This window comes from Helicobacter valdiviensis, assembly GCF_003245365.1.
In the GTDB taxonomy this organism is placed as follows: Bacteria; Campylobacterota; Campylobacteria; order Campylobacterales; family Helicobacteraceae; genus Helicobacter_D; species Helicobacter_D valdiviensis.
The window spans coordinates 57672-108917 of the sequence record NZ_NBIU01000005.1; the positions used below are offsets into that span (position 1 = coordinate 57672).

The 51246-nt window shown below is 30.6% G+C and carries 49 protein-coding genes and 4 tRNA genes; 48 read left to right on the plus strand and 5 right to left on the minus strand.

Annotation, left to right across the window (positions count from 1 at the left end; genetic code table 11):
• Nucleotides 1–85: 85 nt before the first annotated feature.
• On the minus strand, nucleotides 86–2464 hold the full coding sequence (locus B6S12_RS02985) for a tetratricopeptide repeat protein (protein WP_111229336.1): 2379 nt from the start codon (nucleotides 2462–2464) through the stop codon (nucleotides 86–88).
• 574 nt (nucleotides 2465–3038) lie between these two features.
• On the opposite strand from B6S12_RS02985, the gene B6S12_RS02990 reads away from it, so the two are divergent.
• The 6 genes from B6S12_RS02990 to B6S12_RS03015 all read left to right on the plus strand — a co-directional run bounded on the left by B6S12_RS02990 (nucleotide 3039) and on the right by B6S12_RS03015 (nucleotide 7990).
• Nucleotides 3039–3632 carry a LemA family protein gene (locus B6S12_RS02990; protein WP_111229337.1) on the plus strand — a complete coding sequence of 198 codons (594 nt, stop codon included), beginning with the start codon at nucleotides 3039–3041 and terminating at the stop codon, nucleotides 3630–3632.
• A gap of 150 nt (nucleotides 3633–3782) precedes the next feature.
• The gene (locus tag B6S12_RS02995) at nucleotides 3783–4955 is read left to right on the plus strand and encodes a M48 family metalloprotease (RefSeq protein WP_111229338.1); all 1173 of its coding nucleotides are present in this window, start codon (nucleotides 3783–3785) and stop codon (nucleotides 4953–4955) included.
• A gap of 311 nt (nucleotides 4956–5266) precedes the next feature.
• On the plus strand, nucleotides 5267–6589 hold the full coding sequence (locus tag B6S12_RS03000) for an MATE family efflux transporter (protein ID WP_181450938.1): 1323 nt from the start codon (nucleotides 5267–5269) through the stop codon (nucleotides 6587–6589).
• Nucleotides 6590–6621: 32 nt separating this feature from the next.
• A complete protein-coding gene (locus B6S12_RS03005) occupies nucleotides 6622–6918 on the plus strand; it encodes a hypothetical protein (RefSeq protein WP_111229340.1) in 297 nt (98 codons plus the stop codon).
• Nucleotides 6919–6977: 59 nt separating this feature from the next.
• Nucleotides 6978–7352, plus strand: coding sequence for a hypothetical protein (locus tag B6S12_RS03010; protein ID WP_111229341.1), 375 nt, complete (start codon nucleotides 6978–6980; stop codon nucleotides 7350–7352).
• Nucleotides 7353–7366: 14 nt separating this feature from the next.
• The gene (locus B6S12_RS03015) at nucleotides 7367–7990 is read left to right on the plus strand and encodes a hypothetical protein (RefSeq protein ID WP_111229342.1); all 624 of its coding nucleotides are present in this window, start codon (nucleotides 7367–7369) and stop codon (nucleotides 7988–7990) included.
• A gap of 859 nt (nucleotides 7991–8849) precedes the next feature.
• Here B6S12_RS03015 and B6S12_RS03020 read toward each other — a convergent pair.
• The 4 genes from B6S12_RS03020 to B6S12_RS03035 form a co-directional block, all read right to left on the minus strand.
• Nucleotides 8850–8937, minus strand: a tRNA-Ser gene (locus B6S12_RS03020).
• Nucleotides 8938–8951: 14 nt separating this feature from the next.
• Nucleotides 8952–9026 (minus strand) — tRNA-Cys (locus B6S12_RS03025).
• 13 nt (nucleotides 9027–9039) lie between these two features.
• Nucleotides 9040–9126: transfer RNA gene (locus tag B6S12_RS03030), tRNA-Leu, on the minus strand.
• Nucleotides 9127–9157: 31 nt separating this feature from the next.
• Nucleotides 9158–9232: transfer RNA gene (locus B6S12_RS03035), tRNA-Gly, on the minus strand.
• A gap of 135 nt (nucleotides 9233–9367) precedes the next feature.
• Between B6S12_RS03035 and B6S12_RS03040 the strand changes: the two genes are divergently transcribed.
• The 42 genes from B6S12_RS03040 to B6S12_RS03230 all read left to right on the plus strand — a co-directional run bounded on the left by B6S12_RS03040 (nucleotide 9368) and on the right by B6S12_RS03230 (nucleotide 51140).
• Nucleotides 9368–10348, plus strand: a complete 981-nt coding sequence (locus B6S12_RS03040; RefSeq protein WP_111229343.1) for a hypothetical protein — start codon at nucleotides 9368–9370, stop codon at nucleotides 10346–10348.
• A 1-nt stretch (nucleotide 10349) separates the two neighbouring features.
• Entirely contained in the window at nucleotides 10350–10985 is a 636-nt protein-coding gene (locus B6S12_RS03045) for a TlpA family protein disulfide reductase (protein ID WP_111229344.1), read from the plus strand.
• A complete protein-coding gene (gene ftsY / locus B6S12_RS03050; RefSeq protein ID WP_111229345.1) occupies nucleotides 10985–11872 on the plus strand; it encodes a signal recognition particle-docking protein FtsY in 888 nt (295 codons plus the stop codon). The genes B6S12_RS03045 and ftsY overlap by 1 nt, the downstream gene beginning before the upstream one ends.
• Before the next feature lie 2 nt (nucleotides 11873–11874).
• Nucleotides 11875–13224, plus strand: coding sequence for a DNA repair protein RadA (radA, locus tag B6S12_RS03055; RefSeq protein WP_111229346.1), 1350 nt, complete (start codon nucleotides 11875–11877; stop codon nucleotides 13222–13224).
• Nucleotides 13225–13311: 87 nt separating this feature from the next.
• Complete coding sequence (locus tag B6S12_RS03060) at nucleotides 13312–15615, plus strand: glycosyltransferase family protein (RefSeq protein WP_111229347.1); 2304 nt, start codon at nucleotides 13312–13314, stop codon at nucleotides 15613–15615.
• Nucleotides 15603–16541 (plus strand): radical SAM protein, encoded by a 939-nt coding sequence (locus B6S12_RS03065; protein ID WP_111229348.1) that lies wholly within the window; start codon nucleotides 15603–15605, stop codon nucleotides 16539–16541. Before B6S12_RS03060 ends, B6S12_RS03065 begins: the two co-directional genes overlap by 13 nt.
• Nucleotides 16542–16572: 31 nt before the next feature.
• On the plus strand, nucleotides 16573–17676 hold the full coding sequence (locus tag B6S12_RS03070) for a radical SAM protein (RefSeq protein WP_181450933.1): 1104 nt from the start codon (nucleotides 16573–16575) through the stop codon (nucleotides 17674–17676).
• Between the two features lie 342 nt (nucleotides 17677–18018).
• Nucleotides 18019–18792 carry a transketolase gene (locus B6S12_RS03075; protein WP_111229349.1) on the plus strand — a complete coding sequence of 258 codons (774 nt, stop codon included), beginning with the start codon at nucleotides 18019–18021 and terminating at the stop codon, nucleotides 18790–18792.
• Complete coding sequence (locus B6S12_RS03080) at nucleotides 18789–19658, plus strand: transketolase family protein (RefSeq protein WP_111229350.1); 870 nt, start codon at nucleotides 18789–18791, stop codon at nucleotides 19656–19658. The genes B6S12_RS03075 and B6S12_RS03080 overlap by 4 nt, the downstream gene beginning before the upstream one ends.
• Nucleotides 19659–20321, plus strand: a complete 663-nt coding sequence (locus B6S12_RS03085) for a class I SAM-dependent methyltransferase (protein WP_111229351.1) — start codon at nucleotides 19659–19661, stop codon at nucleotides 20319–20321.
• Between the two features lie 11 nt (nucleotides 20322–20332).
• Nucleotides 20333–20794, plus strand: coding sequence for an O-methyltransferase (locus B6S12_RS11430; protein ID WP_245892496.1), 462 nt, complete (start codon nucleotides 20333–20335; stop codon nucleotides 20792–20794).
• The gene (locus B6S12_RS11435; protein WP_245892497.1) at nucleotides 20742–21047 is read left to right on the plus strand and encodes an O-methyltransferase; all 306 of its coding nucleotides are present in this window, start codon (nucleotides 20742–20744) and stop codon (nucleotides 21045–21047) included. The genes B6S12_RS11430 and B6S12_RS11435 overlap by 53 nt, the downstream gene beginning before the upstream one ends.
• Entirely contained in the window at nucleotides 21047–21976 is a 930-nt protein-coding gene (locus tag B6S12_RS03095; protein WP_111229352.1) for a radical SAM/SPASM domain-containing protein, read from the plus strand. The genes B6S12_RS11435 and B6S12_RS03095 overlap by 1 nt, the downstream gene beginning before the upstream one ends.
• A gap of 12 nt (nucleotides 21977–21988) precedes the next feature.
• Nucleotides 21989–23053 carry a radical SAM protein gene (locus B6S12_RS03100; protein WP_111229353.1) on the plus strand — a complete coding sequence of 355 codons (1065 nt, stop codon included), beginning with the start codon at nucleotides 21989–21991 and terminating at the stop codon, nucleotides 23051–23053.
• A 9-nt stretch (nucleotides 23054–23062) separates the two neighbouring features.
• Nucleotides 23063–24229: a class I SAM-dependent methyltransferase gene (locus B6S12_RS03105; protein WP_111229354.1), complete on the plus strand. Its 1167-nt coding sequence runs from the start codon at nucleotides 23063–23065 to the stop codon at nucleotides 24227–24229.
• Nucleotides 24226–25023 carry a class I SAM-dependent methyltransferase gene (locus tag B6S12_RS03110; RefSeq protein ID WP_111229355.1) on the plus strand — a complete coding sequence of 266 codons (798 nt, stop codon included), beginning with the start codon at nucleotides 24226–24228 and terminating at the stop codon, nucleotides 25021–25023. The genes B6S12_RS03105 and B6S12_RS03110 overlap by 4 nt, the downstream gene beginning before the upstream one ends.
• Entirely contained in the window at nucleotides 25010–25336 is a 327-nt protein-coding gene (locus B6S12_RS03115) for a hypothetical protein (protein ID WP_111229356.1), read from the plus strand. The genes B6S12_RS03110 and B6S12_RS03115 overlap by 14 nt, the downstream gene beginning before the upstream one ends.
• A 2-nt stretch (nucleotides 25337–25338) precedes the next feature.
• On the plus strand, nucleotides 25339–25872 hold the full coding sequence (locus B6S12_RS03120; RefSeq protein ID WP_281267877.1) for a WbuC family cupin fold metalloprotein: 534 nt from the start codon (nucleotides 25339–25341) through the stop codon (nucleotides 25870–25872).
• Nucleotides 25862–27451 (plus strand): class I SAM-dependent methyltransferase, encoded by a 1590-nt coding sequence (locus B6S12_RS03125; protein WP_111229358.1) that lies wholly within the window; start codon nucleotides 25862–25864, stop codon nucleotides 27449–27451. Before B6S12_RS03120 ends, B6S12_RS03125 begins: the two co-directional genes overlap by 11 nt.
• Nucleotides 27444–28184 (plus strand): SDR family oxidoreductase, encoded by a 741-nt coding sequence (locus B6S12_RS03130; RefSeq protein WP_111229359.1) that lies wholly within the window; start codon nucleotides 27444–27446, stop codon nucleotides 28182–28184. The genes B6S12_RS03125 and B6S12_RS03130 overlap by 8 nt, the downstream gene beginning before the upstream one ends.
• A gap of 79 nt (nucleotides 28185–28263) precedes the next feature.
• Nucleotides 28264–29208: a glycosyltransferase family 9 protein gene (locus B6S12_RS03135; RefSeq protein WP_111229360.1), complete on the plus strand. Its 945-nt coding sequence runs from the start codon at nucleotides 28264–28266 to the stop codon at nucleotides 29206–29208.
• Nucleotides 29205–30314, plus strand: a complete 1110-nt coding sequence (locus tag B6S12_RS03140; protein WP_111229361.1) for a UDP-galactopyranose mutase — start codon at nucleotides 29205–29207, stop codon at nucleotides 30312–30314. The genes B6S12_RS03135 and B6S12_RS03140 overlap by 4 nt, the downstream gene beginning before the upstream one ends.
• Nucleotides 30314–30556, plus strand: coding sequence for a hypothetical protein (locus B6S12_RS03145; RefSeq protein WP_111229362.1), 243 nt, complete (start codon nucleotides 30314–30316; stop codon nucleotides 30554–30556). Before B6S12_RS03140 ends, B6S12_RS03145 begins: the two co-directional genes overlap by 1 nt.
• Nucleotides 30541–31710: a hypothetical protein gene (locus B6S12_RS03150; RefSeq protein ID WP_111229363.1), complete on the plus strand. Its 1170-nt coding sequence runs from the start codon at nucleotides 30541–30543 to the stop codon at nucleotides 31708–31710. The genes B6S12_RS03145 and B6S12_RS03150 overlap by 16 nt, the downstream gene beginning before the upstream one ends.
• Before the next feature lies 1 nt (nucleotide 31711).
• Nucleotides 31712–32956 (plus strand): glycosyltransferase family 2 protein, encoded by a 1245-nt coding sequence (locus B6S12_RS03155; protein ID WP_181450935.1) that lies wholly within the window; start codon nucleotides 31712–31714, stop codon nucleotides 32954–32956.
• A 29-nt stretch (nucleotides 32957–32985) separates the two neighbouring features.
• Nucleotides 32986–33858 (plus strand): class I SAM-dependent methyltransferase, encoded by an 873-nt coding sequence (locus tag B6S12_RS03160; RefSeq protein ID WP_111229365.1) that lies wholly within the window; start codon nucleotides 32986–32988, stop codon nucleotides 33856–33858.
• A gap of 112 nt (nucleotides 33859–33970) precedes the next feature.
• Nucleotides 33971–35128: a hypothetical protein gene (locus B6S12_RS03165; protein WP_111229366.1), complete on the plus strand. Its 1158-nt coding sequence runs from the start codon at nucleotides 33971–33973 to the stop codon at nucleotides 35126–35128.
• Complete coding sequence (locus B6S12_RS11025; protein ID WP_181450936.1) at nucleotides 35115–35255, plus strand: hypothetical protein; 141 nt, start codon at nucleotides 35115–35117, stop codon at nucleotides 35253–35255. The genes B6S12_RS03165 and B6S12_RS11025 overlap by 14 nt, the downstream gene beginning before the upstream one ends.
• Nucleotides 35255–37111: an asparagine synthase (glutamine-hydrolyzing) gene (gene asnB, locus B6S12_RS03170; RefSeq protein ID WP_111229367.1), complete on the plus strand. Its 1857-nt coding sequence runs from the start codon at nucleotides 35255–35257 to the stop codon at nucleotides 37109–37111. Before B6S12_RS11025 ends, asnB (B6S12_RS03170) begins: the two co-directional genes overlap by 1 nt.
• Nucleotides 37099–38685, plus strand: coding sequence for a hypothetical protein (locus B6S12_RS03175; protein WP_111229368.1), 1587 nt, complete (start codon nucleotides 37099–37101; stop codon nucleotides 38683–38685). The genes asnB (B6S12_RS03170) and B6S12_RS03175 overlap by 13 nt, the downstream gene beginning before the upstream one ends.
• Before the next feature lie 42 nt (nucleotides 38686–38727).
• Nucleotides 38728–39837, plus strand: a complete 1110-nt coding sequence (locus B6S12_RS03180; RefSeq protein WP_111229369.1) for a glycosyltransferase — start codon at nucleotides 38728–38730, stop codon at nucleotides 39835–39837.
• 76 nt (nucleotides 39838–39913) lie between these two features.
• Nucleotides 39914–41644, plus strand: coding sequence for an asparagine synthase (glutamine-hydrolyzing) (asnB, locus tag B6S12_RS03185; protein WP_111229370.1), 1731 nt, complete (start codon nucleotides 39914–39916; stop codon nucleotides 41642–41644).
• The gene (locus tag B6S12_RS03190) at nucleotides 41641–42738 is read left to right on the plus strand and encodes a glycosyltransferase (protein WP_245892499.1); all 1098 of its coding nucleotides are present in this window, start codon (nucleotides 41641–41643) and stop codon (nucleotides 42736–42738) included. Before asnB (B6S12_RS03185) ends, B6S12_RS03190 begins: the two co-directional genes overlap by 4 nt.
• On the plus strand, nucleotides 42731–43312 hold the full coding sequence (locus B6S12_RS11440) for a methyltransferase domain-containing protein (RefSeq protein WP_245892500.1): 582 nt from the start codon (nucleotides 42731–42733) through the stop codon (nucleotides 43310–43312). The genes B6S12_RS03190 and B6S12_RS11440 overlap by 8 nt, the downstream gene beginning before the upstream one ends.
• Complete coding sequence (locus tag B6S12_RS11445; protein WP_245892502.1) at nucleotides 43305–43712, plus strand: hypothetical protein; 408 nt, start codon at nucleotides 43305–43307, stop codon at nucleotides 43710–43712. Before B6S12_RS11440 ends, B6S12_RS11445 begins: the two co-directional genes overlap by 8 nt.
• A 1-nt stretch (nucleotide 43713) precedes the next feature.
• Nucleotides 43714–45126, plus strand: coding sequence for an SGNH/GDSL hydrolase family protein (locus tag B6S12_RS03200; RefSeq protein WP_181450937.1), 1413 nt, complete (start codon nucleotides 43714–43716; stop codon nucleotides 45124–45126).
• A 10-nt stretch (nucleotides 45127–45136) separates the two neighbouring features.
• Complete coding sequence (locus tag B6S12_RS03205; RefSeq protein ID WP_111229372.1) at nucleotides 45137–46036, plus strand: hypothetical protein; 900 nt, start codon at nucleotides 45137–45139, stop codon at nucleotides 46034–46036.
• Nucleotides 46030–46620: a hypothetical protein gene (locus tag B6S12_RS03210; RefSeq protein WP_146239341.1), complete on the plus strand. Its 591-nt coding sequence runs from the start codon at nucleotides 46030–46032 to the stop codon at nucleotides 46618–46620. The genes B6S12_RS03205 and B6S12_RS03210 overlap by 7 nt, the downstream gene beginning before the upstream one ends.
• 59 nt (nucleotides 46621–46679) lie before the next feature.
• Complete coding sequence (gene asnB / locus B6S12_RS03215) at nucleotides 46680–48362, plus strand: asparagine synthase (glutamine-hydrolyzing) (protein ID WP_111229374.1); 1683 nt, start codon at nucleotides 46680–46682, stop codon at nucleotides 48360–48362.
• Entirely contained in the window at nucleotides 48359–49438 is a 1080-nt protein-coding gene (locus B6S12_RS03220) for a DUF354 domain-containing protein (protein WP_111229375.1), read from the plus strand. The genes asnB (B6S12_RS03215) and B6S12_RS03220 overlap by 4 nt, the downstream gene beginning before the upstream one ends.
• A complete protein-coding gene (locus B6S12_RS03225) occupies nucleotides 49432–50496 on the plus strand; it encodes a Gfo/Idh/MocA family protein (protein WP_111229376.1) in 1065 nt (354 codons plus the stop codon). Before B6S12_RS03220 ends, B6S12_RS03225 begins: the two co-directional genes overlap by 7 nt.
• Nucleotides 50493–51140: a formyltransferase family protein gene (locus B6S12_RS03230; RefSeq protein ID WP_245892505.1), complete on the plus strand. Its 648-nt coding sequence runs from the start codon at nucleotides 50493–50495 to the stop codon at nucleotides 51138–51140. Before B6S12_RS03225 ends, B6S12_RS03230 begins: the two co-directional genes overlap by 4 nt.
• The last annotated feature ends 106 nt before the right edge of the window (nucleotides 51141–51246 follow it).

Consider the following 51246-nt stretch of genomic DNA (forward strand, 5'->3'; position numbering starts at 1 on the left):
TAAGAAATGATGATTTTATCAAAAAGCTTTTTATGATAAAAGAGAAATAATAAGTTTCTAAAATTTTAATGGGGGCAATTTGTCCTTAAAGCCAAACTTGCCACCATTTTTTGTTTTGTTTTTTTGTTTTGTTGTTTAAAATATTTTTAAATTTTAATCCTAATTCATGTTTTGGGTCTAAATCTAAGAGTATATGGATAGCCTCTAAGGCTTCATCGTATTCTTGGAGTTGCTTTAAACATTCTGCCTTGCTAAGAAGTGCGTCAAGATTTTTGGTATCTATTTTTAAACAAGCTTCATACTCTCTTAAGGCTTGCTTGAATTCTCCTAAAGCCCTTAAGCGTTCACCTTTGTAGTAAAAAGTCCAAATATCTTTGCGGTTGAGCTTTAAAGCTTTGCTAAGATAATTGATAGCTTCTTTATAATCTTCTAAATGTATTTTGATTACGCCCATAAAATGATAACTTTCATAAGAATTAGGGTCAAAATTACAAGAAATTTTTGCCATTTCAAAAGCATTTTCATAATCTTGTAAGAAGCTTAAAATTTGGGCTTTTTCAAGATAGTATTTTGCGTTATCATTGGCTAGCTCCAAACATTTATTAATATCTTGCAAGGCTTCATCATATTCTTCTAGCTCTCTTTTGCATTTGGCTCTATGATAGTAGAATACATCATTTTCTAAATCTTCTAAAAGGGCTTCATCATAGGTTTTTATAGCTTCTTCTAGCTCTCCAAGATCTTCAAATGAAAGAGCTTTGTAATAATAAATATCAGCCTCCTTTGAATATTTTAGTGCTTTATTAAAATCTTCAATCGCTTCTTCTTCTAGGCTTAAATAATACTTAGCAATTCCACGCCAAAAATATACTCTAAAATTATTTTCGCACACTTTTTGTGCTTCATTACAATATTCTATTAATTCTTCATAGGCTTCTAATTCTTTTGCACAATACGCTCTGCTAATATAAGCATTTTCAAAATCACTATTAATATTGATTTTATCTGCTTTAAAAACTAGGTTATAATCTTCTATAGCTTCTTTGAAGTTTCCTAGTTTGCTTTGTATCCAAGCTTTATGGGTGAGGGATTTAAAGTATTTATCTTCTTGATTATGCTTTTTGTAATATTTTATTGCCTTTTTACAATCTTCTAAGGCTTCGCTAAAATTTTCAATATCTGTTAGCAAATGCGATCTATTGAAAAAAACTTCAGGATATTCTGGTTTAAATCTTAGAGTTTTTTCAAAGTTTTCTAAAGCCTTTTGATAATGTTTTAATTCATATAAAGTATTTGCTAAATGGTAATAATTGTGTGAAATTGTGTTTTTGAATTCTTCTAATGCTTCATCTTCAAATTTGCTTTTGTTGTGCTGTTCTTCATAATAAGAAGCAGCTAAATCATAGTCCTTTTGTGCCTCATCTATTCTTTTTAATTGAAGCTTTGCATTGCCTCTATTTGCAAGAGCTTGAATATATTCCTCATCAATCTCTATGGCTTTATCATAATAAAAGATAGCTTCTTGATAGTCTTGTAAATCGTATAAAAGATTGGCAAGTGCATAGTAAGGATATTTTAAGTTTTCATCCAGTTCTATAGATTTTTTAAAACTTTTTATAGAACTATCAAAATTCTCCAAATCTCTATAGCAATGCCCTAAAATTAAATACGCCATTGCATTTTTATTGTTGAGTTCCAAAGATTTTTGACAATCTTGTAAAGCCCCTTCTAAATCATTTATTTTGCGTTTGTTGTTTGCTCTTTTAAAATACGCATCACTATAGTTTTCATCTACTTTTATTACTTTGTTAAAAAATGAAATAGCTTTTTCATAATCGCCTAAATTTTCACTTGCCACACCTTGAAAATAAAACAAATCTACATTTTCCAAACCTAATTGCTCTGCTTTTTGTAAATCCATTAGCGATTGTTTTGGATCAATATTTAGTAAAGTAATGGCTCTAGTATAATAAGCATTGGGTATTTTAGATTCTAAATCAATAGCAATCTGCAAATCTTTTAGGGCATTATTAATATCATCTAAGAGCATATAAGCTCTAGCTCGATTTAAATAAGCAGAAGTATAAGCATTATCTAAGGCTATTGCTTTGTTAAAGGCTAAAAGTGCATCTTGAAACAAATCTAAGTAAAAATTACATAGGCCTAAAAGATTAAATAAAGCTGGATTTTTGTGATCTAATTCTATGGCTAGGTTTACATCTTCCAAGGCTTTTTCATATTGTAAGCAATTAAATCTGCAAAGTGCTCTATTGTGATAAGCTTCCAAAAGTAAATAATGTTTGTCCTCATCATCTATAAAAATCATTTCGCCATTTTGTGCTAGGGTAATTTCTCCCTTGCAAAAAGCTATAAGTTTGTCTAAAGTCTCTTCGCATTTTTCAAAATCTTGATGGGCAAAATACTCTTTAGCTATTTCACTTAGTTCAATAATCAAACGATTCAAATTTTCTCCTAAATTCTATATTACTTAAAATAATTATAATTTTTTATAATTATATCAGGTTTTTGTAAAGAGATAAAAAATGTGAAAGCGTTGAAAAATAATTTAGAATAAAAGTTAAAAAACTCTGAATTACTGTGATTTTACTTTTTGTAGGTGATTAGTATTTATGTAATGGAATAGCTAGTTGTGAATACTGATAAAACCATTGGGTTAGAAAGGAGGATAATCATAATTTAAGCAATATAGATTGCTAATCTAAAGATATCAATAGATTTTAGGTGCTAAAAGATGTGATTAATGGATAAAAAATTACAAAGATATATAAATGTGCGTAGTAAATACATTTAATGTATAAGTTTGTAAAAAAGATTTTGGTGGGATTGAAAAGTGAAATAGTAATCAAGTATATGTCTGAAATATTTTGCAGAAGCTCTTTAGATAAAATCTATCCAAGTGAAGCAAGTTGTGTATAGAATATTACAAACATTAAAATAATGGTAGAAATTTTTAAATTTATCTTAAAAATTTTTATTTATAATTTTAAAGTTTTATTTTTAACAATAAAAGGAAAAGAATGCTAAGTGTCATAGGAATTTTAGTTATTATTGGAGTATTGTTAATTTTTATTGTCAATATTTATAATCATCTTATCATGCTTTATAATCGTGTAGAAAACGCATTTGCACAGATTGATGTGCAACTAAAAAGAAGATATGATTTAATTCCAAACCTTGTTGAAGTAGCTAAGGGCTATCTTGCACACGAAAAAGATACATTCATTAAAGTGGCTGAAGCTAGGAATAGTGCTAAAAGTGCAAGTGAGAATGCAAAATTGCAAGATCCAAAAAGTTTAGAAAAATTAAACAAGGCAGAAAGTGATTTAGGAGTTGCACTTTCTAGTTTTAATATTCTTATAGAGGATTACCCAGAGCTAAAAGCAAATGAGAATCTAATGCAATTAAGCGAAGAGCTTACCCATACAGAAAATAAAATTTCCTTTGCAAGACAAGCTTATAATGACAGTGCCACAAACTATAATATCGCACGACAAAGCTTTCCAACTAATATTATTGCAAGTTTTTTTAAGCGTTTTAAAGAAAAATTATCTATGCTAGAGTTTGGCGAAAAAAGAGAAGAGCTAAATAAAGCACCAAGTGTTAAATTTTAAAAAAGGATTAATATAAAAACAAAAATAAAATTTAGCAATCTTCTTGTTATTGCACTTGTAATTATTGCATTTGTTATAATAATTATTAATTACAATAAGGGTATTTATGCAATTTTTGAGAAATCGATAATAGATGCTAAAATAACTTTTTTGCAATTTTTATTTGCAATTAAAGAGGGATCGGGTCTTATAGAAGCTACTTTTCTTATGATAAATAATCTTCTTTTAACTTCTTGTTTTATTGTTGTAACTTCTTTGGTTGTTTTTGTTATTACTTATTTTGTCTTGGGCAAAGAAAATAAGCTAAAAGGTGATATTTATGAACTTCAAGATATTTCTAAAATGAAAATTTTGTGGTTAAATGTATTATTTTTTATATTATTGTTTTTCATATTATTATTTACTTATTCTGTGATTTTTAATATTCTTGCAATGAGTTATAAACAAAGCTATCACATTGCTTTTGTGATTGTTGCTTTTGTGCTTAGTGTCTTTATGTTTTTTATTGTTTTCTTTGCGTATTTTTACAAAAAAGTAGATATGGGAGAACAAGCTATTACTAACCTTGCTAAAATGCTAGAGGCCAGAGAAATCAAAGAGGAAAGTAAGAAGGTTTTAACACTAAAAGCCCGTAGAGCTTTAGAAGTGATAAAAGAAATGTCAATTGCTGCAAATATGCCTATGCCACAAGTTTTTCTTATGTTAAAAGAAAGCGGAGTAAATGCACTTTGCACAGGAGAAAACTTTGGTAAAAAAGATGAAAAAATAGCAATTTTTATTACAAAAGGAGCATTGGATACTTTTAATAAAGAAGAACTTCAAGCAGTAATTGGACATGAATTTTCCCATGCTTTTCATAAAGATGTGGCACTGAATTTAAAAATGCTTTCCCTAGTTTTTGCGTTAGGTTGTGTTTCGTTGGTGGGAGAAGTAGTGATGAAAGTTATAAAGATGGGTAACAGAGGGAGTGGTAGTTCAGATGGTAATAAATCTATGGGTTATGTGGTAATGATTGCATGGGTATTTTATGCTGTAGGAGCTTTGGGGGTTTTGTTTTCTAGGATTTTACAAGCTGCAGTTTCACGCCAAAAAGAATATTTAGCCGATATTTCAAGTGTGCAATACACAAGAAATCCACAAGCGCTTATTAATGCTTTAAAAAAGCTGATAGAATTGCAAAAAAAGACTACTATTAAAAATCCGCAGGCAAAGGGGTGTGCGCATATGTTTTTCTTAAAACCTTTTAATGGCATTTTTGCAACTCACCCAAGCCTTGAAAATCGTATTAAAAATTTACAAAAGCATTTTGGAGTATTAGAATAGAGGGATTATAATTAAACAAGCTTATGCGGATAAGAAGTGATTTTAAGTATTAGATTAAAGCATAAGTTTGAAATCTAAAATTAAGAGGTATTAATTAAATATTAGTTATAATAAATAAAATTTAAAAATGGTAGACAATAAATGTTGAATGATTTTATAAATTTTACTTTTGTGCTAAAACCAAATTTTAATAATTCTACAAATTTACAAGATTTCCAAGAAGCAATTAAAGGTATTCAATCACTTTATTAATCTTAATAAATTTTATTTATTTTTAAATATATAATAAAATTTAAGGAAGATTTATGCAGATACACGATTTTTATACTACATTGCATCCGACAAAATTATTCTTAAAATGTGCGTTGCCAAATATGGCAAGTGCTGCATTTTTATGTGCTTATTTTATTATTGATGGAATTTTTGTGGGGCGTTATTTAGGGAGTGAGGCACTCGCTGCTATGAATTTAATGATGCCTTTTATTATGATAAGTTTTGCGCTAGCTGATATGATAGCTATTGGCTCATCTGTGCAAATTTCTATGAATCTAGGTAGAGGCAGAAGTCAAAAAGCTAAGAATATTTTTTCATTTTGTGTGATGATTATTTTTGTTATTTCTTGTATTATGGGGATTTTGGGTTATTTTTTAGCGCTTGATTTAAGTCAAATAATGGGAGCAGATTCTTCTTTGCAAAAGCTTTGTGTGGAATATATGCAAATCTTTGCACTTTTTGCACCTTTTATTATTATTTCTTTTGCACTAGATAATTATTTAAGAATTTGTGGCAAGACGCTTTATAGTATGGCTATAAATATTAGTATTGCACTTATTAATATTTTTTTGGATTGGCTTTTTATTGTGGTGTTTGGTTGGGGGCTTTTTTCAGCGGCACTTGCAACTTGCATAGGTATGCTTTTTGGTGTGATTGCGGCGATGGCTATGCTTATATTTGGAGGAGTGGTTTTAAAATTTAATGTTCCAAAAATCACATTTTATACTTTCAAAAATATCATTTATAATGGCTCTTCCGAGTTTTTTTCTAATATTTCTAGCTCGCTTTTTACGATTTTGGCTAATATGCTTTTGTTAAAAATTGCAAATAATACAGCAGTTGCTGCTTTTTCCATTGTCCTTTATGTAAGTTCTTTTGTGTTTAGTTTGATTTTAGCTATGTGCGATTCATTGCAGCCTGCACTTAGTTATAACTATGGATTTAAAAATTTTGCGCGCATTCAAGAGATTTTTAAGCAAATGTTAGTGGGAGCATTTTTACTTTCTTTGTGTGTGTTTTTGGTTATCTTTTTTAATGCTAGAGAGATTGTTTTGTTTTTTGATAAGCAAAATAATTTAGAATTTGTAAATCTTGCTACAACCGCACTAGCTTTATATGTTTTTTCATTTTTGTTTTCTTGGTTTCCTAGACTTTGTGCTTCATTTTTTACCGCACTTGATAAGCCAAAATTATCCTTAGTGATTTCTATTTTGCAAAGCCTTGCAGTTCCTTTTGTGATTTTGGAGATTCTAAGCTATTTTTATGGATTGAAAGGAGTTTGGCTAAGTAGTGTGGTTAGTGAAGTTTGTATGGTTTTAATCGCTTATTGTTTATTGAAGAAAAATTTGGGTAAATTATAAAAATAAATTTTAATAGATTTAAGGGGTTAAAAATGGCAAAAATTTTTAAAATTTTTCTGCTAGGATTTGTGTTTTTGTTACAAGCTAGGGGCGAGGAATACCAGTTGTATAATAAAGAAGAAATTATAAAATTTGTAAAACAAGATAGTGCAAATTTTTTAAAATACAAAAAGCAGTATAAAAATTATTATGAAGAATTTAATAAGATTAATCAAGCACTTATTTTGGTTGTTTCAAAATACTCCAAAGGAAGATCTATCTTATATGGCAAGAGATTTTCAAAGAGCTTTGCAAGAAGAAAAGGAATTTTGTGCCCTAAAAATTATTGAAGCCAAAAAACTAAATTTGGATGAAATTGTAGAGTTTTTAAAAAAGGCTAAAAACAAGTTTGGATAATTATGAATTTATAGAGCCAAGATTGATTGAATACTGCAATTATGCAGAAGAGCTTGAACCTTATTGTAAGCCAGACATATTTTTAAAAATGAGAAAATTTTTTATTTTCAATCTTGCATTGGATAAAACAAAAGCCCTTTTAGATAAAAAAATTTCAAAAGAAAAAGATATAGAAAAACTTTCTATTATGCTTTTTTCAAGGGCTTTTACTTCTTATTTAAAAGAAAGATTTTTTGAATTTAAAAATATAAAAAAAGATGTATTAAAAGTGCAAAAGCTAGGTTTTAGTAAAGAAAAAATAAAAAATATTTTTGGATTTAGTGATGAATTTTTAGAAGCCTTTTTGATAAGCAAATTTATTTTTTAGACGGAGCAAATGAAATGCATAAGGAACTATTTAAATTTGTTCTAATTCAAGGTAAAAATGGCATTAGAAAATATGAGCGTTTTGAAAAAGATATTTTTCTTAGAGCTAAATTTAATAAGGAAAGTAATGTTGTGGATGTTATAAATGAGCTCAATCTTGATGATTATGATGGGGGAATTCAGCTTTATATGAATAATGTAAAGTCTTATTATGAAAAAATTGCTAAAGAATATGATATTAATATAGAGGACTTGCAAAGAGCTATAGGGGATGAATTTATAAATTATAAAATTCTTGGCAAATTTAGTGTTTTAAATGATGAAACAAAACAACTTTTAGTTTGTGAAGAGCATAAATATTATGTTGAGAGACCTAGAAGATTATGCTCTCTTTGGGATATTGACAAAGATAAAAAACCTATAGAAATTTATTATTTTAGTGAGCCTTATGGCTTTTTTAATAATATGCAAATTAAAATATTTACAGAAGCGGAAGATAAGGAAAATAAATTGTATTTTTATGTAAGTGATGATGTTTCAAGTAAGATTTTTTATCTTTTTAGGGATAAAGATAATAAAATCAAAGAAAAAATATTAAGAGAAAAAAGACATCAAATATTATTTAGTGCTTGGGAATAAAAAATATGGTGAAGATTATTAAAATTTTGTTACCGCAAGAATTTCATTGTAAAATTCTGTGGCAATGCGTGGAATTTATATAAATTTTATATCTTATGGTGCTAAAACTAATTTTTTTAATTCTTGTAATCTAACACATTTTTCATATTTTGGATTGCTGGGAATTTATAGGTTGGCAAAGCCAGTTTTGACATAAATCCTCTTTGTAAAGTTTTATTGCTTTATAAAGTTTTTTATTAATTAGTTTAGTTTATAAAGCTCATAAAGCATAAAATTTAAAGCTGTTTTTGCGGTAAATTTCTTGTTTTTCTATTTCTAAATCTAATTTTAATGCTTTGTTTTTATGGTTTTTGTATCTAAGTGCAAGATTTTCCTTAAAAAGTGTGATAAATTAGAATGAAATGATAGTTTTAGTTAGAAAAATAAGTTTTAATAGATGGCAAATAGAACAAATTATCACAATAAAGATAGAATTAACTTTAATAGGAGTTCTTTTAAATTTTAAAATTGAGTATGAATTATTACTTTTTATTAGTGAGTGATATTTTAAGACAATTTTTGGGAACTTATGGTGTGTTGTGTTTTGTGTGGAAGGTGGGGAGAATTTATAGTTTTTTAATTTAATAGATGATGAAATTTGCTAAAATAGCTAATGTTGTATTTTAATTATTGTTTTAATTTGCATAGTTTATTAAGAATAATAACTTTTTTATGCTAATTTTAACAAATTGGGAGCTTATTGTAAGCTTTTAGTAGGTTGTATTTGTGGTGTTTAGTATTTTTAGTAATGCTTTAAAAACACTTTTAATAAAATAAAATGATAAGCTTTGAGGGATAGAGTATTTAATAAGAGAAAAAGTGGCCGGGAGAGAGGGATTCGAACCCCCGGAGGTGTTACCCTCAACGGTTTTCAAGACCGCCGCTTTCGACCACTCAGCCATCTCCCGAAGCCATTAGCCTTTGGAGGCGACACCCAGATTCGAACTGGGGAGTGAGAGCTTTGCAGGCTCCTGCCTTACCACTTGGCTATGTCGCCATTAAAAGTTTGGTGGTGCCCGGGGCCGGACTTGAACCGGCACGGACGCAATGTCCGAGGGATTTTAAGTCCCTTGTGTCTACCATTTCACCACCCGGGCAAATTTTATTAGGGATTTTTCTAAAAAATAATGGAGCGGGAGACGGGGATCGAACCCGCGGCCCCAACCTTGGCAAGGTTATGCTCTACCACTGAGCTACTCCCGCAATTTTGAGTTTCAAAAAGAAAGACAAAATTATATCAATGCTTTTTTAAAAAATCAAGAGTTTTTATAAAAAAAGTCCAAAATTTATCAAAAAATTGCTAGAATACGCACTAGAATTTAACTAAAAGAGGAAAAAATGCTAAAAAAAGCTATAATTGCTGGTGTATTTATGGCAGTATCTTTATTAATGGGTGCAGAAGAATATAGAGTTTTAGGAAAAGAAGATTATTATCTTTTTGGGATAAAGCCTGAAAAATCATTTTTATGGATTATTAAAAAGGATAAAACAGCTAAAGTTGTGCTGGATACTAAAGAATGCAAGATTTTAAAAGATAAAGAGAATTTTTTGGAGTTTATTTGCACTACTCAAGAGAATATGGAGCAAAAATTTATCTTTGAAAATGAAAAATTAAATTTTCAAACTTTTAAAAAAGAACCAATAAGGCATTTTTCTTTAGAGCGTCATAGGGTTAAATATAGCTTAAATGATGATCAAAAAGTGCCTAGTAAAATTGAAATTGAGTTTTTTTGTTCTAGCGAAGAGGGAATGCAAAAGATTTTAAATACTCTTTATGGACAAACTTTTGATTGCACAAACGCTAAAGAGATTTTTATACAAGAGGCAAAAGGACTTATGCGAGGGCATTTGGAAAATCATCAAGATATTTATTCTAAAGAAAGCACACAAGAATATTTAATAAAGCACCCTTGGCAAGATAGTATTAAGGATAATGTGGCCTATTTTACAGAAGAGTTTATTTTCTTTGATAGAGATGAGAATCTTTATACCAAGGAAGATACTAAGAAGTATTCACGAACAGGAATTGCTATCACAGAAGATGGAGAAGAGGTGGATTTTAATGATGTGTTTGGAGGTTTTTCAAAAAGTTTAAAAAAGTTTTTATGGAATAAATATGTAGATTTAGCCAAGAAAGAAGGAAGAAAACCTATGATTAGCTTTGAGGATTTTAAAATATCAGAACATAATTCAAGAGATTTTGAAGCTACAAGATTTATTTATCAAGCAGGAGAAATTATGCCAAAAGAAATGGGTGTAATTGAATTAAGATGGCCTTATGAAGAGGGAATAGATGCAAATATTAAAATAAAGGAATAAGATGAGAAAAATAGTTAGTTTAGCTGTATTAGTAGTTGCGGGTTTGTTATTTTTGGGTTGTGAAAAGAATGAGCAAACAAGTACAAATTCACAAGAAATACAAGAGCCTAAAAGTAGCCTTTTAAAAAATCTTGTTTTAGATATTAAAAGCGATAAGCTTATTATCAATCAAGAAAAAAAAGATAAAGGTAATTTTAAGAGCCTTGATGTGCAAAAAGAAAATATTTTTAAAGAGCTTAAAGTAAGCTCACAAAGTAAAAAAGCCAAGATGCTCTTTTTCTTTACAACTTGGTGTGATCCTTGCAAAGGAATGATACCCCATTTGGAGAATCTTAAAAAGCAATATGGCGATAAGGTGGAAATTGTTGGGATACCTATTGATGATTTAGTGGGGGAGTTTGAAAACTTACAAGAGAGTGTGAATATTTTTAAGAGTGAAAATGCACTTACTTTTCCTCTATTTGTAGGTCAAGAAAGAAAGAAGTTGTATGAAGCATTAGGTTCAATTGATGGGATACCTTTATTAGTGATTTATGATGAAATGGGAGATTATGTAATAGATTATTTGGGGGCAATCCCAGAAGAAATGATTGAATTTAATCTCTCTCAAGCAATTACAAAATTAAAGGCACAATAATGTTTGAAATACTTAAAAAAACTCTTCAAAAAACTACACAGAATATTAGAGAAATCTTACCAAAAGCACAAAAAAAGCTAAGCAAAGAGGAGCTAGAAGAAATCCTTATCTCCACTGATATGGATTATGATTTGGTAGAGTTAATTTTATCTCCCCTAGGTGAAGAGATTAGTAAAAATGAGCTAGAAGTGGCTTTATTGCGTCTTTTTAGAGGTGAGAGCTATTATGATAAGGTGCAAGAGAAAAAAATAGAAGCAAGTCCTTTTGTGGATTTGATTATTGGGGTAAATGGAGCAGGTAAAACTACAAGCATTGCTAAGCTTGCAAATCTTTATAAAAAAGAGGGTAAAAGTGTTCTTTTGGGTGCGGGAGATACTTTTAGAGCAGCAGCCATTGAGCAAATTAGTCTTTGGGGAGAAAGGTTAGGAATTTCAGTAATTTCCTCAAAGCAAGGACATGATCCTAGTGCAGTTGCCTTTGATACCATTACCTCCGCAGTTGCAAAAAAGATTGACAGGGTGATTATAGATACAGCAGGAAGACTGCATAATCAAAGTAATTTACAGCAAGAATTGCAGAAAATTATGAGAATTTGTAACAAAGCAAAAGAGGGTGCTCCACATAGAAAAATCTTGATTTTAGATGGCACACAAGGCACTTCAAGCCTAGATCAAGCAAAGATTTTTTCTCAAACTTTAGGCGGAATTGATGGGGTGATTATTACAAAGCTTGATGGGACAAGTAAAGGAGGGGCTATTTTTAGCATTATTCATTCTCTGCGTGTGCCTATTTTATATATTGGCGTGGGCGAGGGTGCTGATGATTTGATTAAATTTGATGAGGGTGAATACATTAAGACAATTTTAAACTCTATTTATGAAGGCTAAGAATGGCTAAAAAGAAAGCACAAATTTATGAATGCCAACATTGTGGATTCCAAAGCTCAAAATGGCTTGGCAAATGTTCTAATTGTGGGGCGTGGGAGAGTTTTTTAGAATTAAAAGAGGAGCATATTAGTGCTTTTAATCAAGTGAGTGCTAATTTTTCTTCCAAGGTTTTGCCAATTTCTGAAGTTAAAGAAGAAGAATTTAGCCGATTTAGCTCAGGAGAGGCAGAGCTTGATATTGTGCTTGGGGGCGGGATTGTGCTTGGGGGATTGTATCTTGTGGGTGGAAGTCCAGGGGTTGGGAAATCCACACTTTTACTTAAAATCTCAAGCAATTTGGCTAAAAGTGGCAAAAATGTGCTTTATGTGAGTGGTGAGGAGAGTGGATCACAGATTAGAATGCGTGCAGAGAGATTGGGGGCAATTAGTGAAAATTTATATTTATTAAATGAAATCAAGCTAGAAGAGATTATTGCTCAAACTCTTATGGGAGAGCGTAATTATGCAATGTTAGTAATTGATAGTATTCAAACTCTTTATAGTGAGAAGATTAGTTCAAGCCCTGGGAGTGTATCACAAGTTAGGGAAGTTACTTTTGAGCTTATGCGACTTGCAAAAGAGCGGGGAATTTGTGTGTTTATTATCGGACATATTACTAAAGAAGGTTCTATTGCAGGACCTAGAATCTTAGAGCATATGGTAGATTGCGTGTTGTATTTTGAAGGAGATTCTAGTCGGGAATTGCGATTTTTAAGGGGGTTTAAGAATCGTTTTGGAAATACAAGTGAAGTGGGTATTTTTGAGATGAAAAGCAATGGACTTGTAGGGGCTAAAGAAGCTTCTAAGATTTTTTTTACTTCTAAGACTTCAAATCCAGGTAGTGCTTTAAGTGTGGTTTTAGAGGGAAGTAGGGCACTTGTTTTAGAAGTTCAAGCACTTGTTAGTGATTGTGCTTATGGAATGCCAAAGCGTTCTAGCACAGGGTTTGATAGCAACCGACTAAATATGATCCTAGCACTTTTAGAAAGAAAGCTTGAAATTCCACTCAATAGATATGATGTGTTTATTAACATTACAGGTGGGATTAAGATAATAGAAACCGCTGCGGATTTAGCAGTTGTTGCTGCAATTCTTTCAAGTTTTAGAAATAGAGCCCTTTCTAATAGTAGTGTGTTTATTGGAGAAGTAAGTTTGGTGGGAGATATAAGGGAGGTTGCTAATGCAGAACAAAGACTAAAAGAGGCAATCTCACTTGGGATTGAAAGAGCGATTTTGCCTAAAAAACCTAAGCAGGATTTAAAGATTAAATGCTTTGAAGTGCAAGAGGTTACAAAGATTATTGATTGGATGTAATTTGGGAAAATATGGAAATAAGCTTTGATTTTATAAAGTTTTGTTAAAATTAGCCGATTTAGTTAAAAAATATTTTAAGAAGTGTGCATGCAACTACAAACACAAGAGATTTTACAGCGATTAGAGCAAGCGAATACCAAAAAAGAAATTAATGAAGCAATGGTGTTAATCCGTGCTTTTGGGCAGGATTGGCAAGAGGGCATAGAGCAGAATGTAAAAGAAGAAATTGTTAGCAAAATTAGAGAAAAAGTCCTAAATATCATCATTGAAAAGGGTGATGTGCCAGATAGGGAAATTTTTTGGGCTTATGGACTTATGAATGGTGTGAGTGAGGATAAGCGATTTTTAAAATATGTGGATTTATGTGCCCCTTATGTAAAAGATACTAATTTATCTTTTTATGAGAGATTGCTTTTTGCGGATTTTAGTAGTGTTGCATTGCTATTAGCAGGGCAGAGAGAAGAAGCGGTTAAATGCTTTTTATCTTTAATAGTGTATTTAAGTTTGCGAGAAAATTATGTGATTGCTCTTAATGAGTTTTTATTGGGTTTTTTGCCTTATTATAAAATACCTATTGAATGGGTTTTACAGATTCAAAAAGATGCGTTAAGAAGCGATTATTTTTGGGCTTTAGATGATTTTAGTAAAAGAAATGTATTTTTATGGTCTATGCATGTCTTTTGGAATGTGAAGCATTATTTTAATGATTTAAAATGGAGGGGCAATTTTCCACTTTGGCTTGAGGTTTTAAAGAGGCTTTTAAAAGAGGGGAATTTGGATTTTGCGATGTATGTGGATTTTTATATCTACCATAAATTTGGAAATTCTGCTCAATATGATGAGGATTGGGAGGAGTTTAATCAAAAAGTCATCAAGCTTGTGGAGCCCTATTATATAGAGTATGCCAAAGGGTTGCCAAGGTGTAAAGACAAAGTGAGCGAGGGCAAGAAAAAAATTGCAATTTTAAAAGATAGGATAGTGGAAAATTCTCCTTTTAAAGTAGAGTATTCGCTCATAAAAGCATTGATGAGTAATGAAGAATTTAAAAAAGAATATGAAATTATTGTTTATAGTATGAATTATGTGCAAAAGAGTGAAGATAATCTAGAGCTAGCACAAGAACTTTGTAATCTTGGAATAAAGTTTATAAACCCAGTGTTTCAGATTGTAAAAGAGCAAAGTTATTATGTTTCACATCTGCAAAAAGCCTTACTTTTAAGGGAATCTATTTTAAGTGAAGGGGTGGATATTCTAATTTCTAATGGACCTTTAGATGGGAGTGATTTTTTACTAGCTACTAGAAGTGCTCCGCGCCAACTTTATTGGTCACATGGGAATGGAAGCTATGATATAGAAGGTATTGATGGGAGGATTAGCCATTTTAACCCTAAGAGCAAGTTTAGTTTTAAGAATTTTTCTGTTCCTATGGATATTGAAAAATTTTATAATCCTCCTATAGATGAGAATATTATTACTAAAGAGAAAGAAAAATATCCTATTAAAGATGATACGGTTGTTTTGGGTGTGATTGGAAGATTGGTAAAGATTGATAGCGATGAATATTTGCACTGCATTGCAGAAGTGATGAAAAAGCATAAAAATACAATATTTATCGCAGCAGGTAGTGGAAATATACCACTTATTAGACAAAAAGTGGAAGCACTTGGCATTAGTGAGCGATTTTTCATGCCTGGATTTGTCAATCCGCATGTGTATGGGCATATTATTGATATATTTTGTGATACATTCCCTTTGGGACAAGGGGAAAGTCTATCGGAGTTTATGCATAAAAAGGGTTCTTTTATTACTATGAGAAGTAATAAGATTTTTATTCAAGATGATAGAATAAATACTTTAAAAAACAATGAAGAAGTTCTTATATATTTTGAAAATCTTGAAAAACTTAATCCTAAAATAGAAGGATATAGAGAGTTTTTGGAAAGCGGGGCAATTTATCTTTATAATAAACAAAATATTGAATTAGATTTAGAGGTTGCAAAGAAGGCTGAATATTGCGAGTTTAGCCAAGAAGAAATGCTAAAAATCGGAGATTATTCTTGTAAAGTTGTGGATCAAAAGATTGAGTTTATTTCATCATATTTTACAAGAGCTAAAGAGAATATTTGGCAAGTTTATTATGCAGAAAATCTAAAATATTTTTTTCCATTGTTAAGTTGTATTGATTATGATGATCAAGGGAAATATATAGGTTGGTTATGTAATGGATTTGATCATAAAACATATTGTGAAAATTTAAGTAAAATAATCTCCAAAAAAGAAATTAGAGATAAATTGGATAAATTTTATGCATTTTTTAATCAGCTATCATATAGGCATCAAATTGAACTTGCTAATGAAAGTTTTTTGGGAAGTATAGAATGCAAACAGTAAGTATCCCTCCGCATTATAACTATATAGCTTTATTCTTAACTCTTGGGTGTAATCTTTCTTGTTCTTATTGCATAAATTTAAACGAAGAGGGTTCATCTAGAAGCTCTGTTGGCAAGAAGCAAATAAAACCACATGAGTGGATAGAGTTTATAAACAAAATAAAACTACTTGATGAAAATGGTAAAGAAAGAGGGGATATACCACTTACATTTCAAGGTGGTGAGCCTACTATGTATAAGGGATTTTATGAAGTGATAAATGGTATAGATTCTCGTTTTAAACTTGACTTACTAACTAATTTTATGTTTGATGTTGATGAATTCATTTCTAAAATCAATCCAAGTAAATTTACTAGAGATGCAAAGTATGCTGCAATTAGAGTTAGCTATCATCCAGGACAAAATAATATAGATGATTTAATTATTAAACATCACAAGATGCGTGATGCTGGCTTTTATGTTGGAATTTATTCTGTTGCTACACCACAAAATTTAAAACACATAAAAGAAGTTGAATCTAAGTGTGAAAAAGAAGGTATTGATTTTAGAGTGAAGGAATATTTGGGTTTTGATGGCAAAAAGTGGCATGGGACATATAAGTATAAAGATGCAATAAGCCAAAGAATAGAGAAATATTGTGAATGCAAAACGACAGAGTTAATTGTAGGACCAAATGGGAGCGTATATAGATGTCATTCTGATTTGTATGAGAATAGAACCCCTATTGGCAGTATTTTAGATGCTAACTTCAAAATAGAAGATATTTATCGTCCTTGTTATGTTTATGGACATTGTAATCCTTGTGATATTAAGGTAAAAACAAATAGATTTCAAGAATTTGGACATACTTCTGTTAGCATAAAAAATATAAGGGAATTAAAAGAAGATGAACGAGAAGTATTAAATAAAGGCAATTTTGGAATATAAGTGAAAAAAGAAAAACAATTGTAGGGTTTGTATGGTAAAAAATTTTGTATTAGATTCACATAAGTTACATTATCATTTTGAAAGAGTTGCAGAGTTTGCTAAAACAGGAGATTGCTATCCTATATATATGGAAGTTTCCCCTGTTGGTTTGTGTAATCATAGATGTATTTTCTGTGCTTATGATTATATTGATTATCCAAATAGGCATCTTGATAGAGATAGATTTTTGAGTTTTTTAGATGAGGTTTCGTCTTTGGGGCTTAAAAGTATTCTCTATGCAGGAGAGGGAGAGCCATTAATACATAAAAATATTGCAGAGTTTGTAAAAAAGAGCAAAGAAGTAGGAATTGATTGTGGAATGTTTAGCAATGGAGAATTATTGAGTGAGAAATTAGCACAGAAATTATTGCCTAATTTAACATTTTTGCGTTTTAGTTTTAATGGTGGGGATGCACAAACTTATGCCAAGATTCATAAGCCCAGTAAAAACAATGTTTCTATGGAGCAAATAAATATTTTAATGACTAAAGTGCTAAAAAATATAGAATATGCTACATCTTTTAGAATTAAAGAAAGGTTGCAAGTTGATTTGGGTTCCCAGTTTGTTCTTTTGCCTGAAAATAAACATTCTCTAATTTCTGCTATTTCTAATTTGAAAAATGCTGGTGTTGATTTTATTTCTATCAAGCCATTTGTTTTTCAAAATGAAGGTCAAAAATACAATAAAAACAACGGTTTTATTGCTCTTGATGAAATAAGGGATTTGATAAATGAAGCTAAAAGCTATGAGGATTCCAATTTTAAGGTTATTTTTAGAGAAAATGCCTTTTTAAATAAAGAAAAAGAAAGGCACTATGCACATTGTTATGGTTGTAATTTTATTACTACACTAAATTCTGCGGGAGATTTAGCTTCTTGTTTGCCTTATTGGGACAAAGAAGAGTTTGTCTATGGAAATATTTATAAAAATACATTTTATGAGATATGGAATGGGGAGAAACGCAAAAAAATAAAGTATTTTTTAGAGAATAGATTAGATTGTAATAAATGTCCTGCTAACTGTCGCCCTAATGCTATTAATGAGTTTTTAGATGAGATTTTAAATGCAAAAGTAAAACATGTAAATTTTATATAAGAGGATTTATGGTTAAAGAAATCAAAGGTAAATATTTTAATCAGCTCGTAGGGAAGTACGAAAGATGGCTAAAGCAAATTGGATTATATGAGTTTTGGAGACTATTTAGATGATTTAAGCTAGATTATTGGCTTATTAGGGTAAATTGATTAAATAATGAAGAGTAATGGAGGTATGTTTGTGAAGAATATTGTAAAATCCTTTAGAGTTTCTAACGCAGGTAACAATTTAATATTGGGTATCCTTTTAATGGAAAGTCAAGCTTATGTTTCAAAAAACTCAAAAGCATGGCATTATCTTTTTGCATTATGTATTTGTTTCAAAAATATAAAAAGGTAATATATGACAGAGATAGCAAAAGAAATAAGAAAAACACTACTAAAGTTGGCTAACAAAGCAAAAGGGCCACATATTGGTTCTGCTTTGGGTTGTGTGGATATTTTTAGTGCATTGTATTTTAAAGTTTTAAGGTTAGAACCTTATGAAGATAGAGATATATTTCTTCTTTCAAAAGCACATTCTGCTATGAGCTTATACTCTACACTTTTTCATAAAGGATTGATGTGCGAAGAGATGTTGTTTTCTTATTATCAAAATGGTGGCACATTGCCTGCACACACAGATAGAAGCACACATAAATATGTAGAAATCTCTGCTGGTAGTTTGGGTCATGCACTACCTATGGCTATAGGTATGGCAATGGCTTTTAAAAAAGATAAGCAAGATAGAAATATTTATGTGCTAATGGGAGATGGTGAGATACAAGAAGGTAGTATTTGGGAGGCTCTTATGCTTGGCTCAAAACTAGGCTTAAATAATATAGTAGCCCTAATTGATAGAAATGATCTGCAAGGGTATGGTAGGGCTAGTGAGCTTATTGCTTATGAGCCATTAGAGGATAAATTTATAGCCTTTGGCTGGGATTGTATGCGTGTAAATGGTCATTGTGAAGATTCTATAATTAAGGCTATAAATTCTAAAAAAGACAAGCCTTTATGTGTGATATGTGATACTATTAAAGGTAAAGGCGTTAGCTTTATGGAAGATAAGCTAGAGTGGCATTATTATTTGGTAACTGATGAAATCTATAAAAAAGCATTAGAGGAGTTACAATGAGAAATACAATTGCTTCATGCATTATTGAAGTGGCACAAAAAGATTCCAATGTTTTTTTAATTAGCGGTGATGCTGGGCTTGGTGTATGGGATAGCTTCAAAGAAGAGTATAAAGATCAATATATAAATCCAGGAATTAATGAATCTTTGTGTGTAAGCATGGCAGCTGGGTTGGCTGTGTGTGGCAAGAAAGTGGTTTATTATAATATAGCACCTTTTGTGATTATGCGTCCTTATGAGCAGATAAGGATTGATATTTGCTATCAAGAATTACCAGTAATTTTAGTAGGAACTGGGAGCGGGCTTACTTATATGCCAAGTGGTATGACGCATTATGCTTTAGAAGATATAGGCTTAGCCCTTAGTATGCCAAATCTAGATGTGTTTTCTCCAAGTGATCCACTTGAAGCTAAAGCTTGTTTTAAGTATGCTTATAAGAGTAATAAGCCAAGCTATATAAGAATTCCAAAAGCAGGTGAGCCAAATTTGCATAAAAGCGAGATTGTAGATGTTTCTAAAATGCAGTTTTTATTGAAAAATAATAGCGATATTTTAATACTTTCTCATAGTTCCATAGTGCAAGAAGCACTAAAGGCAGGAGAGATTTTGGGTTGTGATGTAGCTACCAAACCTTTCATTAATAGCTTTGATTTTAGTTTGGAATCTTATAGACATATTTTTGTGGTAGAAGAGCATTTTGGCTATGGTGGTTTAGGGACATTTTTGAAGAATTATACAAATGCAAAAATTGAAATTCTAGCAGTGCCTAATAAATATGTTCATTTAATAGGTAATTGTGAGTATGGAAGAGAGTATTTTGGTATAGATTCTAATGGAATAGTAAAATCGATAAAAGAAAGGTTGTAAATGGGAAGATTACTAGATATTTTTACGAAATTGCACAAAAAAACCTCTAGAGATTATATTGCAAGAATGATGGATAGCAAGATAGAATGTATGGAGATAGCAAAGAGATATGATGAATCTTTTTGGGATGGAGATAGAAGATATGGTTATGGTGGATATAAGTATGATGGTAGATGGGAGGAAGTAGCTAGAGTGCTAATAGATATTTATAAGTTAGACAATAATAGTAAGATTTTGGATATTGGTTGTGGCAAGGCATTTTTGCTCTATGAGATAAAAAAAATATTGCCAAATTGTAAGGTTGTTGGTTTTGATATTTCAGAATATGCTTTGCAAAATGCAAAAGAAGAAATAAAAGATTGCCTTTTTAATTTCAATGCTAAAGATCCATTGCCATTTGGTAATAAAGAGTTTGATTTGGTGTTTAGCTTAGGGACTTTGCATAATCTATCCGTATATCATCTAAAAAATGCTTTTAGAGAAATGGAGAGAGTTGCTAATGATTCTTATTTAATGGTTGAATCCTACAGGAACAATAAGGAACTTTTTAATCTTCAATGTTGGGCATTAACTTGTGATAGCTTCTTCTCGCCTAGTGAGTGGATATGGCTTATGAGAGAGTTTGGATATAAAGGTGATTATGAATTTATTTATTTTGAATAGAGGAGTTAGATATGAAGTATAAAATGAGTGATAGGATGATGCCAAATCAAAAGCCATTATTAGAATATTATAGAGGTAATGAATGTGAGATTGGAGAAAGAATTTTTAATGCTTGTTTGAGATATTCTAAAATACAAGATGAAGATATATATTATAAATTTCCAAAATCATTTCCAGCACAACAATATATGGGAACCGATCCAATTGTTAGAAAATTGCAAAGTATGTTGATATCTCAAATAAATGCAAAAAAAATTCTAGAAATAGGAACATTTGTTGGTGTATCAACTATTAATTTTGCTCGCAGTGTTGGAAAAGATGGTCATGTGACTACTATTGAAAAATTTTCAGAATTTGCTAGTATTGCTAGAGAAAATTTCAAAGATAATAATATTGAAAACATTACGCTTTTAGAAGGTGATGCCTATAGTATTATTCCAAAATTGCTCTCTGCGGGGGGGGGGGGGTTATGATTTTATATTTTTGGATGGAAATAAAGAACATTATGAAGATTATTTTAATATGCTTTTTTCTATATTATGTGTGGGCGGAATAATGATGATAGATGATGGCTTTTTTGTGGGTGATATACTAAATGATGAACCTCATACGCAAAAGGGGCAGGGGGTTAAGAGATTTCTGGAGGCCATTATAAATAAAGAAGGTGCTAATCCTTTGTTGTTGCCTCTTGGAGCTGGGATTTGCATTATTAAAAAGGAGAGATAATGAGTGGCAATAATGAAGGTTATATTATTGATAAGTTGAGAGCCAGTAATAGTATAGCGGGGGGGGGGGGATTTCCAAGCTTTATTCAGTTAGAGACTGTTAATGGATGTACGGCTAGATGTGTGATGTGTGGAATTGATGAGTGGAGCAAAAAAATGAATAGTAATTATATGGAAGATGCACTATTTTATAAAATTGCTGATGAGATTATAGAAAATAAAGAAAGTGTTAATAAGGTGAGTTTATATGTTGGTAATGAGCCATTGATGGATAAAAAAATAGCTTCAAGAATAGCTTATTTTAAAGAAAATACCATTAAAGTAAATTTTTCCTCAAATGCATCTTTAATGAATGAAAAGAGGGCTAAAGAAATTTTAGATTCAAAAATTGATCATATTAATTTTTCAGTTGATGGGTTGGATAAAGGTTTATATGAAAAAATCAGAAAAGGTTTAAAATTTACTGAAGTTTTAGGTAATGTATTAAAATTTATTCAAATAAGAGATAAATATAATTATGAAACTTCTGTGAGAATTAGCGTCATTAAACATAAAGCATATGAGAAAGATATGCAATATATTTGTAATTTTTGGAGTAAGATATTAGATTTAAAAAAAGGTGATAGTATTCGCATAGATGGTTTAAATAATTCCATTAGTGTTGGAAATAATAGAAGCTCTGAGATATCTTTAGAATGTGCGAAATTGCCTTGTTATGTGTTGTGGAATACAATAACTATCAAAACAGATGGTAGTATTGCTTTGTGTTGTGTTGATCAATGTCGTACATTTAAATTAGGAGATTTGCATAAAACTACCATTAAAGAAAATTGGAACAATAATGCTATTAGGGAAAATATTAAGCAGTTACACTTGCAAAAAGGAAGAATGGGTGTAGATGTATGTAAAAATTGTATAGCTTGGTTGTAAATAAGGAGTAAAATGGGATTACTATATACAAAATATAAAGTTTTTCATTACAAAGACAAAATAGATTCTTTGCCAAAAGATAAGGCAATAACACCTCCAATTCACATAAGAATAAAGCCTACAAATGTATGTAATCACGATTGTTGGTATTGTGCTTACAAGGTATCTAATTTACAGCTTGGTAAAGATATGGTTGAGAGAGATTATATACCAGAAGACAAGATGTTAGAGATTATTGATGATTGCGAGAGTATGGGGGTTAAGGCAATCACTTTTAGCGGCGGTGGAGAACCTCTTGTGTATAAGCATATGAAAAGCACATTAAATAGGCTATCTAAGAGCAATATTTCGTTTGCCACACTTACAAATGGAGCAAAGCTAAATGGTGAGATTGCTGAGATTTTTGCACATAAGGGAACTTGGGTTAGAGTAAGCATGGATGGTTTTAGTAATGAAAGCTATCAGAAGTTTCGCGGTGTTGGTAAATCAGAGTTTGATAAGATAATTAAAAATATGGAGAATTTTAAAAAGCTAGGTGGTAGTTGCTATTTAGGGGTTAGTTATATAGTTGGCAAGGAAAATTATCAAGAAATATATAATATGGCAAAGATTTTAAGTGATATTGGTGTTGATTCTATGAAAATATCACCTACTATTACTAGTAATGATGGTGAAACTACAAATAAATATCATCAAGAGTTTTATGATGGAGCAAAAGAACAGATACAAAAAGCACAAGAATCTTTTGGGAAGAATTTAGAGATTTATGATTCTTATCATTACCAATTAGATAGTTTTGAGAAGGATTACAATTGGTGTCCATATTCTCAAGTATTAATGGTTATTGGTGCTGATTTAAACATTTATCCTTGTCAAGATAAGGCTTATAATTTGGATGAAGCATTGCTTGGAAGCATAAAGGATATATCTTTTAAAAAGTGGTGGTTTGAAAATAAAGAATCTTTCTTTAAGGTGGATCCTACATGTGTTTGTAATCATCATTGTGTAGCACATGAAAAAAATAAAATGATTTTAGAGTATTTAAGTGTAGATAAAAATCATTTAGGGTTTGTATAAGGAGATATAATGAATGAATTTGTGAGATATTATGAAGAGAATAAAATTTCTCCAGTAACTCAAGATATTAGCGATATTAATTTGCATTTAAGACGCAGAAAGCATCTTTATAAAATGCTAGGTATTAATCCAAATTCTTTTAAAAACTCTACAATTTTGGAGGTGGGTGCTGGAAGTGGCTATAATTCCTTGGTATTTTTGTTAATGGGAGCTAATTTAGATATAGTGGAGCCAAATTCTAAAGGTAGAGAGGATATGGTTGGACTATTTGATAAGTTTAAGATTGATAAGAGAAGATATAATATTTATCCTTGTTTAATTGAAGATTTTACTAGCAATAAACGATATGATTATGTTATAGCAGAAGGTTTTTTACCAGCATTTAAGAGAAAAGAGAGGCAAAAAATTTTACAAGCTTTACTTAGACAAACTAAAAAGGATACTTATTTAGTGCTGACTACTATTTGTGAATTTTCTTATTTTTTTGAATTTTTAAGAGTGGTGCTTGGTTTGTGTTTGGTAAAAAATATTGAAGATTTTCAAGATAAAGTGCAGAAATTATCTAAGGCTTTTAAGAGTCATTTAGATGCTCTTAAATTTGCATCAAGACCTATAGAAGATTGGGTAAAAGATAGTATTTTAAATCCAACTAATGATTATTTCTCATACAGCTTAAAAAAATGTGCAAAGGATATTCAAAAATTTTCTTCTTCGTGCGGGGGGGGGGGGGAATTTGAGGTTATTTCAATGTCGCCAAATTTTATTTCTAATTTAAGTTGGTATAAAGATATGGAGTATTCATATATGCAAGAAATCATTAAGAGATTTGATGATAAAAAATATTTGTTGCTTAGCACGAGTTTTTGCGAAATGAGAGTGGATAGTAAAACAAACCAAAAAATTTCAAAATATGTAATTAAATTGCGTATTTTAGTTAAAGAGTTTAGAGTTTCTTTGTCGCAAGAAATACTAAAAGAAATTATTGTATTATTGCAAGATATAATTAATGATTGTTATGGGTTGGGTGATTTTTTTATAAAAAGTATTCAAGAATGTATTTCTTTGCTTGAAGAGTCAAATAAAATTACAGAGCATAAAATATCTTTAATGCCTAATTTTTCCAAGGCTTGGGGTAGAGGGCAACAATATATTAGTTTTGTTAAGGAAAGAGAATGAGTTGTTTATTGTGTGAGGGTGAATTAGAGGTTTTTTATGGGAATTTAAAAGGAAACATTTCAGCATATCCTGGAAATGTTTATCCTTTTAATATTATGAAATGTAAAAATTGCGATTTATTGCAGAAAGATATAACAAAATCTTATTTGGATTTTTTGCAAGATATTTACTGTAATCATTATGATTTTTTTTCTAACGAGCAAAATAGCCTAAATGATGGAGAAGTCAAAAGGGGTAAGGTTGTTATTGAAGCAATTTGCAATTTAGTTTCAAAAAAGAAAGTTACTTGGCTTGATTATGGTTGTGGAGGGGGGAATTTCTTGCGATTACTATCACAAGAAAAACCTCAATGGGAATTGTATGGATATGATGTTTCTTTGATTAATTCTGATAAGTTTGATGATTTAAAGTTAAAAAAACAAATATTTACAAATATTGAAGATATTAAAGTAAAATTTGATGTAATTAGCTTAAATATGGTTTTAGAGCATTTGCATAATCCTCAAAATATTTTAGAAAAATTGAGGGATAAAATAAATAATGATGGATATTTAGTTGTGAGAATACCAGATTTTAAAAATTTACCTACAGATTTTTTTATTTATGAGCATATGGCACATTATCATAAGAATGCTATTGAAACACTCATGGTAAAAAGTGGTTTTATAATAGAACAATATCTTGATAAAATTCCCAATATAGAACTTGCTTTTATCGCAAAAAAAGCCAAAAAAAACAAAAAAAATATTGTTAATCTAGTAGGGGGGGGGGGATTTATTAATGGCAAAAAATAATATTTTATGGGTATTAGAGATTGCAGATAAAATCTTAAAATATCCAAAAGAGAAGGTAGGGATTTTTGGAGTCAATGGGATTGGTGCTTTAATGAGTTGTCTTTTCCCAGATAAGATTGAGTTTATAGCAGATGAAGATAGTGCAAAACAAAATATGAAATTTGCTGATAAAAAAATAATTTCCCCAAAAGAAAGCAAAAAGGAAATTTTAGTAGCTTTTAGAAATGTATTGGAAACCAAACGCATTGTGGGAGAATTAAAAAATAAATATCCTTATATTGATTTTATAAATTTATGCGAGTGGGGTAAATAATGATGAAGGAGTTTAAGCAGGATAATAATGCTAAAAGTCTAACTTTTTACTTTAATAAAAAAAAGAAATTTTCGTTAATTGGTAAAAAACATATAGAATTTTTGTGTAAGATGGTTCGAAAAAGACGGCAAAGCTGCAGAATATGTTTGCATAATGATAGTGAAGATACTCTCCACAATATGATTATAGCTCATCCAAAAAATATTTATATAAGACCTCATAAAAATCCCTATAACGCAAAAGCCTATCACATTATAAAAGGAGCAATGAGAATTATTGGAATAGAGGATAATGGGAATAAGATATTTGATTTAGTAATTAATAAAAAGCATAAAGTTTTAAGGTTAGAGCCTAATGTTTATCTATTGTTGATACCTAAAACAAATATAGTTGTTTTCCAAGAAATTGCTTTGGGACCATTTAGGAGAGAGGGTGAAAATAGTCAAGTTTATGCACCTTTTAGTCCAGAGGATACTAATCAAATAGCTGTTAAACATTTTATAACCAAATACACAAAGGAAAAAAATGCAAGATAAAATTTATCTAATCAAACAATGTAGGTTGTGTGGAAGTGAAAAATTAAAAAAAGTAATTACTTTGTCTAAAAATCCAGTGGGTGATAGGTTTTTTTTTGATAGAAACATTGCAACAAGTATGGAATTGCATAATGTAGAAGTTATGCTTTGTCAAAATTGTGGACAAATGCAGTTAAGTGAGGTTGTAGAGCCTAAAGAGATTTATGAACAAGATTATTTATATACAACAAGCACTTCAGTTGGATTGGTAAAACATTTTAAAGAGAGTGCAAAAGAAATAATCAATAGATTTGGTTTGCAAGAAAATTCTTTGATTATTGAAATAGGTAGCAATGAAGGTGCTATGCTTGAGGCTTTTAAGAGTTATGGTATGAGGGTTTTGGGTATAGATCCTGCAAAAAGTGCTGTAGAAATTGCCAAAAAGCGTGGAATTGATACAATCTGTGGATTTTTCACAGAAGATTTGGCAAAAGAAATAAAGAAAAGCTATGGAAAGGCCAACATTGTAATCGCCAACAATGTAATCGCCAACATTCCTTTGTTGCAAAATGTTATTTTAGGTATTTCTAAAGTTTTATGTGATGATGGAGTATTTGTATTTGAGACAAGTTATGCTCAAAGTGTATTGAAAAAGCATTTGATTGATACGATTTATCATGAGCATATTAGTTATTTTTCAGCTAAGCCTTTGGGCAGATTCTTTGCATCTTGCAATCTAGAATTATTTGATGCAGAAGAGATTTGGACTAAAGGAGGAAGCCTAAGAGGGTATGTATCTAAGCCGTTGTGTTTTAGAAAAACACAACGGCTAAATGATATTATTAAAAATGAAGAGTCATTTATTTTTGCATCTCATATAGTGGCAAATAGCACAAATTTAGAAGTTTTATTTGAAGAAATTAATAAACTTTTAGGAGAAAAGGAAGAATTTATTTTTGAAAGTTTTTATGCTAAGTCAGTGCTTGAGAAAAATTTGCTAGATATGGTGTTTTTAGAACATATTAATTATTTGTATCTTTTGCCATTAATGGAATTTTTACAAAAGAAAAACTTGAAACTGTATGATGCCAAATTGATTGAAAGCAAAGGTGGAAGCATACAAATAAAAATTTCAAAAGATATGAGTAAAGAGAAATCAAAAGAACTTTTAGAATTAATAGAAAGTGAGAAGGAATTTTTCAAAAAAGAAGATATTTTTGCAAACTTTACAAATGGGTTAGAGCGATTTAAAAACGAGGTTAGGAAACTTGCATTAGAGATTAAACAAAGGCAAGGAAGTATTGGTGTATATGGAGCTTCTGTTGGTGGAGTTATGATGGTTTATCATTTGGGATTAGCAGATATTATTGATTATTTTTTAGATGATAATTTAGCTAAGATTGGAAAATATGCACCTTCTTTAGGAATTGTTGTAAAAGATTCTAAGGCTTTAGAGAATGAAAATATCAAAGAATGTATAAGTGTAGCATGGAGATTTATGGACGCAATTACCAATAAACATAAAGAGTTTTTGCAAAAGGGTGGAAAATTTTATAGTTTAGAATTGGATAAATTGCAAGTAAAGGAATATGGTGAATAAGAAAAAAATGCTAATTTTTGGTGGTAGTAAGGGCATAGGTGGGGTATTTACTAAGCAATCTTTAGAAAAATATGATATTACCTTATTTTCTCGGACAAATCCTTATTCTTTTAATGTCAATTTTATAGAGTCTGATTTTTGTAGTGATGATTTTTGTAGAATATTAAACAAGATTTCACAAGATGATGATAAGATTGATTATTTAGTGTTTTTTTTAAAATATAGAGGAGGAATTATAGACAATTTTAGCGGAGAGATTGCAGTTGAGCTTACAATGGTAAAAAACGCCTTAGAAATTTTAGAAACTAACTTAAATGAGAATGCTAGTATAGTATTTGTTAGTTCTATTTGTGGTAGTTTGATAGCAAAGAATCAGCCACTTGGCTATCATGTAGCTAAAGCTGGACTAGAGCAGATAACAAGATATTATGCGTTAAATTTTGCAAAAAAAGGTATAAGAGTTAATGCAGTTGCACCTTCTCTTACGCTAAAGCCAGAAAATGAAGAATTTTATAATGAGCAAAAAGGGCTAGTAGAGTTATATAAAATGCTTTCGCCTCTTGGTAGGATAGGAAAAAGTGAGGATGTATGTGAGGTAATAGAATTTTTACTAAATTGTAGTTTTGTTAATGGACAAATAATACGAGTGGATGGTGGTATAAGTATTCAGGAATATGAAACATTGGTAAGAAGTATTGCGGAATTTTATAATAAAGCACCATTGCAAAAATAATATTGAAGTATTGGTGCAAAGTTTGCAAAAATGGCATAAAAAAGTTTGATATAATTGCGGTAAAAATTTGGATTAATTTATGAAAATATTAATTTTAAAACTTGGCTATTCTGAGACGCTAGATCCTGAAATGGGGCAGGTTGTAAGTCTTGGAGATGTAATAAGATGCACAGTAGTGTTAGAAGCTTTAAAAGAAAAATATCCTCACTCAAAGATTACTTGGCTTGTTGCTCCAGAGGCCTTTCCATTGGTTAATGAAAATCCTTATATTGATAGAATTTTAGTATGGGATTCTTTTGTTCCGTTTGCGTTAATGCGTGAGCAGTTTGATATGGTTGTAAATTTAGAAAAGATACATGGAATTTGTGCTTTAGCTGATATGATACAAGGATGGGAAAAAGTTGGCTTTAGATTTGATGTTGTTAATGGAAGCTATAGTGCTTATGAAAAGTCAAAGAATGCTACAAATTATATTGCTCAAAAGGCTAGTGGTGAAGCACAGCATAAAATTTGGCAAAAAGTTATTGTGGAAATGATAGGGTGTGAATGGAAGGAACAAGAATATTCTTTGGGTTATCAATCAGTGCCAAAAGAAAAGGTTCAAGTAGGATTGAATTATCAAGTAGGTAGCAAATGGCCTACAAAGGCTATGAAAAAGGAAAAATGGGAAGAATTAGCAGATATTTTGCAAAAAGAAAAGATTAGTTTTTCTTGGCAACAGGGGATGAATAATTTGTATGAATATATGGATTGGATTAGTGGATGTGATATTTTAGTAACTCATGATAGCTTGGGGGTTCATTTAGCATTGGCTATGAGAAAGAATGTTATAGCTTTGTTTGGAGCTACTAGCGGAGAGGAGATATTTTATTATAATAGGGGAGTGTCGATATATCCTGAAATTGAACACTTAAGTGAGTATCAATGCTTACCTTGCTATAATCCTATTTGTGATAAAAGCATCCATTGTATGGATAGGATTGATATTAAAAGAGTTGTAAAAAATATTAAGGAGTTTTTATGAAAAAAGCATTAATAATTGGTGGAGGATTTGCTGGTTGTGTGATGGCATATTTTCTTAAAAAGAAAGATTTTCAAGTTCAAATTTTGGAAGGTGGCAAAGTTTTAGGGGGTGGTTGTAGGACATTTTTCTATCATGGACATCCTTATACTTATGGTCCTCATCATTTGTTGGTTAATGTTGGAGATAGTGCAGTAATTGATTTTTTTAATCAATTTTTAAACATGAGAGAATTGAAACATTATATGCTGACTTTTGTCGCATCTGATAGAGAGTTTTACTCATATCCTCCACATATTGATGATATAGCAATTATGCCAGATAAGGATAAGATAGAGAAGGAATTATCAGTGCGAGATCCAAATTTTAAAGCAAGTAATTTTGAAGATTTTTGGATTAATGCTATTGGAAAGACTTTGTATGACAAATTTATTAATTTTTATTCTCAGAAAATGTGGAAAATTAAAAATAACAAAGAAATTGATGTATTTGGATTTTTTGGAATTGATTCTGCTATACAAACTGGTTCTAAGCAAAGATTTGTTGGAAAGAAAGATGTTTTGTATCCAAGAGAGCTAGATGGATACAATAGTTTATTTGATAGATGTGTAGAAGGATGTGAAGTTAGGTTTAATACATATGTGGATAAATTTGAATTAGATAAGAAACGAGTGTATGTAAATGGGGAATATTTAAGTGCTGATGTTGTGATAAATACCAGCTCTTTAGATATGGTATTTGATTATTGCTATGGTGAGTTAAGATATATTGGTAGAGATTTTCAAAAGATTATCTTGCCTGTTAAATATGCTCTTCCAGAATTATATCATTTTGCTCATTATGCTGATAGTGAGGAGTCTTATACAAGAATTGTGGAATACAAAAAATTGACAGGATATGAATCAAAATATACAATGATAGGTATAGAAACTCCTTCTTTTAATAATAAGTTATATCCTTATCAAACTACTGCTGATGTTGCAAAGTATAAAAGATATTTAGAATTGATGCCAAAAGATTGTTATACGCTTGGCAGAATGGGAAGGTATAGATATAGTGATATGAGTGAGATTTTAAATGATATTTTTGAATTAATAAAGGAAATTTAATGCTCGATATTAATTTGTATCGTATTTTAGAAGAAAGAGCTAAAAGCTGTGCTTATGAATATAATTCTGTTAGAAAGTATAACTTAGATATTTTTGAAAAGCATGGGTTTCCAGTTAGAATAAACACACTCCAAGGGTTATTTTCACTTCAAGATAGTATGCAAGAAAATAGAAAAGAATTTTATTTTAATGATATGTTTTGCGGGGGGGGGGGGGATTTAGCAATATGTATAACTCCCTAGTTACTGCTTGTAAAAAGTCTTTAGAATTTCAGAAAGTTTATTTTCAGAATAAACGATATTTTATTCCTTTAGAAATTCTTAGTGCATCATGTATTGTGTATTACAGATTAAAAACTATTAAGCCAAATTTTGAAAATATATTTGAAATAGGTCCTGGTAGTAGTGGTATGAGCTATTTTTTATCTCAATATAAATTTTTAAAAGATTATAGCTATACAGATGCTTGTGAGAGTTTTTATATGTTACAAAACTTAGTTAATATGTATTGTTTTGGCGGAGAGTTTAAAAATTTTGCATTGGAATTTATAGAAGATAACTTTTATGATCCGGAAACTAAAAGCAAAGCTATATTGGCACGACAAAAAAGAGAATTTGTAGAAACTAGACAGAATATCAAAGCAAATGCATATCCTTGGTGGAAAGTTAGTCATCTATTGAGCAAGAAAAATCATTTTGATATAGTTCTTTCAAATGCTAATTTGCAGGAATTCTCAAGTGATTGTTTGCATGATTATTTACTTTTGTCAAAAGAGATTTTAAAAGATGATGGAATTTTATATGCAAACTGCCTTGGACTTGCTTCTAATAATACTCCTGAAAGTTTATTTGATATGATATATGAACTTGGGTTTGCTGTATATTTTTATTATAGTTTTAATAATATTTTTTATACTAATTTAGATAAGTTAGATTGTTATAAGAATCAAGCAATAGCCCTTGCTCCAGCATGTGAAAGTGCTAGATTCTTGCTAGAAGATTCTAGCTTTGTGGAAAGATTTAGTGATATTTATTTGCTTGATGATTTTAAAAATGGTGAAGTTTGTGGTAGAAAAATAATAAATACAAAAGAGTTAGAGATTTTAGGGATAAAAAATATTGTATTTATAGATGATAAACCTAATTTGAGAGAAAAATTTCAGGAAAAGTTTAAAAATTTAAATTTTATTTCTCTGGATTGTAGAAGAGCTATCGTGCCTAGTTTGTGTCTTATTAAAGATACACATAAAGAATATGAAAAATATAAAAACAGGCCAATAAATTTTTATAAAATGTCTTGTGGTTTAGATGAAATAGATGATTTATATATTGGTTGTTCTAATATGGATAGATTTGATATTCTAGCAAGTTTGAAAAATGATATACAAAAGGAGTAAAATGTTCTTAATAGTAATACCAACATACAATAGGGCAAATTTATTGAAGCGATGTTTGAGTAAAATACAAAGCCAAACATTTTGCGACTATCAAGTTTTGATATTAGATGACTGTTCTAATGACAATACAAAAGAAATAGCCAATCAGTTCTTAACAGATTATAGATTTAAATATTATAGATTTGAAGTTAATAATGGGCATTCTGATAAAGTTTTAATGAGAGCTATAGAGCTTGGCTTTTTAGAGAATAAGGAATGGATTATTGTTGTTGCTGATGATGAATATTTTTATACTACAGATCATCTTGCAAAAGTTTTTGATAGTATTAAGAGATTTGATGATGTGAATTTAGTAGCAGTTGAACAAGGCTATGATTATGGCAATATTGCTCTTGTAGATGATAATAAGCCACAACTTCCTTTATGCTTTACATATGATATGTTAAGTATGGAACAAAAGAATGAGCTAAGAAAAACTATTAGAAATATATTTAAGCGAGATTTAATAGTTCAGACAGGTTTTTTTGATTCTGCAAAGCAAGGGGCTAGTGATGTTGTTTTTGAGGGCGAAGGGGCATATTTAAATATTTATTCTCAAGCTAAAATTGCATTTGTTTCAAATGCTGTTCATGTTTTTGGTATAGCTCCTAGTGCTAGAAGAAAATATTTGGATTTTTACGCTTGGATAGTATCGGTAGGTATGACAGCTTATCAAGCAGATAAACAAGAAGTATTTTACGATTTATTAAAAATGCATTATTCTCCAAGTTATCCTATTTTTTTAAATGCTTTTTTTGAGTGGGGAGGTGAAGCATTAGCTCTTGTATTAAAGAATTTTTATCAGCATGCTGAGTTTATGCGAATTTTAAGACAATTTGCAGAAATTTATAAAAATGCATTTGGGGATAAATTTTTGGAGCTTTATAAGGCTTTTAATGAGAAACTGCCAACAGTGGATACTAGGGATTTATTAATTGAAAAGGCAGACAATATTGTTTTGTATCCAGAGAATTCTTGGAGGGAACAGATTGAAAAATATCTCAAAAAAAGAGGTAAAAATATTTTATATGTAGCAGATGACTTTAAAAGTGGATATAAGAGGTATGAAGATATTATAAAAGACAAAGATAAAATTGATTGTGTATTTATTACGAGTGGTCATCCAAAGATTGTTTATAATCTTTTTGCTAAACTAGAAGAACAAGGAATAAAAGCCACTACGCTGATACTAAAAGATGAAAAATAATATACTTTTGTTTTTGATAGGGAGTTTTTATGGGTTCATTTAGTTTTGGAAGGAATTGGAAAAGATTTATAGAATATGTAGCAAATGATGAGATAATGCAAAATGCACAAGATTCTTTGAAAAATTTCTTTGGTGATGATTTGGATTTTAGCAATAAGGTGTTTTTGGATATTGGTTGTGGAAGTGGAATCTTTTCTATTGCGGCATTGAATTTGGGTTGCAAGAGAGTGATAAGTATAGATGTAGATAGTAACTCAGTAGAAGCAACACAGATGGCAAAAGAGAAATTTAAGCCCAAAAATTTAGAAAATTGGGAAATTTTCTTAGGGAGTATTTTGGATACTAGCTTAGTTGATAGACTAAAAAAACAATTGGAAAATGAAAATATAATTTTATATAGCTGGGGAGTATTACATCATACTGGTAACTTACAATTGGCAATGCAGAATGCAATGGATATTTTAAAATCTGTGCGGGGGGGGGGGACAAAATATGCTTATATAGCTCTTTACAATAAGACTGAAGCTAGCTCTTGGTGGCTTAAAAAGAAAAAATATTATAATAAAACAAATATTTTTATGAAAATTATTTTGGTGTTTTTATATACAGTGTTTTTAACATTTGAAGATATTAGAAAAGGGCGTGGATTGAATATGTATGATAAAGGGAGGGGTATGTATAAGATTACAGATGTTATTGATTGGCTTGGAGGAATGCCCTATGAGCCTATATTTAATGATGATGTGATAAATTTTTGGGAAAAGAGTGGATTTTGTTGCATAAAAAACAATAAAACAATGTATTATAATCCAATATATCCAAAAGGATATTTTTATAAGCTTTTTGTATATTTAAAGCAAGTTGGTCTTGGTTGTAATGAATTTTTATTTGTAAAGAAATAATTAATGAGAGTTGAATGTGTATAGTTAGTATAGAAGCTTTTTTAGAGATTAAATATCCAAGTGTGTGTTGGTATTATTTGTGATTTTTTTAAAATATATTTAAGGAATAGTTTTGAATATATATGTATATCCATATGGAACAAGTGGGAAACAGCTAGAATGGCTCATAAAATACACTGATAATATTTTTATAAAACCAATAGATGATAGTATAGATGCAATATCGCTAGAAACTCTAAAAGATGAAATTTTAAAAAACAATGGGGTGGTATATCTTGCACTTAGTAAGCTACCAAGTAACTATGAAGAAACAAGAAAAAAGCTGATTAAAAAATTAACAGATAATAATATCCCATATAAAGATGGTGAAATTTTAAATTATGCAAAAAAAGCAATACAGAAACTAAAACAAGAATGTAAAACCAAAGGTTGGGATAGAATATTCACACTTGTTTTATCAGATTTTGCTAAAGATAAGCATTTTGGAAATTTGGCTTTAGAGCTAGAAAAAAGAGGAGAAAAGATTATGTATTTTTGTGCCCAAGAGGGTAGTTTTCTAAGGGCATTAGAACAAAGTGATGAAACTAAAAATTGTATTTTGTATCTATCATATGAATATTTGTATTTGCTTGATTTTGCAACTGCTATTTGTGTAACTGGCAAGTATGATGTGCATAAAGATTCTAAGGTTATCTTTATAGGACATGGAATGGTGAATTATGGTGGGTATGATAACGAGTTTGTATTGAAAAATTTTATGTCTAACTATCTTTGTGTTGTTGGAGATGAGTTTATGCCAGGTGTTTCAATAAGAGATAGTTTTAAAATAATAAAAAGTGGATATTTAGCACATGATAGAGATGTAGAGAGGTTGAATAATATAGAATTTAGCAAGGATAGCATATTGTTTGCTCCTTATGATTTAGATGAATTAGAGAGTGTAAAGCCATTAATGAAAGAATCATCTACCAAATATAAAGTTATATTACGCCATAGATATGAGTGGAAAGAATCTCATTTAGAAGTTCTAGGAAGTATTGCAGATTGCATAGATATAGATATGTCTGTACCCATGGATTATGGTATTTATGGAAAAAGTTTTGTTCTTGTGTGTTCTAAGACTACTACTAAAAATTCATTTCCATTAATGGCACTTTCGCCAAGTATAGTGATAAGACCAAGCTGGGATTATAAAGATATAAATGAAAATTTAGGAGTTATTCTAGAAGATGCTTCTGCGGGGGGGGGGGGCATTTATGGCTCTAATTGATGAAATTTATAACAATAAAGACATGTGGAGAGAAAAGATACTTAAATATAGGGATTCTAAAATTTATAATTTTGGATGTGCAAGTGCATATCTAGCAGAGTATTTAAGTAGAGAGTTTAAAAGTTAATGTGTAGAATAGTTGGTGGGTTTGAGCTTAAGAGTAATGGACTTTTGGATAGCATAGAATCCATGCGAGATAGTATGGTCGCAGGTGGTAGAGATGATTGTGGGCTTTTTATCCAAAATGAAGTAGCATTAGCACACAGGAGGCTATCTATAATAGATTTAAGCAATCACGCACACCAGCCATTTGTAAAAGATAGATATGTGCTTGTTTTTAATGGGGAGATTTATAACTATAAAGAAGTAGCACAAATCTTGCAAAAAGATGGCATAAAATGTGATGTTAGAAGCGATACAGAGGTTCTTTTGCAATCTTTTATGCACTTTGGTGTTTCATGTGTGGATTATTTTGATGGAATGTTTGCTTTTGTGGTTTTTGATAGGGTGGAGGAGAAGCTTTATTTATTCCGTGATAGATTTGGGATAAAACCTCTTTATTATTATTTTGATTCTAATTGCTTTTTGTTTAGTTCAGAGCTCAAGGGATTATTTGCCTATCCAAGTTTGCAAAAAAATATTAATAAAGTTGCTTTGAGTTATTTTTTAGAGCTTGGATATATTCCTGCCCCCTATAGTATTTTGGAGAACGCTTATAAGCTAGAAAATGGACATTATCTAGTAGTGGATATAAAACAAGCTAGGCAAAAGAGTATAAAAGATTCTATTTGCAAGATGGAATATTATAATTTGGCTAATTTCTATAATTTAGAATATGATTTTGATTTAAAGAAATTTGAAAAGGTTTTAGAAAAAAGCATAGCTTTAAGAATGGTGAGTGATGTCAATGTAGGGGTATGTTTAAGTGGTGGAGTAGATTCATCGCTTGTGTGCGCGATTTTAAAACAAGCAGGATATTCTTTTGAGGCATTTTCTATTTCGTTTTTAGAATCTAGCTTTGATGAGGGCATATATGCTAAGAGTGTTGCAGATATTTTAGGGATAAAAAATCATCAATTTGTATGCTCTATAAATGAAGCAAAAGAGCTAATTTATAAGTTGCCCTCTATTTATGATGAGCCATTTGGCGATACTTCAGCATTGCCTACTTTACTTTTGGCACAAAAGATTAGACAAACACACAAAGTAGCACTTAGTGCAGATGGTGGAGATGAGCTAGGTTTTGGCTATGAGCGGTATTTTTGGGCGAATAATCGCTATAAAGAGCATAGCAAGTTTAGGGCATTTGGGTTTTTGCTCAATATTTTAAGTCCTGAAATTTCTGTTTTATGTTTGCAAAAGCTTGGGATTAATATTGGGGTTGATAAATTTTTAAGAATCAAAAACCAATTAAACGCTAAGGATTTTTTAGAACACTATTTGGTGGAGATTACTCATTTTAGAAAAGAGGGGCTAGAGGCTAATTGTTTGGTGCCTTTAAATATTGATAAAAGCAATATGTGTGATTTTTTTAAGCAAATGAGTTTTTTTGATATGCAAAATTATCTAAGTGAAGATATTTTAACTAAAACTGATAGAGCTAGCATGAGTGTTGGGCTAGAGTTTAGAGAGCCACTTTTAGGCAGAGAGTTAGTAGAATTTATGGTTTCTTTAAAAAGTAGTGAGAATTTAATAGTTAAAAATCATAAAATTTTAGGTGGTAAGAAAATTTTTAAGCAATATTTGGAGAGATTTTTGCCCAAAGAATTGATTTATAGGCAAAAAATGGGATTTGGAGTGCCATTAGAATCTTGGATAAGGGGTGAGTTATCTTATTTATTAGAAGAGATTGATAGTGGATATTTTAATAAAAATTATATTCAAGCACTTATTTTTGATTTTAAAAACAATAAGAGAGTGGATTTTGCTAAAATATGGTATTTATATATCTTTAGTGCTTGGAGAAAAGAGTGGAATATTTAAAAAAATACGAGGAAATCAATCTTAAGGATTTTTGCTATATTTATCCAAATGGGGGTTGTGCAGAAATTTTAGTAAGAATTTTAAAAGATAAATATAATGGTGTGGATTTTATAGGGATTGATGATAGAGAGGAACAAAGTAGCTTTAAAAATAATGTAGAAGCAATAAAAGAGAGTCAAAAATATGTTCTATTAATGGGGGGAGATGTGTATGAGGAATGCAAAGAAAGATGTAAGAGTGCTAAAGTAAATTATATAGATGGAAGAGAATATGTGGCTTTTGTTTTAGCACAAGAGATATTGAAATTATCAGCGGGGGGGGGGGCAGAATTTAGGCTATTAGAAGATGGCAAAATCTTGCATATTTTAGAAAATCCTTGGATTAGGCATTATTATTTTTTCTATGATCTTTTTGCTTATTATTGTCCTAAAAATGCACTAGAGGAGCTAAGAGAATGTGTGGTGGATTATTGTAAGGCCACACAAAGGGAAATAGAAAAATGTGGCTATTCTTTTAGGCTTGAAAATGGGATTTTTTTTGATTTTGCACCGCATATTTTAGAGATTTATTCTAATCTTTTACAAGATATAAAGGTTGGTTGGTATTTTGGGAGCATGGAATATTATAATAAAAATAAGGCTCAAATTCCAAAAGGCAATATTTTAATAGCACCTTGGGTAATTGCAGATTATTTTATAAATTATAAGGTGGTTTTAAAACTTTCTGGTGGATTGCCTCTTTTAAATCCGCAAAAGAGAAAGTTGGTGGGTTTGGGGCATTCTTTAGCAGAAGCCTTTGCACTCGCTCCAAAATCAATCAAGCAAAAAAATATCAACCAATATGCTTTTTATTATTTTTTTCCTTTTTCTTATTACTGTTCTATGGATAGGGAGTCTAGCAAAGCTTTTTTGAGTATTTTTAATCAGGTTGGTTTAGAGGTTGGGCTATGTGAATGTGGTTCGCCAAGACTAGATTATAAAAACTTAGAAAAAATCTCTTATAAAACTTTGGTAGAACAATATTTGTTTATTCCAAGATTGATGAAAGCAGAAGAGTTAATAGAAGCCATTAGATTTTTACTAAATAAAGGCAAAAAAGTGATGTTTCGTCCCCACCCTGCATTAAAAAACTATATAGAATATATGGGAAGTGATAACCCCTATAAAGCCTTAGAAGAGTTTAGGGGACATTCTAATTTTTCTTTTGATTTAAGTGAGAAAATTAGCACGCAGTTACTCTTGCAAAGTATTGTGATTAGTGATAATTCTTCTGTAACATATAGCACTCCTTTTAGCGTGTGTAAGCCTATTATTATATATGCAAACCCTAAAAAAGAGTTTGATTTAAGGGTGAAAAATTTTGGGATTTCTTTTGTAAATGCTAAGCTTCATAGAGTGGCGTTGAATTTAGAGGAATTTAAGCAACAAGCCTTAAAGTTAGAAGAGGATTTAAAAAACAATGGAGAAGAGATTATAAGGGATTTGAAAGAATATAAAAAGGAGCAGATTTATCATTTGGAAAATTCCGCTAAATATTTAGCAAAGTTTTTAGAGGATTTGTTAAAAGCATTTTAAAGGTGTTTTTAAGTATAATCTCTTAAAAATTTAAGAGAAGTTATGAAAATTGTATTTATCATAGATGTAATGCGTCAAGGTGGTGGAGCACAAAAGGTGCTATCAATCATGCTGCCGCATTTAAAAGAACAAATAGAATTAATTGTCTTAAAAAAGACAGAAAATCTACTTGAGATTAATGGGATAAAAACACATTATATTCTAGATAGAGAAGATAAAGCGCTTTTGCCAAATAGCTTTTTTATCTTAGATAAAATCACACAAATTGCAAAAGATTCTACACTTTTGGTGTCTTTTATGGATTTTATTACGGGGTATTACACTGCGCTTTCTGCAAAGATTTTAAGAGTGCCTTATTATTGCTTTGTCAGGTGTGAGCCTAGCTTTGTGGAAAATTCATTTGCAGAATCTAAAATCAATCATGAACTTTATTCGTTGGTGCTTCAAGGAGCAAGTAAGGTTGTGTGTAATTCTAAGAGCTCTTTAAAAGATGTAATAGAAAATTTTGGTATAAACAAAGAAAGGGTAGAGCTTTTATACAATCCAATAGATACGCAAAATATAGATATGTTGAAAAATGAAGAATTGGGATTTGCCAAAAAAGAGGGTGAGATTGTTTGTGTTTCTGTTGGTAGGCTACATGCACAAAAAAATTATAAGACATTGTTGAAAGCTTTTAAGCTTTTGCAAGATGAGGATACTCGTTTTCATCTTTATATACTGGGGGAGGGAGAACAAAGAGGTGAGATAGAGGATTATATTTGCAAAAACAATCTAAAAAACATAACTCTTTGTGGCTTTCAAAAAAACATTTATGTTTTTTTGAAAAATGCCGATATTTTCATTCATGGTTCATTGTATGAAGGCTTTCCTAATGTGGTTTTAGAGGCTGCATATCTAAAAAAGCCTTTGGTTTTGTCTGATATTGCTACACATACAGAGCTTTTTAGCAATCAGGAAGCAATGTTTTTTAATCCTGCTAATTCTTTAGAGTTAGTGGGATTATTAAAAACATTGAGCGAATGTTGGGTGCAAGAAGAGTTTGGAACAAAGGCTTTTTGTGTGATAGAGAAATATTTGAAAACTTCTTTTTTTCAAAAGCTGTGTGAGATTTTTGGCACATTAGGAAAGCCTTCATACAATGAACCATGAATGAAAATAAAACCAAATTAGGAAAGCCTTCAGACAAGGAATTATGCAATGAAAATATCGGAAAATATGGGTTAAAATGTGTGCTATTGTCGGAATTTATGGGGAAAATAGTAGTCTTAGCACATTAGATTCAATGCTTGAAGCACTTAAGATGCGTGGGCTTGATTGTAGATATATAAAAGATTTTGGAAACTTTAAAGCAGGAATGAATCGCTTAAGTATCAATGATATAGAAGGTGGGATTCAGCCCTTTTGCAACAGACATGAAGATATTTTTGTCTTTTTCAATGGAGAGATTTATAATCATAAAGACTTAAGGAGTGAGCTAGAGAGAGAGGGGATAGTCTTTAGCTCTACTTGTGATGGAGAGGTTTTGCCATATTTGTATGAGAAGTATGGAAGGGATTGTTTTTCTTTGCTAGATGGCATGTTTGCAATATGCGTGTATGAGCTAAAAAGCAACAAAATAATCCTTGCAAGAGATAGTATGGGCGAGAAGCCACTTTATTATTATAAAGATTCTAAAAATTTTGCGTTTGGCTCTTTGATTAGCTCTTTGAGACAAATAGCAAATGTTAGCTTGAATAAAGAGGCTATTTGGGATTATTTTACATTTGGGTTTATACCAGAAAATCAGTGTATTTATAATGAAATCTGTGTTGTTCCACGCGGAGGGATTTTAGAGTTTTTTGATGGTGGGATAAGTATTACAAAATTCACACCTAAAGTTTTTATCCCTAATTTAAGTGAAGATAGTCTAGTTTCATTTGCAAGAGAAGTTGTTACTAAGAGTGTGAGAGATAGGTTGCTTAGCGATTGCAGAGTTGGGGCGTTCTTAAGTGGTGGCTTAGATAGCTCTATTGTTTGTGCATTAGCTAAGGATTCATTGTATCAGTCTTTTAATATTTCTTTTTTAGATGATTTTGATCCATATTGTTCTTTTGCAAATGAGGGAGAGTATGCTAAGGAAGTTGCGAAGTTTTTAGGACTTAGTCATACTGAAGTTAAGGTTAGTTCTAGTGATTTTTTGGAAAGTTTAGATAATTTTATAGATTCCATAGATCAACCTTTTGGTGTTGTATCGGGTATTGGAATAAAAATGATTGCAAAAATAGCAAAAGAAATGGGGATAAAAGTGCTTCTTAGCGGAGATGGTGCTGATGAGTGCTTTGGTGGATATGCATGGTATCCAAAACTAGCTTTTAATGATCCAAAATTTATAACAAAAGAAAAGCCAAAAGGTTGGCATTATTATGCTTATGAGAGCGAGAAGAGAGAATTTTGTGGTGAGTTTTTTGATAAGACTTATAATTCTCTAAGGCATTTTCCATATTTTGATTTTAGAGAAATTACTCCGCTTGATTGTATTAACTTTGATAGGGAATTTTATTTAAAAAATGAAATGATGATGAAGCTTGATAGAATGACTATGAGTGAGGGGGTTGAGGGGAGGGCTTGTTTTGTATCGCCTTTAATCGTTGAATTTAGCAAGAAGCTTAGCTATGAAATATTGCTAAAAAATGGCACAAAATGGCTACTAAAAGAGGCTTTTAAAGATTGTTTGCCACTTAGGATTATAGAAAGAGAGAAGCATGGGTTTAATCCTCCTATTGATTATTGGATGCAAACTTCATGGAGGGGGCTATTAAATGAGGTTTTAAGTCCGCAAAATAGCCTTGTGAAAAATGGAATTATAAAAAGTAGAGAAGATTTTTATGGTGTGATTAATAAAAGACAGGTTGGCTTTGGAAGCATTGCCTTTTTCGTGCTTATTCTTGGAAAATGGCTAGAAAAGGAGAAAATGTGAGAAATATTTTAATATTAGCAGATCTTACAAGTCCGCTAATGAAACCAAGAATTTTAATGCTAAAAGACTTGCCGTATAATAAATATATCTTACACAATGCAAATAATATTTCTTTAAATGATGAGATTATAAGCTCTTATGAGGGGTTTATTGTATTAGAGCACCCAAAAATAGAATCTCTAAAGCTTAGGTATTTGTATAGCTTTTTTTATACTTTTTATTTATTAATAAAGTTAAACCCAAAATTAATCGTAGTGCATTGGGCATCACGCCTATATCAAAACTTACTTTTAGCACTCTTTGGCAAGAGAGTTATAGTGCATACTATGGGCGGGGAGATAAACAAAGAAGAAGATTGCTATGGGAAGAAAAAATTTTTCACAGGAATATTACTAAGATATGCAAAGGTTATAACGGGTAAAACTGAAGTAATGAAGGAGATTGCTCTAAGTAATTTTCCTTTTTTGGATAAACAAAAAATAAAGATTCTTAGTTTTGGTGTTGAAGAAAGATTTTATGATATTTCAAGTGATGCTAAAAAAAGAGAGCTAAAAGTTGAGATTTTGGGAAAAGATTATAAAAATGTCTTCTTTTCCATACGCACATTTAAAAGGATTCATTTTCACAAAGAGATAATAAGAGTTTTTTTGGATAGTTATAAAGATAGTGATGATACTTGTCTTATTGTTAGTGTTTTGTCTTGTGAGAGTGATTATTTGCGTGAGTGTGAGGAAGAGTTTGACTTAAAAAATCAAAAAAATATAATTTTTGTCAATATAAAACATGATGATATGCACAAGTTTTTATATATAAGTGATGCTATTTTATCCCTAAAGCTATTTGATGGAATCTCACAATCAATAATGGAAGCTTTGTGTGCTAGAGTGTTTGTAATAGCAAGTGACATAAAAAATCACGCAATGTTACTAGAGCATAAGAAAAATTCATATCTCATAAATGATTTTTTGGAGTTAAAAGATGCTTTTTGTTTTGTTTTGGATAATACATTCCAAAATATAGACAATCAAATGCTAAATAGAAATAAACAAAAAAAATATTATCTTAGAATCTTAAAGGAGGAATTTGGTGTATAAAGAGCATGTAAAATTATTAGTATGTCCCAAGTGCAAGGGGGAATTAGAGCTTATTGGAGAGGGTGAGTTTATAGAGAATGGATCTTTAGAATGCAAAAATTGCAATATGTCTTATAATATCATAAATGGGATACCTAGATTTGTAGAAACTAGTAACTATGCAGATAGCTTTGGATTTGAGTGGAATATGCATAAAAAAACACAATATGATAGTGCTAGTGGGGTTAGTGCAAGTAGAGAGAGATTTTATAAAGAGAGTAGATGGGAGAAGTGTGAGGGAGAGACTATCTTAGAGGCTGGTTGTGGTAGTGGTAGATTTACTCCACATGCACTTGAAATAGTAGGAGATAGCGGGCTTGTGATTAGCTTTGATTATTCTAATGCAGTAGATGCAGCAAGTTCTAAGCCAAGTAAGAATCTTTTGCGATTTCAAGCGGATATTTTTAATTTGCCACTAAGAGAAGAAGTTTGTGATAAATGTTTTTGTTTTGGGGTATTGCAACATACACCCAGTGCAAGGAATGCTATAAAATCACTTGTGAAATCTTTGCGGGGGGGGGCGTTTTGTGTGTGATCATTATCCGTTTAACAAAAATACACCTTTTAATACAAAGTATTATGTGCGTCCTATTACGACTAGGATACCGCATAGGGCATTGTATAACTTTGGGAAAAGGTATGTAGATTTTATGTGGCCAGTTTTTAAGTTCAATAGAAGATTTTTCTCTCCATTTCGTGCAAATAGGATAAATTGGAGGCTTTTAATCCCTGATTATACTAGCGAGGGTTTAGATGAAGAGAAGTTAAAAGAGTGGGCGTATTTGGACTTTTTTGATATGTTAAGCCCAAAATATGATAGACCCATAAGAATGAGAACCTTGCATAGATTTTTAGAAGAATCAGGGCTAGAAAATGTAGAAACAAATCCTGGATATAATGGCTGGGAAGGTAGAGGAATAAAAAAGAGGAGGTAGGATGAAAAGAAAAATATTAATTTATGGATATGGTTGGGTAGGAGAAAGTGTATTTAGATTTTGTTCCTGTTTTAATAATGTAAGCATTAGGGTTATTGATGAGAAAATAGATTTACATAAACAAGCTTTATATGATGAACGATTTATCCAGCCCACAAAGAAGGAATTTCTAGAGTTTGATTATTATCTAATAGCGATTTTTACTCCCGCCAAAGCAGAAGAGGTAAAACAGAAATTAATTGCTATTGGAATTTTGGAACATAAAATTAAAAATATTACAGAACAAAGATTTAGTGACAATATGAAATCTTTTGTAATTGAGTATTTTGAGAGTTTTGAAGAAATTTGCAAAGCATGGGAAAAGGATGATTTTTATTTGTCTTGTTTTCATAAAGTTTTAGATGATTTTATAAGTAAATATTATAAGATTAAAAACAATTATGCTTTAAAGGATAAAAGAGAAAAATATGATGCTTTGGAGAAAATAAGTGTATTTTCTAAAATATTTGAGACTTCCACATCTAAATTGGGAGATATTTCTCTTAATTATCCTGGTTTTTATGTTATGGCATCCACTTATAAAAAAAATGATAAAGACTTTTATTTTATAGAAAAAATTGATTTTGATAATATTGCCAAAAGAAGAAGAAATATAAAATTAATTGCTTGTCTTGGTAATAGTGCTTTAAGGGTTGAATATTTACCAACCAATCAAACAATTACTTCGTATATGCAAGAAGAGATAGGAGAAGAATATATCGTTTTAAATTTTGGTGTTAGTGGTTCCACTATTTATGAGCAACTAATGTTATATAATGCAATTGTATATCCCTTAAAACCAGATATAGTTATTAGTTTCTTTGGTGGCACAGAATTAAGATGTGGAGTTGTTGCTTGTGATGTAATGGTGAAAACACATAAAATGGTTTATGTGCCAAATGCTTGGGAGACTACTTTTAAAAGATCAAATCAAAGTAAAATAGATCTTTATTATGAAATGGGAAGAATTCCACAAAGTTCAAATAGTTTAATTACGCAAAAGGATATTTTGATAGCGACTTATGAGCGTTTAAATCAGTTGAGAAATATAGTTTTTGCGGGGGGGGGGGCATTTTATGGGTTTATTCAGCCTATTTTACCTTGTAAAAATGTATGGAGTCAGCAAGAAATACAAATGAGAAATAAGGAAAAGAAATATTATGATGAAGTATATCCAGATTATAATAGGATATTTGATATGATGAAGTCGTTTGTAAAAGAAATATCAGATTGGAACTTGCCTTATTTGTATAACCTAAATGATATTATTAGAGAATGTAAAGAAGATATTTTTACAAACTATTGGATACATTGTAATGCACTAGGTAATAAAATGTGTGCCAAAAAAGTTGTGGAAATTTTAAAACAAAATTGATGGGAATTTTATGAAAAATCTTAAAGTATTCTCAAAGGATATGTCTAATGTTCATATTAGTAAGGCTGTAGAATTAGCTAGAGAATTAGAGATATATGGTGAGTATGAGTTGGTTGCTCAATTTGAAAAACAAGATAAAAAAGAAGATTGTTTGAGTGTAATTGCTGGTGCTATTAAAAAGCGTTTGGAGAGCGAAGTGCCTAGTTTTAGTATCCATGATGATATTATTAAAATAGATACATTGGAGATTATCCGTATCTTGAATAAATTTTGTATGGCATTTTTAGGTTATTTGTCAAAGAATACAATATCCTTGTTAGAAGATGCGGTAGATAAGCATTTGCAAAATACAAAGTCAGTAATCGGTTTTGATTTAAAAGCAGATGTAGGAATTGTTCCTCCGCTTATTCATAAAACCTGCAAACATACTCAAGGTATTGTGCGGGTACTAGAAAGTTTTGGTTTAACTTTGGCGTATTGCTATTGTGAAGATGTAAGTAATCCAATATATCATAGACAAAAAGCTATGTATGGAGATTGTTTGTATTTTTATATGTTTGATATTAAGGTTATTGTTTCAAGTTATAACTTACCATTGTATCGTCTTAAGAAAGTTCCACAAATTTTATATATTAACCATGTTTTTAATTCTGTATTAAAATATTTATGTTGGAAAAAGGAAGAAAAATATTTTTATAATGCAATTTTAGAATACAGACTTTTGCGTTGTCATTATTCTTTGTGCCATACAAAAAGTGAGAAAAAGTTATTGAAACTAGCTTTAGAAAAGTATAAGATTAGTGAACACAAAATTATAAAATCTGGTTATCCAAGCTTTGATGAAAGCTATAAGAGTTTTAATTTTTTAAACAAAACAATAGGTAGCGGGGGGGGGGGGAATATTTGCTGATTGCTCCAAGCCATATAGGTAAGTTTTTGGATAATCAAATGATATTTGAAGTTATTGTTGAAAAGTTAGAAGAGGGAATGAAAATTATTTTAAGGGGGCATCCAAGTTTTATTAATGAAGAAAAAAAGAAATATGAAATGCAATTGAGAATTTTGAGTCAGTATAAAGATTTTATATTTGATGATGGTAATGCAGAGAGATTTTGCAAAAAAATGAGAATAGATTGTGTAGATACTCTAAGTATTGCTATGTATAATAGCTTTGCTCTACTTAGTGATTCGAGTTCTTTGGCTTACACTTATCCATTTGTATCCTTGAAGCCTTGTATTATGTATTTAGATGATTTATTAGAAGGGGGTATAAGTTTAGATGGCATATCTTATTGCAATAAAATAATGCATTTGGTTGTGCATAATGCAGATGATCTTAAAAAAAGCATTAATAAAGCCATGGATAAAAATATTCAACAAGAATATGCTATTAATATTAAGCAATTGCAAAATAAGGAAATATATAATATTGAACATTCTGCTAAAGAAATAGCAGTAGCGATAAAGAGGATATTGAGGAAAAATAATCTATAATTAAAATGGTGGCAAAAAAAGTGGTTGAAATCTTAAAGCAAAAAGGAGCAATTTAGTTAATGTGTAGCATTTGTGGAGGGACTTATCCACTAGAAATTATTAAAAAAGCATCGCAAAAAATGCTCCATAGGGGGCCTGATTTTAGTGGAGAATTTGAATGTGATGGAGTGTCTTTAGCACATAATCGCTTGAGCATTATTGATTTAGATAAAGAGGCAAACCAGCCTTTTATTTCTCCTATGTATCCGCATTTAGTGCTTGTTTTTAATGGAGAAATTTATAATTATTTAGAACTTAAAGCTGAATTAGAAAAAGAGGGTGTGGAGTTTAAAACCAAAAGCGATACGGAAGTTTTACTGGCTATGTATGCAAAATTTGGCACAAGAGCTTTGCAAAAATTGAATGGAGATTTTGCATTTGTAATCTATGACAAACACGATAAAAGCTTCTTTTTAGCACGAGATAGGCTTGGGAATAAGCCCCTTTTTTACTCTCTTAAGAATAATAGATTAATTTTTGCTTCTGAAATTAAGGCTATTTTAGAAGTGGTGGGTGTTGCATTTTGTGAAGAAGAGGTGTCTAAATGGCTTTTATTTGGTAATGGAAGTGGAGAGGAGACGATTTATAAAGATATTTATGAATTTCCTAAAGCACATTTTGGAACTTTTAAAAATGGAAAATTCAATACAGAGCGCTATTGGAATTTAGAGATAAAGCAAGAGATTAATGATTTATCTTTGGGTGTGGAAGAATTAGAAGAATTATTGCTTAGTTCCCTAAGGTTAAGATTAAGAAGTGATGTTAAGGTAGCTATGGCAGTTTCTGGGGGGATTGATAGTTCAATTTTAGCAGCATTAGTTTGTAAGAACAATCTTCAAAGTGAATTTTTTGGTATTTGTTTTAAGGGTATCCAAGAAGCAAACGAAAAAGAATTTATGCAAAATTTAGCAAATACACTTAAGCTTAAATTAGAAATTGTGGAAGCTTCTATGCAGGCAATAAAAAGTGATTTTAAAGATCTTGTTTTTTTCCAAGATGAGATTTTTAGAAGTTTTTCTATTTATATGCAATATGTATTATTTAAAAATATTGCTTTAAAAGATTGCAAGGTGGTTCTTAGTGGGCAGGGTGCTGATGAACTTTTTGGTGGGTATTATCATCATGTAGGGAGATATATTTTTTCTACCCCTAATGCTTTTAAAGATAGAATTAGAGTTTATGGCAATGAGGCTTTGAGGGAATATTTATTTGGGCTTAAATGTTCTTTAGCAAAAGAAGAGAAGTTACAACTTTTTACAGAAGATAACCAAGAAGAAATTGCAAAATTATTCAATAATTCTTTGCCTATTCCTAGTATGGAGCATTTGCTAGAGAGGTTTCAAATGGATTTTGATTTAGGATTATGGTTGGATACTCTTAAATATAATTTGCCAAATTTATTGCGTTATGAGGATAGAAATGCAATGGCACATTCTTTGGAAAATCGCACCCCTTTTACAGATTATAGAGTAGTGGAGTTTGCTTTTAAGTTAAGTAATTCGTTAAAATTTCAAAAAGGTTATAGTAAATATATTTTAAGAGTTCTACTAGATAGGCTAGGTTTGAAAGAATTGGCTTGGAGAAAAGGAAAAGTAGGTTTTGGAGTTCCAGAAAGAGCAATTATGCAAACTTTAGGATATAATTATCAAAGTCTTTTTGATATTCGTTATATTGAGTTTCAGATTTTAAGGGAGAGGGAATGATTTGGATTGATGTGGCAACCCCAAAATATGCTATGTTTTTTGCAAAAATGATAAAGGAATTAAAAAAACAAGAATATGAGATTTTGGTAACCACACGCTATGCTCCAAACTATACAGAAGCTAAAGAAATTTTAGAATTGCATAATATTCCACATATTGTGCTTGGAGAATATGGGGGAGCAAGTTTATTAGAAAAATTTGAAGCTAGGATTTTTCGTCAAAAAGAGATATTGGATTTGTTTAAAGCTAGAGGAGTTCCGAAGGTTTTGATATGTGGGGCAGTTGTAGATAGTGTGCAGGTAGCTTATGGGATTGGGATACCAGTTGTAAATATTTATGACACTCCAGCTTTTACAACTCCAGGGGATAAGGCTTGCCCTAAAGAGCTAACAGCGGTTTCAAGATTAACTTTGCCTTTTTCAAAGCTTTTTTTCTATCCTTTTATTTTTCCCAAAGAGCTAATGCTACGCTTTGCACTAGATGAAAATCAAATCCAATCCTATCCTTTTATTGATGTAGCTTTATGGATTAGTGATCTTAAAAAAGAAGCAAAGAATGATTTTAGAATGCGTTATGGGCTAGACATTTCTAAGCCTACTATTTTGATAAGAGAAGAAGAATATAAAGCCCATTATGTAAAAGAAAAAATCCCCACTATTTATGAGGTTATTCCTTTATTAAAAAAAGAATTAGATGCAAATTTAGTAATTATGCCTCGCTATGAAAAAGAAAGATTGAAAAACGATTTTAGTGCTTATGCGACGATTTTAGATGAGAAATTAAAACCTGAAGAATTTTATCCTTTTATTGATATGTTTATTGGTGGGGGAGGCACGATGAATTTAGAAGCAGTTTGTTATGGCATACCTACGATTTCAACGCGTTCTATTTGGCTAATCCATGATCAATATCTTGTTAAGAATAATTTGATGTATTGGAGTCAAGATTGTAAAGAGATTTTAGAAATTACAAAAAAAATGTTGGGAAAAAGAGTGCAAAGTAGGGACTTTTTTATACAAGGAGAATGTAATTTTAAGGCGATGATTGAACGCATACAAAAGGAGATTTTATGTTAGGGGTAGCATTATTAGGTTGTGGTAGGATTGCAAAAAGGCATGCAGATTTATTAAGCAGTGGAGAGATACAAGGGGCATATTTAGCAAGCGTGTGTGATATAGATGAAAATAGAGCTAAAGAGTTTGGAAAAAAATATAATGTGCCATATTTTGTTAAATTAGAAGAAATGATGAAAGAATGTGGAGGAAAGATTGATATAGTTTCTATTCTTACGCCAAGTGGAATGCATGCAAAAAATACGCTTGAAGTAGCATCTTATAAAAAGCATATAGTAGTGGAAAAGCCAATGGCACTAACGCTAGAAGATGCAGATAAAATGATAGAAGCATGCGATAGAAGTGGGGTAAGACTTTTTGTAGTAAAGCAAAACCGTTATAACTTGCCAGTGCAGAAGTTAAAAGAGGCAATGGAAGAAGGCAGATTTGGAAAACTTGTAATGGGAACAATTAGGGTAAGATGGTGTAGAGATGATTCTTATTATGCTCAAGATTCTTGGCGTGGAACTTGGGCGATGGATGGGGGAGTTTTTACCAATCAAGCAAGCCATCATATTGATTTATTAGAATGGATGATGGGAGATGTGGAGAGTGTTTTTGCTAAAAGTATTACAGCTCTTAGTCATATAGAAGCAGAAGATACTGGAGTGGCTATATTAAAGTTTAAAAATGGTGCTTTGGGAATTATTGAAGCAACCACTGCGACGCGTCCTAAAGATTTAGAAGGAAGTATTTCAATTTTAGGGGAAAAGGGAAGTGTTGAAATTGGAGGTTTTGCTGTTAATCAAATTAAGCATTGGCAGTTTAGTGAGATAAGAAAAAGCGATGAGGAAGTAATGGAAAAATTTTCTACCAACCCTCCTAATGTCTATGGGTTTGGACATAAAGAATATTATTTGCATGTATTAGATTCAATCATTAATAATAAGAAAGCTCTTGTAGATGGGTTAGAGGGGCGTAGAAGTTTAGAACTTATTGTGGCTATGTATGAATCAATTGAAACAGGAAAAGAAGTATTTTTACGCTTCCAACCTCAAAAGTGTAGATTGGGACATTTATGAAAAGAGTTGTTTTTTTAGGAGCTAAAGAAATTGGTTTAGGAGCTTTAGAAGAGCTTTATAGAAGGCAAGAAGAACTGGAATATGAGATAGTGGGGGTTTTTACTTCTAAAAGAGGGGAGAAGATTAAAGAGTTTTGCATGAAATATAATTTGCCACTTAAAGAGGATTTAGAGCAGATATTGGTATTAAAATGCGATTTGCTTTTTAGTGTGCAATACCATCAAATTTTGCAAATGAGGCATTTGGAATCTGTTAGCACAATGGCTTTTAATTTGCATTTAGCACCACTTCCAGAATATAGAGGTTGCAATCAGTTTTCTTTTGCGATTTTGAACGAGGATGAAGAATTTGGAGTGAGTATTCATAAAGTGGATTGCGGTATTGATAGTGGCGATGTTGTTTTTCAAAAAAGATTTAAAATTCCTAAAAAATGTTTTGTGGAGGAATTGGTAGAAATAGCAAGCAAAGAGGGATTAAAACTTTTTAAGGATAAATTGAAAAATATGATTGAAGGAAAATATGTATTAACACCTCAAAGCTCATTAATATCAAATAAAAAGGAGTTTCATTTAAGAAATGAGATTAATTTTTTAAAAGAAATAAAATTGTGTGCTATTGGCGGGGGGGGGGGGGGAAATTTTTAAAAAATTTTTTTTGGTACCCCCAAGCCCGGGTTTTGACCCCCTTTTTTTTTTTTTTGGGGGAAGAAGTTTTTTATTGTGCCCGAGGAAAAAGTTTTAATATAAAAAG

Excerpts from the sequence above, each read along its gene's own strand:
- B6S12_RS02990 (WP_111229337.1), top strand. The coding sequence starts at position 3,039 with ATGCTAAGTGTCATAGGAATTTTAGTTATTATTGGAGTATTGTTAATT.
- B6S12_RS03005 (WP_111229340.1), top strand. The coding sequence starts at position 6,622 with ATGGCAAAAATTTTTAAAATTTTTCTGCTAGGATTTGTGTTTTTGTTA.
- B6S12_RS03015 (WP_111229342.1), top strand. The coding sequence starts at position 7,367 with ATGCATAAGGAACTATTTAAATTTGTTCTAATTCAAGGTAAAAATGGC.
- B6S12_RS03040 (WP_111229343.1), top strand. The coding sequence starts at position 9,368 with ATGCTAAAAAAAGCTATAATTGCTGGTGTATTTATGGCAGTATCTTTA.
- B6S12_RS03045 (WP_111229344.1), top strand. The coding sequence starts at position 10,350 with ATGAGAAAAATAGTTAGTTTAGCTGTATTAGTAGTTGCGGGTTTGTTA.
- ftsY (WP_111229345.1), top strand. The coding sequence starts at position 10,985 with ATGTTTGAAATACTTAAAAAAACTCTTCAAAAAACTACACAGAATATT.
- radA (WP_111229346.1), top strand. The coding sequence starts at position 11,875 with ATGGCTAAAAAGAAAGCACAAATTTATGAATGCCAACATTGTGGATTC.
- B6S12_RS03060 (WP_111229347.1), top strand. The coding sequence starts at position 13,312 with ATGCAACTACAAACACAAGAGATTTTACAGCGATTAGAGCAAGCGAAT.
- B6S12_RS03065 (WP_111229348.1), top strand. The coding sequence starts at position 15,603 with ATGCAAACAGTAAGTATCCCTCCGCATTATAACTATATAGCTTTATTC.
- B6S12_RS03070 (WP_181450933.1), top strand. The coding sequence starts at position 16,573 with ATGGTAAAAAATTTTGTATTAGATTCACATAAGTTACATTATCATTTT.
- B6S12_RS03075 (WP_111229349.1), top strand. The coding sequence starts at position 18,019 with ATGACAGAGATAGCAAAAGAAATAAGAAAAACACTACTAAAGTTGGCT.
- B6S12_RS03080 (WP_111229350.1), top strand. The coding sequence starts at position 18,789 with ATGAGAAATACAATTGCTTCATGCATTATTGAAGTGGCACAAAAAGAT.
- B6S12_RS03085 (WP_111229351.1), top strand. The coding sequence starts at position 19,659 with ATGGGAAGATTACTAGATATTTTTACGAAATTGCACAAAAAAACCTCT.
- B6S12_RS11430 (WP_245892496.1), top strand. The coding sequence starts at position 20,333 with ATGAAGTATAAAATGAGTGATAGGATGATGCCAAATCAAAAGCCATTA.
- B6S12_RS11435 (WP_245892497.1), top strand. The coding sequence starts at position 20,742 with ATGCCTATAGTATTATTCCAAAATTGCTCTCTGCGGGGGGGGGGGGGT.
- B6S12_RS03095 (WP_111229352.1), top strand. The coding sequence starts at position 21,047 with ATGAGTGGCAATAATGAAGGTTATATTATTGATAAGTTGAGAGCCAGT.
- B6S12_RS03100 (WP_111229353.1), top strand. The coding sequence starts at position 21,989 with ATGGGATTACTATATACAAAATATAAAGTTTTTCATTACAAAGACAAA.
- B6S12_RS03105 (WP_111229354.1), top strand. The coding sequence starts at position 23,063 with ATGAATGAATTTGTGAGATATTATGAAGAGAATAAAATTTCTCCAGTA.
- B6S12_RS03110 (WP_111229355.1), top strand. The coding sequence starts at position 24,226 with ATGAGTTGTTTATTGTGTGAGGGTGAATTAGAGGTTTTTTATGGGAAT.
- B6S12_RS03115 (WP_111229356.1), top strand. The coding sequence starts at position 25,010 with ATGGCAAAAAATAATATTTTATGGGTATTAGAGATTGCAGATAAAATC.
- B6S12_RS03120 (WP_281267877.1), top strand. The coding sequence starts at position 25,339 with ATGAAGGAGTTTAAGCAGGATAATAATGCTAAAAGTCTAACTTTTTAC.
- B6S12_RS03125 (WP_111229358.1), top strand. The coding sequence starts at position 25,862 with ATGCAAGATAAAATTTATCTAATCAAACAATGTAGGTTGTGTGGAAGT.
- B6S12_RS03135 (WP_111229360.1), top strand. The coding sequence starts at position 28,264 with ATGAAAATATTAATTTTAAAACTTGGCTATTCTGAGACGCTAGATCCT.
- B6S12_RS03140 (WP_111229361.1), top strand. The coding sequence starts at position 29,205 with ATGAAAAAAGCATTAATAATTGGTGGAGGATTTGCTGGTTGTGTGATG.
- B6S12_RS03145 (WP_111229362.1), top strand. The coding sequence starts at position 30,314 with ATGCTCGATATTAATTTGTATCGTATTTTAGAAGAAAGAGCTAAAAGC.
- B6S12_RS03150 (WP_111229363.1), top strand. The coding sequence starts at position 30,541 with ATGTATAACTCCCTAGTTACTGCTTGTAAAAAGTCTTTAGAATTTCAG.
- B6S12_RS03155 (WP_181450935.1), top strand. The coding sequence starts at position 31,712 with ATGTTCTTAATAGTAATACCAACATACAATAGGGCAAATTTATTGAAG.
- B6S12_RS03160 (WP_111229365.1), top strand. The coding sequence starts at position 32,986 with ATGGGTTCATTTAGTTTTGGAAGGAATTGGAAAAGATTTATAGAATAT.
- B6S12_RS11025 (WP_181450936.1), top strand. The coding sequence starts at position 35,115 with ATGGCTCTAATTGATGAAATTTATAACAATAAAGACATGTGGAGAGAA.
- asnB (WP_111229367.1), top strand. The coding sequence starts at position 35,255 with ATGTGTAGAATAGTTGGTGGGTTTGAGCTTAAGAGTAATGGACTTTTG.
- B6S12_RS03180 (WP_111229369.1), top strand. The coding sequence starts at position 38,728 with ATGAAAATTGTATTTATCATAGATGTAATGCGTCAAGGTGGTGGAGCA.
- asnB (WP_111229370.1), top strand. The coding sequence starts at position 39,914 with ATGTGTGCTATTGTCGGAATTTATGGGGAAAATAGTAGTCTTAGCACA.
- B6S12_RS03200 (WP_181450937.1), top strand. The coding sequence starts at position 43,714 with ATGAAAAGAAAAATATTAATTTATGGATATGGTTGGGTAGGAGAAAGT.
- B6S12_RS03205 (WP_111229372.1), top strand. The coding sequence starts at position 45,137 with ATGAAAAATCTTAAAGTATTCTCAAAGGATATGTCTAATGTTCATATT.
- asnB (WP_111229374.1), top strand. The coding sequence starts at position 46,680 with ATGTGTAGCATTTGTGGAGGGACTTATCCACTAGAAATTATTAAAAAA.
- B6S12_RS03220 (WP_111229375.1), top strand. The coding sequence starts at position 48,359 with ATGATTTGGATTGATGTGGCAACCCCAAAATATGCTATGTTTTTTGCA.
- B6S12_RS03225 (WP_111229376.1), top strand. The coding sequence starts at position 49,432 with ATGTTAGGGGTAGCATTATTAGGTTGTGGTAGGATTGCAAAAAGGCAT.
- B6S12_RS03230 (WP_245892505.1), top strand. The coding sequence starts at position 50,493 with ATGAAAAGAGTTGTTTTTTTAGGAGCTAAAGAAATTGGTTTAGGAGCT.